The 57,064-nt window shown below is 64.9% G+C and carries 50 protein-coding genes and 1 pseudogene (1 of these 51 cut by a window edge); 32 read left to right on the forward strand and 19 right to left on the reverse strand.

All coding sequences use genetic code 11. The features are described from left to right. Nucleotides 1-100: 100 nt before the first annotated feature. Nucleotides 101-319, reverse strand: a pseudogene (locus J0L98_RS01550) (PLP-dependent transferase); the annotation flags it as partial. 33 nt (nt 320-352) lie between these two features. Next, nucleotides 353-577 carry a DUF465 domain-containing protein gene (locus J0L98_RS01555; RefSeq protein WP_296409607.1) on the reverse strand — a complete coding sequence of 75 codons (225 nt, stop codon included), beginning with the start codon at nt 575-577 and terminating at the stop codon, nt 353-355. Nucleotides 578-732: 155 nt separating this feature from the next. Here J0L98_RS01555 and J0L98_RS01560 point away from each other — a divergent pair, with 155 nt between their 5' ends. Beyond that, nucleotides 733-966 carry a hypothetical protein gene (locus J0L98_RS01560; RefSeq protein WP_296409610.1) on the forward strand — a complete coding sequence of 78 codons (234 nt, stop codon included), beginning with the start codon at nt 733-735 and terminating at the stop codon, nt 964-966. Between the two features lie 101 nt (nt 967-1,067). Further along, complete coding sequence (greB, locus tag J0L98_RS01565; RefSeq protein ID WP_296409612.1) at nt 1,068-1,622, forward strand: transcription elongation factor GreB; 555 nt, start codon at nt 1,068-1,070, stop codon at nt 1,620-1,622. A gap of 13 nt (nt 1,623-1,635) precedes the next feature. On the opposite strand, the gene J0L98_RS01570 is transcribed toward greB, so the two are convergent. Beyond that, complete coding sequence (locus J0L98_RS01570; protein WP_296409614.1) at nt 1,636-3,459, reverse strand: ATP-binding protein; 1,824 nt, start codon at nt 3,457-3,459, stop codon at nt 1,636-1,638. A 78-nt stretch (nt 3,460-3,537) separates the two neighbouring features. Between J0L98_RS01570 and htpG the strand changes: the two genes are divergently transcribed. Beyond that, entirely contained in the window at nt 3,538-5,460 is a 1,923-nt protein-coding gene (htpG, locus tag J0L98_RS01575; RefSeq protein ID WP_296409616.1) for a molecular chaperone HtpG, read from the forward strand. An 82-nt stretch (nt 5,461-5,542) separates the two neighbouring features. Here htpG and J0L98_RS01580 read toward each other — a convergent pair whose 3' ends face one another. Then, nucleotides 5,543-6,073, reverse strand: a complete 531-nt coding sequence (locus tag J0L98_RS01580) for a hypothetical protein (protein ID WP_296409617.1) — start codon at nt 6,071-6,073, stop codon at nt 5,543-5,545. Between the two features lie 166 nt (nt 6,074-6,239). Between J0L98_RS01580 and J0L98_RS01585 the strand changes: the two genes are divergently transcribed. Beyond that, the gene (locus J0L98_RS01585; protein WP_296409618.1) at nt 6,240-7,010 is read left to right on the forward strand and encodes an MBL fold metallo-hydrolase; all 771 of its coding nucleotides are present in this window, start codon (nt 6,240-6,242) and stop codon (nt 7,008-7,010) included. Nucleotides 7,011-7,012: 2 nt separating this feature from the next. Here the strand turns inward: J0L98_RS01585 and J0L98_RS01590 are convergent, their stop codons facing one another. From J0L98_RS01590 to J0L98_RS01600, 3 genes are all read right to left on the reverse strand, one after another. Then, complete coding sequence (locus J0L98_RS01590; RefSeq protein WP_296409619.1) at nt 7,013-8,191, reverse strand: VWA domain-containing protein; 1,179 nt, start codon at nt 8,189-8,191, stop codon at nt 7,013-7,015. A 65-nt stretch (nt 8,192-8,256) separates the two neighbouring features. Next, nucleotides 8,257-9,099, reverse strand: a complete 843-nt coding sequence (locus tag J0L98_RS01595; protein WP_296409620.1) for a MoxR family ATPase — start codon at nt 9,097-9,099, stop codon at nt 8,257-8,259. 30 nt (nt 9,100-9,129) lie between these two features. After that, nucleotides 9,130-10,050 (reverse strand): histone deacetylase, encoded by a 921-nt coding sequence (locus tag J0L98_RS01600; RefSeq protein ID WP_296409622.1) that lies wholly within the window; start codon nt 10,048-10,050, stop codon nt 9,130-9,132. 94 nt (nt 10,051-10,144) lie between these two features. On the opposite strand from J0L98_RS01600, the gene J0L98_RS01605 reads away from it, so the two are divergent. The 5 genes from J0L98_RS01605 (at nt 10,145) to J0L98_RS01625 (ending at nt 16,768) form a co-directional block, all read left to right on the forward strand. Next, nucleotides 10,145-11,317, forward strand: coding sequence for a M20 aminoacylase family protein (locus tag J0L98_RS01605; protein WP_296409623.1), 1,173 nt, complete (start codon nt 10,145-10,147; stop codon nt 11,315-11,317). Between the two features lie 63 nt (nt 11,318-11,380). Further along, entirely contained in the window at nt 11,381-13,879 is a 2,499-nt protein-coding gene (locus J0L98_RS01610) for an FtsX-like permease family protein (RefSeq protein ID WP_296409625.1), read from the forward strand. Between the two features lie 29 nt (nt 13,880-13,908). After that, complete coding sequence (gene rmuC / locus J0L98_RS01615) at nt 13,909-15,342, forward strand: DNA recombination protein RmuC (RefSeq protein WP_296409627.1); 1,434 nt, start codon at nt 13,909-13,911, stop codon at nt 15,340-15,342. Beyond that, the gene (locus J0L98_RS01620; RefSeq protein WP_296409628.1) at nt 15,342-15,758 is read left to right on the forward strand and encodes a hypothetical protein; all 417 of its coding nucleotides are present in this window, start codon (nt 15,342-15,344) and stop codon (nt 15,756-15,758) included. Before rmuC ends, J0L98_RS01620 begins: the two co-directional genes overlap by 1 nt. Then, the gene (locus J0L98_RS01625; protein WP_296409629.1) at nt 15,755-16,768 is read left to right on the forward strand and encodes a CapA family protein; all 1,014 of its coding nucleotides are present in this window, start codon (nt 15,755-15,757) and stop codon (nt 16,766-16,768) included. Before J0L98_RS01620 ends, J0L98_RS01625 begins: the two co-directional genes overlap by 4 nt. Here the strand turns inward: J0L98_RS01625 and glp are convergent. The 3 genes from glp to J0L98_RS01640 form a co-directional block, all read right to left on the reverse strand. Next, entirely contained in the window at nt 16,744-17,997 is a 1,254-nt protein-coding gene (glp, locus tag J0L98_RS01630; RefSeq protein ID WP_296409632.1) for a gephyrin-like molybdotransferase Glp, read from the reverse strand. The genes J0L98_RS01625 and glp overlap by 25 nt on opposite strands. A gap of 104 nt (nt 17,998-18,101) precedes the next feature. Beyond that, a complete protein-coding gene (gene xpt / locus J0L98_RS01635) occupies nt 18,102-18,713 on the reverse strand; it encodes a xanthine phosphoribosyltransferase (RefSeq protein ID WP_296409634.1) in 612 nt (203 codons plus the stop codon). Between the two features lie 62 nt (nt 18,714-18,775). Continuing rightward, nucleotides 18,776-20,113 (reverse strand): TAXI family TRAP transporter solute-binding subunit, encoded by a 1,338-nt coding sequence (locus J0L98_RS01640; protein ID WP_296409636.1) that lies wholly within the window; start codon nt 20,111-20,113, stop codon nt 18,776-18,778. 155 nt (nt 20,114-20,268) lie between these two features. Between J0L98_RS01640 and J0L98_RS01645 the strand changes: the two genes are divergently transcribed. The 6 genes from J0L98_RS01645 (at nt 20,269) to J0L98_RS01670 (ending at nt 23,901) form a co-directional block, all read left to right on the forward strand. Then, nucleotides 20,269-21,243, forward strand: coding sequence for a tRNA-dihydrouridine synthase (locus J0L98_RS01645; RefSeq protein WP_296409637.1), 975 nt, complete (start codon nt 20,269-20,271; stop codon nt 21,241-21,243). Between the two features lie 9 nt (nt 21,244-21,252). Further along, entirely contained in the window at nt 21,253-21,948 is a 696-nt protein-coding gene (locus J0L98_RS01650; protein WP_296409638.1) for a methyltransferase domain-containing protein, read from the forward strand. After that, nucleotides 21,945-22,655, forward strand: a complete 711-nt coding sequence (locus J0L98_RS01655; RefSeq protein WP_296409639.1) for a UPF0149 family protein — start codon at nt 21,945-21,947, stop codon at nt 22,653-22,655. Before J0L98_RS01650 ends, J0L98_RS01655 begins: the two co-directional genes overlap by 4 nt. A 3-nt stretch (nt 22,656-22,658) precedes the next feature. Next, nucleotides 22,659-22,991 (forward strand): YkgJ family cysteine cluster protein, encoded by a 333-nt coding sequence (locus tag J0L98_RS01660; protein WP_296409640.1) that lies wholly within the window; start codon nt 22,659-22,661, stop codon nt 22,989-22,991. 109 nt (nt 22,992-23,100) lie between these two features. Next, the gene (gene lysM, locus J0L98_RS01665; RefSeq protein ID WP_296409641.1) at nt 23,101-23,586 is read left to right on the forward strand and encodes a peptidoglycan-binding protein LysM; all 486 of its coding nucleotides are present in this window, start codon (nt 23,101-23,103) and stop codon (nt 23,584-23,586) included. A gap of 96 nt (nt 23,587-23,682) precedes the next feature. Further along, on the forward strand, nt 23,683-23,901 hold the full coding sequence (locus J0L98_RS01670; RefSeq protein ID WP_296403361.1) for an RNA-binding S4 domain-containing protein: 219 nt from the start codon (nt 23,683-23,685) through the stop codon (nt 23,899-23,901). An 18-nt stretch (nt 23,902-23,919) separates the two neighbouring features. On the opposite strand, the gene gstA is transcribed toward J0L98_RS01670, so the two are convergent. Continuing rightward, entirely contained in the window at nt 23,920-24,528 is a 609-nt protein-coding gene (gene gstA, locus J0L98_RS01675; RefSeq protein WP_296409642.1) for a glutathione transferase GstA, read from the reverse strand. A 22-nt stretch (nt 24,529-24,550) separates the two neighbouring features. Next, nucleotides 24,551-24,937, reverse strand: a complete 387-nt coding sequence (locus J0L98_RS01680; protein WP_296409643.1) for a YchJ family metal-binding protein — start codon at nt 24,935-24,937, stop codon at nt 24,551-24,553. A 208-nt stretch (nt 24,938-25,145) separates the two neighbouring features. Here J0L98_RS01680 and J0L98_RS01685 point away from each other — a divergent pair, with 208 nt between their 5' ends. The 16 genes from J0L98_RS01685 (at nt 25,146) to J0L98_RS01760 (ending at nt 46,412) form a co-directional block, all read left to right on the forward strand. Beyond that, on the forward strand, nt 25,146-27,692 hold the full coding sequence (locus J0L98_RS01685; protein WP_296409644.1) for an ATP-binding protein: 2,547 nt from the start codon (nt 25,146-25,148) through the stop codon (nt 27,690-27,692). A gap of 19 nt (nt 27,693-27,711) precedes the next feature. Continuing rightward, nucleotides 27,712-28,098, forward strand: coding sequence for a response regulator (locus J0L98_RS01690; RefSeq protein WP_296409645.1), 387 nt, complete (start codon nt 27,712-27,714; stop codon nt 28,096-28,098). 205 nt (nt 28,099-28,303) lie between these two features. After that, nucleotides 28,304-30,901 carry a bifunctional aconitate hydratase 2/2-methylisocitrate dehydratase gene (acnB, locus tag J0L98_RS01695; RefSeq protein WP_296409646.1) on the forward strand — a complete coding sequence of 866 codons (2,598 nt, stop codon included), beginning with the start codon at nt 28,304-28,306 and terminating at the stop codon, nt 30,899-30,901. A 417-nt stretch (nt 30,902-31,318) separates the two neighbouring features. Next, the gene (locus tag J0L98_RS01700; protein WP_296409647.1) at nt 31,319-31,942 is read left to right on the forward strand and encodes an excisionase family DNA-binding protein; all 624 of its coding nucleotides are present in this window, start codon (nt 31,319-31,321) and stop codon (nt 31,940-31,942) included. Continuing rightward, nucleotides 31,939-33,147, forward strand: coding sequence for a methyl-accepting chemotaxis protein (locus J0L98_RS01705; RefSeq protein ID WP_296409648.1), 1,209 nt, complete (start codon nt 31,939-31,941; stop codon nt 33,145-33,147). The genes J0L98_RS01700 and J0L98_RS01705 overlap by 4 nt, the downstream gene beginning before the upstream one ends. Nucleotides 33,148-33,157: 10 nt before the next feature. Then, complete coding sequence (locus J0L98_RS01710; protein WP_296403346.1) at nt 33,158-33,526, forward strand: response regulator; 369 nt, start codon at nt 33,158-33,160, stop codon at nt 33,524-33,526. A gap of 31 nt (nt 33,527-33,557) precedes the next feature. After that, complete coding sequence (locus tag J0L98_RS01715; protein ID WP_296409649.1) at nt 33,558-33,872, forward strand: STAS domain-containing protein; 315 nt, start codon at nt 33,558-33,560, stop codon at nt 33,870-33,872. Between the two features lie 19 nt (nt 33,873-33,891). Continuing rightward, nucleotides 33,892-36,126: a chemotaxis protein CheA gene (locus tag J0L98_RS01720; RefSeq protein ID WP_296409650.1), complete on the forward strand. Its 2,235-nt coding sequence runs from the start codon at nt 33,892-33,894 to the stop codon at nt 36,124-36,126. Between the two features lie 28 nt (nt 36,127-36,154). Beyond that, nucleotides 36,155-37,759, forward strand: coding sequence for a methyl-accepting chemotaxis protein (locus J0L98_RS01725; RefSeq protein ID WP_296409651.1), 1,605 nt, complete (start codon nt 36,155-36,157; stop codon nt 37,757-37,759). A 3-nt stretch (nt 37,760-37,762) separates the two neighbouring features. Beyond that, nucleotides 37,763-38,326, forward strand: a complete 564-nt coding sequence (locus tag J0L98_RS01730) for a chemotaxis protein CheW (protein WP_296409652.1) — start codon at nt 37,763-37,765, stop codon at nt 38,324-38,326. 4 nt (nt 38,327-38,330) lie between these two features. Beyond that, complete coding sequence (locus J0L98_RS01735) at nt 38,331-39,170, forward strand: protein-glutamate O-methyltransferase CheR (protein WP_296409653.1); 840 nt, start codon at nt 38,331-38,333, stop codon at nt 39,168-39,170. Nucleotides 39,171-39,174: 4 nt separating this feature from the next. Continuing rightward, nucleotides 39,175-39,669: a chemotaxis protein CheD gene (locus J0L98_RS01740; RefSeq protein ID WP_296409654.1), complete on the forward strand. Its 495-nt coding sequence runs from the start codon at nt 39,175-39,177 to the stop codon at nt 39,667-39,669. A gap of 35 nt (nt 39,670-39,704) precedes the next feature. Next, nucleotides 39,705-40,784 carry a chemotaxis response regulator protein-glutamate methylesterase gene (locus tag J0L98_RS01745; RefSeq protein WP_296409655.1) on the forward strand — a complete coding sequence of 360 codons (1,080 nt, stop codon included), beginning with the start codon at nt 39,705-39,707 and terminating at the stop codon, nt 40,782-40,784. Nucleotides 40,785-40,896: 112 nt separating this feature from the next. Further along, nucleotides 40,897-41,226, forward strand: coding sequence for a hypothetical protein (locus J0L98_RS01750; RefSeq protein WP_296409657.1), 330 nt, complete (start codon nt 40,897-40,899; stop codon nt 41,224-41,226). An 8-nt stretch (nt 41,227-41,234) separates the two neighbouring features. Continuing rightward, nucleotides 41,235-43,307, forward strand: coding sequence for a TIR domain-containing protein (locus J0L98_RS01755; RefSeq protein WP_296409658.1), 2,073 nt, complete (start codon nt 41,235-41,237; stop codon nt 43,305-43,307). Nucleotides 43,308-43,316: 9 nt separating this feature from the next. Beyond that, on the forward strand, nt 43,317-46,412 hold the full coding sequence (locus tag J0L98_RS01760) for a hypothetical protein (RefSeq protein WP_296409660.1): 3,096 nt from the start codon (nt 43,317-43,319) through the stop codon (nt 46,410-46,412). Between the two features lie 144 nt (nt 46,413-46,556). On the opposite strand, the gene J0L98_RS01765 is transcribed toward J0L98_RS01760, so the two are convergent. After that, nucleotides 46,557-46,769, reverse strand: a complete 213-nt coding sequence (locus J0L98_RS01765; protein WP_296409661.1) for a hypothetical protein — start codon at nt 46,767-46,769, stop codon at nt 46,557-46,559. 188 nt (nt 46,770-46,957) lie between these two features. Between J0L98_RS01765 and J0L98_RS01770 the strand changes: the two genes are divergently transcribed. Continuing rightward, entirely contained in the window at nt 46,958-47,272 is a 315-nt protein-coding gene (locus J0L98_RS01770; RefSeq protein WP_296409662.1) for an STAS domain-containing protein, read from the forward strand. Here J0L98_RS01770 and J0L98_RS01775 read toward each other — a convergent pair whose 3' ends face one another. From J0L98_RS01775 to J0L98_RS01800, 6 genes are all read right to left on the reverse strand, one after another. Beyond that, the gene (locus J0L98_RS01775; RefSeq protein WP_296409663.1) at nt 47,273-47,731 is read right to left on the reverse strand and encodes a YbaN family protein; all 459 of its coding nucleotides are present in this window, start codon (nt 47,729-47,731) and stop codon (nt 47,273-47,275) included. A 70-nt stretch (nt 47,732-47,801) separates the two neighbouring features. Next, nucleotides 47,802-48,026 carry a formate dehydrogenase subunit delta gene (locus tag J0L98_RS01780; protein ID WP_296409664.1) on the reverse strand — a complete coding sequence of 75 codons (225 nt, stop codon included), beginning with the start codon at nt 48,024-48,026 and terminating at the stop codon, nt 47,802-47,804. 7 nt (nt 48,027-48,033) lie between these two features. Continuing rightward, a complete protein-coding gene (gene fdhF / locus J0L98_RS01785; RefSeq protein ID WP_296409666.1) occupies nt 48,034-50,886 on the reverse strand; it encodes a formate dehydrogenase subunit alpha in 2,853 nt (950 codons plus the stop codon). A 9-nt stretch (nt 50,887-50,895) separates the two neighbouring features. Continuing rightward, the gene (locus J0L98_RS01790; protein WP_296409667.1) at nt 50,896-52,998 is read right to left on the reverse strand and encodes a formate dehydrogenase subunit gamma; all 2,103 of its coding nucleotides are present in this window, start codon (nt 52,996-52,998) and stop codon (nt 50,896-50,898) included. A 140-nt stretch (nt 52,999-53,138) separates the two neighbouring features. Beyond that, nucleotides 53,139-56,468, reverse strand: coding sequence for a PAS domain-containing hybrid sensor histidine kinase/response regulator (locus tag J0L98_RS01795; RefSeq protein ID WP_296409669.1), 3,330 nt, complete (start codon nt 56,466-56,468; stop codon nt 53,139-53,141). Nucleotides 56,469-56,807: 339 nt separating this feature from the next. Continuing rightward, nucleotides 56,808-57,064, reverse strand: the final stretch of a protein-coding gene (locus tag J0L98_RS01800) for a LysR family transcriptional regulator (protein ID WP_296409670.1). The gene runs 652 nt beyond the window's last position; the window shows 257 of its 909 coding nt (coding positions 653-909); its start codon lies beyond the right edge, outside the window; it ends in the stop codon at nt 56,808-56,810.

Below are 57,064 nucleotides of genomic sequence, written 5' to 3' on the forward strand. Positions count from 1 at the left end.
CTCTTCCGATCTGGAGTGTTCGACGAGGTACACACAATGGCTAGGATGCCTAAATGCACCAAAGTATTTCATTAGACAACTCTTCGTCCATTGCTCGCCCGATCCGTTCTTCCAGGACGGCATTGGTGGGATTGGAGATGCGCGAGTAAACGTGTCCGGCCCGCTCTTGATTGAAGAGGGCTGCGGCGTGCTCGCTGTCTTGGAAAACGTAACTGGTGGTGAAGTGGATCGGGGTGGCGCGGGAGTGATGCACCGGGTCGGGGGTCTGGCCGGCGTGCAGGGCGAGCGTGTCGGCCCCGGCGTTACGGTGAATGGGCATGCGTGGTCGGGTCGGCTGCGGATGAAAGGGGGATCAGGCGGGAATGTCGGGATCGAGCATGCGCCGGATCATGGCGATGCGGTCCTTCAGGAGGAGCTTGCGCTTCTTGAGGCGGCGCAGCAGGAGTTCGCTCCCCGGTGGCGGTGCGTGTGATATCTGGGAAATGACCGCGTCGAGATCCCGGTGCTCGGTGGACAAGGTTGCCAGCAGGGAAGGCAGGTTGCCCGCGTCGATTTCGGGTTCATTGCTGTCATTCATGCCTGATGCTCATAACTTTGGGGCGGGATCAGCCAATCTTAGGCGTGAGGCCGCCGAAATACAACGCCGGTCGGGAACTTGAACCCGGCGACAGTGTTCCCATCTACAGTAGCGAGAGTGCCCATGCAGTCAAACCAGCAATCAGGAGAACGGTCATGAACATCATGCTCAACAATCCGGTGCTTTATGTGGTGGATTATCCCAATGTCGATGCGGTCGAGGTGATCGACAAGCGCCGTGGGGTGGGAGGGCTCTTTCGCGATGAGGCGGCACGTCGCTTTCGGCAGGAGCTGCGCGAGCTGAGTGCCTCCGCGACCCAGATGGATGACTTCGAAAACTGGATCGCGGATCGGGATGCCCTGATGACTCAGCCCGCGATCTATCATTGACGGGTCTTTGAGTTGTGGGGCCATCTGCCGGCGGCTTGCCAGCCCGGCAGGTGGCCCCTAACATTTGCTCCCCCAATTCTGCAGATCCGGAGTTCTCCAGGGTGAACAAGGCCTTCGTGAAGGAAAACGAGCAGGAAGACGACGAAGAGTCTCTGCCAGGCGTACCGAGCTTGCCGCCCGGTACTCGCAACTACATGACCCGCAAAGGCTATGAGGTATTGCGGGCCGAGTTGGATCAGCTGGTTCGGGACGAGCGCCCCCAGTTGGTGGAGACCGTGCGCTGGGCCGCATCAAATGGCGACCGCTCGGAGAATGGCGACTACATCTATGGCAAGAAGCGCCTGCGGGAGATTGACCGGCGCATCCGCTTCCTGATCAAACGCCTGGAAAGCGCAACGGTGGTGACGCCATCGGAGCAGGAGAACACCGGGCAAGTCTTTTTCGGGGCCACGGTGACCGTTTGTGATGCCGACGGGACGGACGAGCAGACCTATCAGATCGTGGGTGTGGATGAGGCCAACGCCTCCGAGGGGCGGATTAGCTGGATCGCGCCCTTGTCCCGGGCACTCCTGAAGGCGAAGGAGGGGGACGTGGTCCGTTTTGCCAGTCCGGCGGGCCTTCGTGAGATCGAGGTGCTGGAGATCCGATACGAGTGAAGGGAGTGGCCCCTCAGGTGTTCAGTTTTTCCCGTGGTCGGCGGACCATTGCCGGGCTGCGGGGAAGCGTGAAGAACATCGTCGTGCCAGTGCCCGGCGACGACTCGGCCCATACCGCGCCGCCATGACGCTCCACCACGCGGCGCACACTGGCCAGCCCGATCCCGGACCCCTCGAAACCATCTCGCCGGTGGAGCTGCTGAAAGGGCTGGAATAGTTTGGCGGCATGGGCCATTTCGAAGCCGATTCCATTATCGGTGACATAGAAGAGCTTTTCATCGCCATGGGGGCGCCCCCCGACCTGGATCAGTGCCGGCTGGCTATCGCGAGTGAACTTCCAGGCATTGGCGAGGAGGTTCTGCAGGGCGTTGCGGATCAGCACCGGGTCGGCGTCGGCGGTCAGGTCGGGTTCCACGTGGCTGTGCACGACCCTGCCAGCACTGGTGGCCGCCAGTTCGTCGAGAATCTCCCGGGCAATGGCGCTGACGTCGGTGTTTTCGATGCGCAACGTGTGGCGGGATACGCTCGCGAGCTTCTGCAGTTCGTCGATCAATTCGCCCATGCGCAGGCTGGCGCGACGCAGTCTCGTCAGATAGCTCAGGCCTGTTTCATCAAGACGGTCGCCATAGTCTTCGGCCAGTGCATGGGAAAACCCGTTGATTGCGCGCAGCGGCGCACGCAGATCGTGGGATACCGAGTAGCTGAAGCTGAGCAGCTCGCGGTTGGAATGTTCAAGCTCTTCCGTACGCTGGTGAACCCGTTGTTCGAGGGTGGCGTTCAGTTCGGCCAAGGCGGCGCGTTCTGAATCGCGGCGCACGGTATCCCGATGCAGCAGGTAGGCCAGGGCGCCGAGCAGCGCAAGCATCACCCCCGCCGCGGCAAGGATGCGATCACGGTGTTCATAATAATCGGCAAGGGCACTGTCCATCGGTCGGCTGGTGGCAACGATCAGAGGACGGTCGGCAAGACGCCGATAGGCCGTGATGCGTTCCACATGGTCCGTGGCCGAGGTGTCGGTGACGATCATGCTGCGCTGCTGGGAGTCCGCACCGACGGCGGGCGAGTCTGCAACACTGATACCGATCTGTCCGTCAGCGTGGGGGTAGCGGATGAGCGTGATGGCTCGGCTTGCGTGCAGGATGAGGATGGTGTCCTCAGACGACAGTTCAAGCTCCCGGTAGACCCCTTCGAAGTAGCGATGGCTCATGGCCGCACCCGCCGTACCCAGGTATCTTCCCAGGGCATCGAAGATCTGCCGGCGCAGGGGGGTGACCCACATCCCGCTGGCGGAGCTGCGTACCGGGCTGCCGATTTCGACACCCTCGCGCAGCAATGGCGGAATTGCCGCTGGCTTGTGGCTGCCATTGCGTTGGGTGTTGGCGGCGCTTGCCGAAGGGGTGTTCGAATCGGCGACAAGGCTGCCGTCCTCCCCCTCGACGAACAGGTAGTCGGCTTCGGGCAAGCTCGAGACACGCTGGCGCAACAGGGTCTGCAGATCCCGCTCTCCGAAGGTGTCCAGACCACCGCGCTGGGCTACATGCCCGGCAATCTCGGTGACAGCTGCTTCCGTCTCGCCGAAACTGCGCGCCGCGTGCTCTTCAAGCACCCGGGTGAGGCTCAGAAGCTCGGACTCGGCCCGTTGAAGGGCTTGTTCCCGGTCGAAGCGGATGAGGGACAGAGCGCCGCCCAGGGTCAGTGCGGCAAGCAGGACGAAGGCAAACCATACGGCAAAGCGGAAGCGGCGCAGGGACGGGCTGACGAGGGTAGCCTGCTCCGCCTCTGACGCAGACGACCGTGATGAGGGGAGGATTGAGGAAGACAGCGGAAGTCGTTCCATAAGTTGGAAGCGAGGGCTTGAAAGTCGGAAGGGCGGACCCATATGCGGGTCGTTAACGGTTCTCTTGGAGCAAGCTTTATGACTGTCGAGCAAATGTCGTCCGCGCAAACCCTGAACTTCCAGGCTGAGGTGAAGCAGCTACTGCACCTCATGATCCATTCGCTGTACTCGAATCGGGAGATCTTTCTCCGCGAACTGGTTTCGAATGCCTCCGATGCCTGTGACAAGCTGCGTTTCGAAGCCCTCGAGAACGGTGGGCTGTTCGAGAACGACGCCGAGTTGAAGATTCGCGTGGCCCTCGACAAGACTGCCCGCACCCTGACCATCGCTGACAACGGCATCGGCATGAGCCGTGACGAGGTGGTGACCAATCTGGGCACCATCGCCAAGTCGGGCACCAAGGAGTTCTTCGGCAAGCTGACCGGCGACCAGAAGAAGGACGCCCACCTGATCGGCCAGTTCGGGGTCGGTTTCTATTCAGCCTTCATCGTCGCCGACAAGGTTACCGTGCGCACCCGCCGGGCGGGCCATGCCGCCGCCGAGGGCGTGCGTTGGGAATGCTCGATGACGGGCGATACTGCCGGCGAGTACACGGTCGAGTCCATCGATAAGGCCGACCGGGGTACCGAGATCACTCTGCACCTGCGCGAGGATCAGGACGATCTGTTGTCCAGCTGGAAATTGCGCTCCATCATCCAGAAGTACTCCGACCACATCCTTCAACCGATCGTGATGAAGAAGGAGCAGTGGGACGAGGAGAAGAAAGAGCAGGTGGTCACCGACGAAGACGAGACCGTCAACAAGGCCAACGCCCTTTGGGCACGCGCCAAGTCCGAGGTGAGCGACGAGGAATACACCGAGTTCTACAAGCACGTCGGCCATGACTACGAGCCGCCGCTGGCCTGGACCCACAGCAAGGTGGAAGGCCGTCACGAATACACCCAGCTACTCTATGTGCCCGGCCACGCCCCCTTCGACATGTGGGACCGCCAGGCCCGTCACGGGGTGAAGCTCTACGTGCGCCGCGTCTTCATCATGGATGACGCCGAGAAGCTGATGCCCATGTACCTGCGCTTCGTGCGTGGGGTGGTGGACTCCAACGACCTGCCGCTCAACGTGTCCCGCGAGATCCTGCAGGAGTCCAAGGACATCGATACCCTTCGCGCCGGCTGCACCAAGAAGGTTCTGGGCCTGCTCGAAGACCTCGCCGAGAACCAGAAGGACAAGTACGTCACCTTCTGGAAGGAGTTCGGCCAGGTGCTGAAGGAGGGGGTCGGCGAAGATCACGCCAACAAGGACAAGATTGCCGGCCTGCTGCGCTTCGCGTCCACCCATGTGGACACGGCCGAGGAGAGCGTCTCCCTGGCCGACTACATCGGCCGCATGAAGGAAGGGCAGGACAAGATCTACTTCGTCACCGCCGACAGCTTCAACGCCGCGAAGAACAGCCCGCACCTGGAGATCTTCCGCAAGAAGGGCATCGAGGTGCTGCTGCTCTCCAACCGCGTGGATGAATGGGTGGTGGGCAACCTGACCGAGTTCGATGGCAAGCCGCTGGCATCTGTGGCCAAGGGCGGCCTCGACTTGGGCTCCCTGGAAGACGAAGCCGAAAAGGCAGCCGTCGAGAAGGAAACCGGCGAGCTGAAGGACATGCTCGACAAGATGAAGACCAGCCTGGAAGGTAAGGTAAAGGAAGTCCGTGTCACCCACCGCCTCACCGATTCGCCCGCCTGCCTGGTGGCCGACGAGCACGACATGGGGATGAACCTGGCCCGCCTGATGAAGGCTGCCGGTCAGAACATGCCGCTCTCCAAGCCCATCCTCGAGATCAACCCCAGCCACCCGGTGGTGCTGCGCCTGAAGTACGAAGATGCACAGTTTGATGACTGGGCCGCGGTGCTCTTCGATCAGGCTCTGCTGGCCGAAGGTGGCACGCTGGATGATCCGGCGAGCTTCGTCAAGCGCATCAATCAGCTGATGCTGGTCATGAACAGCAAGTGATCACGCCGCTTCGGTGCCTCAGGGCGCCGGGCGGGTAAAGAGCATGGGGGCAGGCCCGGGAGGGGCTGCCCCCATGTTTCGTCTACCGCTGGTAGATCTCGTAGGCGTTGAGTTTGCGGGAAGGCTTGATGACCCCGGTTGCCGGGTCGTACATCGATGGCGACTTGCGCGGCATCATCGAACTGGTGGCCGAACGGTTGACATACCCGTCGGTCGCCGCGTTGAGGGTGTTGGTACGAGCATTGTAGGCTGACTTGGGCCTGCCTGCTCCCGCATTGGCGCGTATCTTTCCGCTGCCCGGTACGCCGGTACAGTTGTAGATGTTTCCGTTGCGATTGTTCAGAGGGGCGGTTTCACCATAGACATGGATGCGCCCTGAGGGGTCGCGGCGGGTGCTGGTGATGCCACTTCCAGCACTGCTCCGGGGGGGGCACTGGGTGTCGGAGGGGCGGCGCAGGCTCTCTGGGCGGACGCCAGCTTGAGCTTGTGCGCGGACAGTACCAAAAGGCGGTGCTGCGCCAGCGGGCAGTCCTGAGCCGGCCGCAAGCACAGTACCGCCTGCGAACGGACCAAGAAGTGCGGCCATGGACAACAGAAAAACCGGTGCTCTCAAGAAGGACTCCATCGGAATGCGTAAACCCGGGGCCGAAGATACCCCAAACGTTCTAAGCTGACGAGGCAATATGTCGTCTCGGACGAGTGTCCGCGAGCCTGGTGTTTTCCTAAGGTAGCGAGTCGGATAAAGTAGCGGTCCGATTTCACTCTCCGTAATGATTTCCATGGCTGTCGAACTCTTCAACAACGGCAAGCACGCCTGTCTGGCCTTTTACGATCTGGTGGATGAGGAGGCGGACCATGCCGTGCAATGCAATCAGTTCCTGATTGTCGATGGCGATCACGGAGCATTGATCGATCCGGGCGGCAACATGACCTACAACGGCTTGTTGATGTCCATGCAACGCTTCTTTCCGTCCCGTGGCCTGGATTTCATCTTCGCCACCCACGCAGACCCGGACATCATTGCGTCACTGAACAAATGGATGGTGTCGACCCACTGCAAGGTGATGATCTCGCGCCTGTGGACGCGATTCGTCCCCCATTTCACCACCGGCAAGGACTACACGGCGCGGATCGTCGGCATTCCCGATGAGGGCATGAACATTGCCTTGGGAGAAAGCAGGATCAAGGCCCTGCCAGCGCATTTCATGCACTCGGAGGGTAATTTCCAGTTTTACGATCCGGTCTCGAAGATTCTCTTTTCCGGCGACATGGGTGCATCCTTGGTTGACCACGAAATGGCGGCCAAGCCGGTGACCGATTTTGACGATCACGTGATCACCATGGCCGGCTTCCACCGCCGTTACATGATCTCCAACAAGATCTGCCGCTTCTGGGTGAACATGGTCCGTCAGCTCGACGTGGACATGATCGTACCCCAGCACGGCTGCCGCTTCGAGGGCAAGGTGATGGTCAATCGCTTCCTCGACTGGATCGAAAACCTCCAGTGCGGCGTGGACATCATGACCCAGGAAAACTACCGGATCCCCTGAGTCTAATGCTTGCGTGACAGGTGGGTGATGGCCCGGGTGAGGCCATCCAAGGTCAGGGGAAACATCTTTTCCCCGAGGATCTGCCGGATGATCCCGATGGACTGGCGGTAATCCCAGGTGCGTTCCGCTTCGGGATTGAGCCAGGCCGTGGACGGGTAGGCGTCGGCCAGGCGGCGCAGCCACACGGCACCGGCCTCGGTGTTGCTGTACTCGATGGAGCCATTGGGCTGGAGGATCTCGTAAGGGCTCATGGTGGCATCGCCCACGAAGATCAGCTTGTACTCCGGCCCGTACTTGTGGATCACATCGAGGGTCGGGGTGCGCTCCGAGTGGCGCCGGAAGCTGTCGCGCCACACGTGGTCATACACGCAGTTGTGGAAATAGAAGTACTCCATGTGCTTGAACTCGGTGCGGCAGGCCGAGAACAGCTCCTCGCATACCTTCACGTGGTCGTCCATGGAGCCGCCCACATCGAAAAAGATCAGCACCTTCACCGCATTGTGACGCTCCGGCCGCATCAACAGATCCAGGTAGCCGGCATTGCGGGCGGTGGCGGCAATGGTGCCGTCCAGGTCCAGTTCATCCGGCGCTCCGAGGCGGGCAAAGCGGCGTAGACGGCGCAGGGCCACCTTGATGTTGCGGGTACCCAGCTCCACGCTGTCGTCCAGATTGCGGTATTCCCGCTGGTCCCACACTTTTACCGCAGTACGATTGCCGGCCGACTCGCCGCCCACGCGGATGCCTTCCGGGTGATAGCCACTGTTGCCGAAGGGCGAGGTACCGCCGGTGCCGACCCATTTCGAGCCGCCCTGATGCCGGCCCTTTTGCTCTTTTAGGCGGTTGCGGAACTCTTCCATCAGCTTGTCCCAACCGAGTTTCTCCAGCCTTGCCTTTTCCTCCGGTGTCAGGTGCTTCTGCATCATGGCCTTCAGCCATTCCTCGGGAAGATCCACCTCAAGCCCGGGGATGGCTTCGATGCCCTTGAAGTACTCACCGAAGGCCTGGTCAAAGCGGTCGAAGTGGGATTCGTCCTTGATCAGGCTGCTGCGGGCCAGGAAGTAGAAGTCCTCCATGCTGTGGCCCGCCAGGCCGGCCCGGATGGCCTCCAGCAAGGTCAGGAACTCCTTGGTGGATACCGGCAGCTTGCGCGCCTTGAGGTGCAGAAAAAAGTCGATCAGCATGACTCTGTCCGGGAGGAGGGATGTAGGGGCGTATTCATTCGCCCGCGGGCGTCGGCCAGGGCATCTCAGCGGTTGCGCTGGGCCATGAACACCAGGCGCTCAAAAAGGTGCATGTCCTGCTCGTTCTTCAGCAGGGCACCGTGCAGGGGTGGGATGCTGGCCTTCTGGTCGGGCGAGCGCAGTGCTTCGACGGGGATCTCCTCAGCCACCAGCAGCTTGAGCCAGTCGATCAGCTCGGAGGTGGAGGGCTTTTTCTTCAGGCCGGGGATCTCGCGCAGGCCGAAGAACACTTCCAGGGCTTCCGTGAGCAGGGCTTTCTTGATCCCCGGGAAGTGCACATCGACGATGCGTTGCATGGTGTCCCGGTCGGGGAACTTGATGTAGTGGAAGAAGCAGCGGCGCAGGAAGGCGTCGGGCAGCTCCTTCTCGTTGTTGGAGGTGATGAATACGATGGGGCGGTGGCGGGCCTTGACCGTCTCGCGGGTCTCGTACACATGGAACTCCATGCGGTCGAGTTCGCGCAGCAAATCGTTGGGGAACTCGATATCGGCCTTGTCGATCTCGTCGATCAGCACCACGGTGGGCACGTCAGCGTCGAAGGCCTGCCACAGGGTGCCCTTGACGATGTAGTTGGAGATGTCCTTGACCTTGTCGTCGCCCAGCTGGGAGTCACGCAGGCGTGACACCGCGTCGTATTCGTACAGCCCCTGCTGGGCCTTGGTGGTGGACTTGATGTGCCACTGCAGCAGGGGCATGCCAAGGGCCGCGGCCACCTCTTCGGCCAGCATGGTCTTCCCGGTGCCGGGCTCGCCCTTGATGAGGAGGGGGCGCTGCAGGCGGATGGCGGCATTGACGGCCAGCATCAGGTCGGGGGTGGTGACGTAGTTGTCGGAGCCTTCGAAGCGCATCGGGGAATCCTTGTTGAGGTGTTGTCCTGATTATAGCGAGGCAGATTGACGCGCACGGAAGTGGCGTGCCGCCGTGCACACCGTATTGGCGTGGATTTCGACTGTGTCGTCGATCTTGCGGGCGTAGCCGCCGGCCATGGCGATGGCAATGGGCAGGCCGCGCTGGCGGACCTTGTCGAAGACCAACTGGTCCCGTTCGGCCAGACCGGCCTTGGTGAGCTTGAGCCGGCCCAGGCGGTCGTCCTCGTAGGGGTCGGCACCCGCCAAGTAGATCACCAGGTCGGGCTTGCCCCGGGCAAACACCGGGCCGAGGGCGGCCTGCAGGGCGGTGAGATAGGTGTCGTCGGTGGTGCCGTCGGGCAGTTCCACGTCCAGATCGCTGCTCTCCTTGTCGAAGGGGTAGTTGCGGGCGCCGTGGATGCTGAAGGTGAAACACTCCGGCCGGTTGGCCAGGATGGCGGCAGTGCCGTTGCCCTGGTGCACGTCGCAGTCGATGATCGCCACCCGCTCGACCCGGCCCTCGGCGCGCATGGCCAGGGCCGCGATCGCGGCGTCGTTGAAGACACAGAAGCCTTCACCCCGGTCGCGAAAGGCGTGATGGGTGCCGCCGGCCAGGTTGGCGGCGCAACCGTCTTCCAGCGCAGCCCGGCAGGCCGCCAGGGTGGCGCCGGCGGAGCGCCGGGAGCGCTCCACCATGGCCTCCGACCAGGGAAAGCCGATGCGCCGAATGTCGTTCTTGTCGAGGGTGCCGCGGACAACCCGTTGCACGTAGCCGGCATCGTGGGCCCGGAGCAGCTCCGAATCACTGGCGGCTTCGGGAACATGAAAGTCTTCGGCCGCGAACAGACCGGAGCCCATCAGGCGCTCCCGCAGGCGGGCGTATTTTTCCATCGGAAAGCGATGCCCCTCGGGGAGGGGCAGCACGAAGTGATCGGCGTAGAAAAGTTTCATTCGGTTGAGCCTGCTTCTTGCGGTGGAGCGGGGGCGTGCCCCGCTGCTATCATTTCTCCATCACGGCCGCCGGGGCCGCCTATCGGGACGCATCATGCACCTTCTTGAAAAACTGCGGGCCGATCACGCCGAGATCACCGCCATCCGCCGGGACATCCACGCCCATCCGGAGCTGGCCTTTGAAGAGCATCGCACCGCCGCCCTGGTGGCCGAGCGTCTGCATGCCCTGGGTATCGAGACCCACACGGGGGTGGGCAAGACCGGCGTTGTGGGCGTGCTCAGGGCCGGCAGCAGTGGCCGCAGCATCGGCCTGCGGGCCGACATGGATGCGCTGCCCATCCAGGAGAAGAACGACTTCAACCACCACTCCCGCCACCCCGGGCGGATGCACGCCTGCGGCCACGACGGCCACACGGCCATGCTGCTGGGGGCGGCGGCGCATCTGGCCAAGAACCCGGATTTCGACGGCACGGTGGTGTTTTTGTTCCAGCCCGCCGAAGAAGGGGAGGGCGGTGCGCCGGCGATGATCGCCGACGGGCTCTTTGAGCGTTTTCCCATGGAGGCGGTGTTCGGCCTGCACAACTGGCCCGGCCTGCCCCTCGGCGAGATCGCCGTGCATCGCGGCCCGGTGATGGCCTGTGCCGACCGTTTCGATATCGAGATCAAGGGCCATGGTGCCCACGCCGCCATGCCCCACCAGGGCATCGACCCGGTGCTGGCAGGTGCTGCACTGGTCCAGGCGCTTCAATCGGTGGTCAGCCGCAACCGCGACCCCCAGGACGCCGCCGTGCTGTCGGTCACCCAGTTCCATGCCGGGGACGCCTACAACGTGATCCCTGACATCGCCCGCATCAGCGGTACGGTGCGGGCCTTCCGGCCGGAGGTCGAGGCCATGGTCGAGGACACCATGCAGCGTGTTTGCGCTGGCGTGGGTGCGGCCTTTGGCGCCAACGTCAAGTTCGACTATCGGCGCGGTTACCCCCCGACCATCAACACCGTGCCCGAGGCCGAGTTCTGCGCCAGAGTGGCCGCGGAAGTGTGCGGCGAGGGCAAGGTGAGCATTGATCCCAAGCCCAGCATGGGCGCCGAGGATTTTGCCTACTTCCTGCAGGAGAAGCCCGGCTGCTACATCTGGCTGGGCAACGGGCCGGGGGAGGGGGGCTGTACCCTGCACAACCCCCACTATGACTTCAACGACTCGGCGATTCCCTTCGGTGTGGCCTACTGGGTTCGGCTGGTGCAAGGCTGGCTTGCGCTTGCAGCCTGAGCTTGCGACAGGAGATTCCGGCATCGGCCGGAATCTTTTTGCGGTGACGCTGCCTGAGACCCCATGAACCGATTCCTGCCAGCCCTTTCCCAGTCCTTCCGCATGCTGCGCCGCGATCTGCGGGCTGGTGAACTCGGCCTGCTGCTGGTCGCCTTGGTCATTGCCGTCGCCAGCCTGACCAGTGTCGGCTTCTTCACCGACCGGGTCGCCCAGGCCCTCGGGCGTGAGGCCAATCAGCTTCTCGGTGGCGATCTGGTGCTGGTATCAGATCATGCCCTTGACCCGGCCTACCGGGCCGAAGCCAATCGGCTCGGCCTGAAGTCGGTGGTGTCCAGCACCTTCACCAGCATGGCCAGCACTGCCGAAGGTGCCCAGCTGGCTGGCGTGAAGGTGGTGGAAGACGGCCACCCGCTGCGCGGCACGATCCGCATCGCCCCCGGGCTCAACCAGCCCGATGCCCCTGCGGCAGGTATTCCGGCCCCCGGCGAGCTTTGGCTCGATGAGCGTCTGGCCAGCGCCCTGGGCGCGCGCCCTGGCGACATGGTGGGTCTGGGGGCCTCACGCCTGCGCATGGCCGCGGTGCTGTCCTTCGAGTCCGACCGGGGCGCCAACTTCTTCAGCCTGCTGCCGCGGCTGGTGATCAACGCCGCCGACCTGCCCGCTACGGCGCTCATCCAGCCGGGCAGCCGCGCATTCCACCGCCTGCACCTGGCTGGAGAAGCCCGGGACGTGGCCACCTTTGAAGCCTGGGCCAAGGCCCGCCTGAAGCGGGGGGAGACCCTGGAAACAGTGGACAACGCCCGCCCCGAAGTGCGCTCCATCCTGGATCGCACCGAGCGCTTCCTGCGCTTTGCGGCGATGCTGGCCGTGGTGCTGGCGGCGGTGGCGGTGGGTCTGGCCACCCGGCGCTTCGTGGAGCGTCACCTGGATGGATGCGCCGTGATGCGCTGCATGGGCGCCGGGCAAGCGCAGCTCATGGCGATGTTCATCGGCGAGTTTGCCCTGCTTGGCCTGGCGGCCGGGGTGGCGGGGTGTGCGCTGGGTTTCGCCGTGCAGTTCGTGCTCAACGGCCTGCTGGGCGAGCTGGTGGGTTTTCCGCTGCCCCCGCCCGGCTTCTGGCCGGTGCTGCATGGGCTTGCCGTATCCATGCTTCTGTTGCTTGGCTTTGCCCTGCCGCCGCTGATTCGCCTTGGTCGGGTGCCCACCCTGCGGGTACTGCGCCGTGAATGGGATGGCGTAGCCGCCCGGGAAGGCGTGGCTTGGACCATTGGTGCGCTGCTGCTGGCCGGACTGCTGGTGGGGATCGCCCGGGACTGGCTGCTGGGCACCTGGGTGGTGGGCGGCTTTGCCCTGGCCTTCGCCCTTTATGCCGCTTTGGGCGGGCTGGTGCTGGCCGCACTCGGCCGGGTGCGTGGCGTGGCCAGCAGTGGCTGGCGCTATGGCATCGCCTCCCTGCGCCGCCGGCCGGTGGCCAGCCTGGTGCAGGTGTTGGCCCTGGGCATGGGCCTCACCGCCCTGTTGTTGCTGACCCTGGTGCGGGGCGATCTGCTGACCAACTGGCAGCAGGCTACGCCGGCAGATGCGCCCAACCGCTTCGTCATCAACATCCAGCCGGATCAGGTGGAGGGCGTGCGCCAGTTCTTCAAGGATGCAGGTCGGCGGGAGCCCGCACTGCAGCCCATGATCCGTGGCCGCCTGGTGGCGGTGAATGGCCGCCCGGTGGGGCCGGACGATTACACCGACGATCGCGCCCGGCGCCTGGTGGACCGGGACTTCAACCTCTCCTTTGATACCCGCCTGCCGGATGGCAACAGTGTCGCTGCCGGGCGCTGGCATGGGTCCGACACCACGCCCCAGTTCTCGGTGGAGCAGGGCCTGGCCCAGACCCTCGGGCTGGCCATGGGAGATCTGCTGACCTTCGAGATTGCCGGCACCCGCAGCGAGGCGCGCATCACCAGCCTGCGCAAGCTCGACTGGGACTCCATGCGGGTCAACTTCTTTGTCATCGCCGGGCAGGGCATGCTTGAATCCTTCCCGGCGAGCTACATCACCAGCTTCTATCTGCCCCCGTCCGATCTGGCGTTTGCCAACCGCATCGTCGCCGCCTTCCCCAATTTCACGGTCATCGATGTGGCTGCTGTGGTTGCCCAGGTGCGCGGCATGGTGGAAAAACTGATCGCCGCGGTGCAGTTCGTCTTCGGCTTCGCCGTGGTGGCAGGCGTCGTCGTGCTCTTCGGGGCGCTGCAGGCGACCCACGACGAACGCGAGAAGGAACTTGCCATTCTGCGTACCCTGGGCGCACGCAATGCCCAGCTCAGGTCGGCCCTGCTGGCCGAGTTTGCGGTGCTTGGCCTGGTGGCCGGGGTGCTGGCTGGCGCCGGGGCCACCGGCATCGGCTGGGCGCTGGGCCATTTCGTGTTCAAACTGCCCTACGTGCCCAGCCTGCTGCCCCTGGGCGTCGGTGCGCTGGCCGGCGTGCTGGTGGTGACCCTGGCCGGCTGGTTCGGTACCCGCCATCTGCTGGCCCAGCCGCCCCTGGTCAGTCTGCGGGCACTGAACTAATTTACAGCCTGGGGCGGTATACTTCGGCGATGAATCCCGAGTCCGCCCCTGTCCTGCCTGCCCTTCTCCCCTGGCTGTTTGCTGCCCTTGCCGTGCTCCTGGCCGGCGTGGTTTACCTGATCTTCAGGTTGCACCGACTGGAGCGCGGGCGTGAGACGCTGGCCGACGAGCTCGGTGCTCGCCTCGAGAGCCTCTTCGGGCACCAGCAGCTGCATTTCGTGCGTGAGTTGCAGGCCGCTTCGACCACCGCCAGCGATCGGGTGATGGACATGGTGGCGGGTGAGACCGATCGCCTGCGCGAGCGTCTCGAAGGCGGTGAGGCGGCCTCCCGTCACGCCCTCCAGCAGCTCCACCTGGCCTTGGTCGGGCAGCTCGGCAAGCACCAGGAGGGCACGGCCCTGCGCCTGGCCGAGCTGGCCGGCGCCATCGCTGCGGGTCAGGAAAAATTGCGCAGCGAGATGATGGCCGAAACGCTCAAGACCCTCTCTGAACACGCCCGTGCCGACCGGGAGCTGCTGCAGAGCGGCCTCAAGGGCGCCTCCGAACAACTCACCCACAGCATCGAGGCCATGAACCGCACCGTCGGCGAGCGGCTTGAGGCCATCACCGGGCACGTCAACCAGCGGCTGGACGAGGGCTTCCGCAAGACCAACGAGACCTTCACCAGCGTGATGGCCCGCCTCGCCACCATCGACGAGGCGCAGAAGAAGATCGGCGATCTGACCACCAACGTGGTCAGCCTGCAGGAGCTGCTGGGTGACAAGCGCGCCCGGGGTGCTTTCGGCGAGGTTCAGCTGGAAGCTCTGGTGCGCAACGCCCTACCGCCGGAGGCCTTCGACTTCCAGTATTCCCTGCCCAACGGCACCCGCGCCGACTGTGTGCTGCGCCTGCCCGAGCCCACCGGCATGGTGGTGGTTGACTCCAAGTTCCCCCTTGAGAACTACCACCGCATGTTCGAGGGCGAGGTGGGCGACCTGGAGCGCCGCGCCGCCCAGACGGCCTTCCGCAATGACGTGAAGAAGCACGTGGATGCCATCGCCGGCAAGTACATCCTCCCGGAAGTGACCTCCGACGGTGCGGTGATGTTCATCCCGGCCGAGGCCGTTTTTGCCGAGATCCACGCCTACCACCCGGAGGTGGTGGCCTATGCCATGACGCGCCGGGTGTGGATCGTCTCGCCCACCACCCTGATGGCCGTGCTCAATACGGCCCGGGCGGTGCTTAAGGATGTGGAGACGCGCAAGCAGATTCATGTCATCAAGGACGCCCTCGGTAAGCTGGCCAAGGATTTCAACCGTTTCGACGAACGCATGCAGAAGCTCGCCACCCACATCCGCCAGGCGGGTGAAGACGTGGCCGAGGTGCAGACCTCGTCGCGCAAGATCAGCGCCCATTTCCAGCGCATCGAGGCCGCGCAGCTGGACGAGTTTCCGGTGGCGCTGCCCGGAGCAGGAGAGGCTTGATGAAAGTAGCGTTCCTCCCCGTCTGGCTGGCGTGCATGGCGTCCGGCTTGAGTGCGTCGGCCCTTGCCGGTGCCGCCCCGCGCATTGATTGTCATGTCACCTATGGCGGCGAAACGCGGATCCACAGCGCAACGCACGTGGACAGCCCTTACGGCGTCGACGCTGTCGCGGTGGGCAGCTACTTCCTCTTCAAGCTGGTTTTTCAGGCCCGGCCGGCGGACATCGCCGGGGTGCGGATCTACACCTACGTGGACAGGGAGCAGGGCCCTGTTCCCATCCACCAAGCCAGTTATGCCCTGCCCAGGCCGGGCCTCCGGGGCGAGCATGGCTTCACCGGCCTGCAGCGGGTCTATGAGCCGGTGCGTGACAGCGAGCTTGAGTTCTGGTGCGAGCAGCGTACGGAGGTGCGGCGATGAAGGCCATCAAGACCCTGTTTGCGGCCCTACTGACCGCCACGGCAACACTCGCCACGGCGGCCGATCTGGAGCTGCTCTTTGCCGGCGACATCATGCTCGACGATGGTCCGGGCCGGGCGCAGGCTGCGGGGCGCGACCCGCTGGCCGCCTTCGCGTCGATCCTCGGCCGGGCTGACTACCGCATCGGCAATCTGGAATGTCCGGTGGCCACCACTGGTGCGCCGCTGGCCAACAAGATCTACAGTTTCCGTGCCCACCCAAGGGTGCTGGCTGCGGTCCAGGGGCGTTTCGATGCCCTGGCCCTGTCCAACAACCATTCAGGCGATTACGGGCAGGAGGGTTTTGTCGACACCATGCGCCATCTGGAGGCCGCGGGCATCCGCTACTTCGGCGGTGGGCGCAACCTGGCCGAAGCCCATGAACCCCTGTGGATCACGCGCAAGGGTCTGCGCGTCGCGGTGCTGGGCTATAACGAGTTCAAGCCCCGTTCTTTCGAAGCCGGGGCCAGCCGGTCAGGCATTGCCTGGAGCGAGGACAGCCAGGTGCTGTCGGATATCCGTGCCGCGCGCAAGGCCGGCGCCGACCTGGTGATTCCCTTCATGCACTGGGGCTGGGAGCGGGAGCCCGTGCCCTCGGCCCGGCAGCGCCAGCTGGCCCGTCGCATGATCGATGCGGGGGCCGCCGCCGTGGTGGGCGGCCACCCCCATGTGACCCAAGGGGCCGAGATCTACAAGGGGCGGCCGATCATCTACAGCCTGGGCAACTTCGTCTTCGACGGCTTCGAGTTGCCGGCCGCCCGGGTGGGTTGGCTGCTCAGCCTGAGCCTGGACCGACGAGGCGTGACTGCCTGGCATACGGTAGAGGCGCGCATGGACGAGGAAGGCCTGCCGTTACCGGCAGAACAGGCGGAGACACCCTGCGGCAAGCGGGGTGACAGGCAGCCGCGGCTGTGTCGTGCAGGTGTGCTGGTCGAAGCGCTTCCGTCTCAGACCAGCCCGTCGAACAACTGAACGTCCACGGTGTCACCCGGGGCCACGTCGCCCTGGCTTTCCCCCAGCACGATGAAACAGTTGGCTTCCGACATGGAGCGCAGGATGCCGGAGCCCTGGGCGGCTGCAGGGCGCACCTCCCAGGCGCCATCCTCACGGAGCAGGTGCCCCCGCAGGTATTCCTGGCGGCCAGCCGACTTGCGAATGGCGGTGGTGCAGGTCATCGGGATCAGCGGGCGCTCGGGCAGGGGCGTGACGCCGGCAATCTTCAGCAGCGCGTCCATCACGAACTGATAGTAGGTCACCATCACGGCCACCGGGTTGCCGGGCAGGCCGAACATCCAGGTGTTGCCGATACGGCCGAAGGCCATGGGCCGGCCGGGCTTGATGTCGATCTTCCAGAAGTTCACCTCGCCGAGCCTGTCCATCAAAGTACGGATGAAGTCGGCATCCCCGACAGACACGCCGCCACTGCTCAGGATCACGTCGGACGACGCAGCGGCCGAGCAGAAGGCGGTTTCGATGGCCTCGGGGCGGTCGGGAATCACGCCCATGTCCACGAGGTCGCAACCCAGGCGGGTCAGCACGCCGTGGAGGGTGTAGCGGTTGGAGTCGTAGACCTGGCCGGGTTCCGCGGGGCTGCCGATGCTGGCGAGTTCGTCGCCGGTGGAGAAGAAAGCCACGCGCAGGCGGCGGGCGACACACAGCTCGGCCAGGCCCAGGGAGGCCACGAGGCCAAGATCGGCGGGCCCGATCCGCTTGCCCCGGGAGATCGCCACGCTGCCTTCAGACAGGTCTTCGCCTGCCCGGCGGACGTTCTGCCCGTGCTGGACCCCGGCGGAGATGAGGACGTGTTCTCCGTCCGTCCTGACCTTCTCCTGCATCACCACACTGTCTGCGCCCGCGGGCATGACGCCGCCCGTCATGATGCGGACGGCCTGCCCCGCACCGACGACGCCGGAGAAGCTTCGCCCCGCAAATGCGCTGCCGATCACACGGAAGGACCGCTCCCCGATGCCATCGGGCAGATCTTCCGCACGCAGGGCGTAGCCATCCATGGCGGAGTTGTCGTGGGCCGGCACATTGAAGGGGGCGATCACATCTTCCCGCAGGACGCGCCCAAGTGCGTCGCGGATGGCGACCCGTTCCCAGCCATCGATGGGGCTGACCGCGCCCAGGATGCGGTTGCGGGCCTCCTCCACCGAAAGCGATGTGCGCGGAGCGGTGGTCGCGCCGGTCTCCAAACTCATGTCATGACTCCGGGGGCGGGGTAAAGAACCTTAATAACACAGCCTTGTCCCGCTTCCCATTGATGCGTGATTGCCGGGCTGAAGGCGTACGTAAGAGGGCTGGTTCAAGCCTCGCGCGGCTGGGTCAGGATGGCGCGGTCGTGATCCAGCCGCTCCACCTGGGCCAGGGTGGCCACAGGGACCTGCAGCGCTTCGATGTGCTCGCGCCCCAGCTTGAAGCGTTTCTCGACCACAAAGCCGGCCCCCAGCACCTCGGCACCGGCTTCCCGGGCCATTTCGATCAGGGCCGTGGCGGTACGCCCGTTGGCGAGGAAGTCGTCCACCAGCACGATGCGCTGGCCCGGCTTGATGTAGCGGGTGGACAGCACCAGGCGGGTCTCGCCGCCCTTGGTGGGTGAGGGAATGATGCGCGATATGGAAGGGGGCTCGACCTGGGGCGAATATTTCTTGGCGTATACCAGGGGCACGTTGAGGGTCTTGGCGACGATCAGGGCCGGGGCGATGCCGCTGGCCTCGGCGGTGAGGACGATGTTGGGTTGGAAGAAGGACAGGCGCCGGGCCAACTCGTGGGCCAGCTCAAAGATGAATCCGGGCTCAATGCGATGATTGAGGAAGTGGTCGATGCGCAGGATCTCGCCGCGCTCGACGGTGGCTTCGGTTTCAATGCGGCGGACCAGGGGGGCGTAAGGGGCGGTGAGGTCGAGGTGCGGGCTCATGGGGTCAGGGGGCGTGGAGCCGGATCGGCAGGGCTTGCGGGTCGATTGTAGCGATTCGACATTCAGGCGTCCGTGGCGGTTTCCGCAAGTGTGTGCAGGCGGCTGCGGACGAGGGCAATGTGTTCGCGCAGGGTATAGAGCTCGTTACTGAACGCCAGGGGTAGTTTGCGGTGGGTTGCGCGCTCCTCAATGCGATCGAGGCGGGCCAGAAAGTCGGCCACGTGGTCGGCGCTGGGGGGCGTCCGGTCGCGGTCGATCTCGGCCTCGAGGAACTTCAATTCTCCGTACCAGCGATACACCCGGGCGCGCATGCGCCAATTGTAGAGCGCCGGCAGTACCCGCGAGAGGGGAATCACCACTGCGATGAGGGGTAACAGCATGACGAACAGGCGGTCGATCAGTACCGCCAGCCAGAAGGGCAGGTAGCGCTGCAGGAAGGGTGGGCCGCTATCGTAGAAACGCTGGGCCGAGGGGTGCAGGGGCAGGGCATGATCGAGGGGCCGGGGGAAGGCATTGGCCCCCTGGAGCAGCCCCGGTGCGCCATGGATTTCCCGGGCATGCTTGAGCAGCAGGGTGACGATGGCCGGGTGAATGTCGGCCTTTGCCACCAGGTTGGCCGTGGCGGCCACGAGCTGGATGTCGCGGGGGGGCTGGTCGGTGCGGATGTCGACAGCACCGCGGGGCAGGGTGATTCTGCCAAGGTGCGGAAAATGACGACCGTAGCCCTCGGCCTGGGCGAAGTTGAGCAGTTTGATGCCCTCGCTGTGGAGCAAGGCGTTCACCACCGGTGCCTGGGGGGCACCCACCACGAAGAAGGCATCCACCTCGCCGCGCTTGAGGGCGTCAACGGCGTCGGCGCCGCCGATCGGACGCAATTGCGGGTCGTTGGTGGCGAAGCCGTTGGCCGCCAGGAGCTGCAGGGCAAAGAGTTGTGCGCCGCTGCCGGGCAGGCCCACGGCAATGCGACGCCCACGTAGCTGGGCAACCCGGTCCAGCTCCCCATTGCCCCGGTAGAAGACCCACACGGGTTCCAGGTACATGCTGCCCAGGGTGGTCAGATCCTCCGACTCCGGCTCGTTGGCGATGCCGCCCTGAATGAAGGCCAGGTCCACACTGTCATCGGTCTTGAGCCGCCGCAGGTTTTCCACGGCGCCTGAGGAGGGACGAAGCTCCACCTCGATGCCGTCCTGGGCGAGCTTCTCCCGGTAGCGCTCACCGAAATAGTGATAGGCCCCACCCGCAGCACCGGTGCTCATGACGATCTTCTTGGGGGCCGCCGGGCGCACGAACTGCCACGCCAGGGCGAAGGCGGCGATGATCAGGATCAGGGCCGGCAGGGCAAAGATCAGCAGGTCGCGGCGGTTCGGGGCGTCACTGGAAGTGTGGGTCAGGCGTCGCATGGCGCGGGGCTCTCCGGCGGGCAGGGGCAATTGAGAGGCTGGCTGCGGATATTACCGCCCGGCATCGGGCTGCGGCGCAAAGTCCTTTGTTGCAGCGCCATGTTGCGTTACATTGCGCGCCCGGCCAAGCCTTGAATGAAAACGATTTTTCCCCCATGACGCGCCTCATCCTCGCTCCGATGGAAGGCCTTGCGGACGATGTTCTCCGCGAGGTGCTGACCCGCGTCGAGGCCTACGACCATGCGGTGACCGAGTTTGTGCGGGTTTCCGGCACCGTCCTGCCCCTGCGGGCCTTCACCCGGCTGTCACCCGAGCTGCGCAGCGCTAGCGCGACATCCAGCGGTACGCCGGTGCGGGTGCAGTTGCTGGGGTCCGATCCGGCCTGCATGGCCGACAATGCGGCCCAACTGGTGCGTCTGGCGCCGGCCGGGGTGGATCTGAATTTCGGCTGCCCGGCGCCCACGGTCAATCGCCACCGGGGCGGGGCGGCCCTCCTTGATGAGCCGGAATTGTTGCACGCCATCGCCAGCGCCGTGCGCAAGGCCGTGCCACCGCATATTCCCTTTACGGCCAAGATGCGCCTGGGTGTCACCGACACCGGCCGGGCCCTCGACTGCGGGCGGGCACTGGCCGAGGGGGGCGTGGATGGCCTGGTGGTGCACGCCCGTACCAAGACCGACGGATATCGCCCGCCGGCCCACTGGGAGTGGGTGGGGCGCATTGCCGACGTGGTGGCGGTGCCGGTTGTAGCCAACGGGGAAGTCTGGAACGAGGATGACTGGCGGCGCTGCCGTGCGGTGAGCGGAGCGAGTGACGTGATGCTGGGTCGCGGTGCGGTGGCCGACCCTTTCCTGGCGCGACGCATCCGTGCCGGTGCCGTCGAGGCCCCCCGGCGGGATGCGGAATGGGCCGAGCTGCAGCCCCTTATCGGCGAGTTCTGGCAGCGTGTGCTGATCAAGGTGGAAGCCCGCCATGCGCCGGGCCGCCTGAAGCAGTGGCTCAACCTGCTGCGGCGTAACTTCATCGCGGCGGAACAGCTCTACCTGGCGGTGCGGCCCGAGCGGGACGTTGAACGGGTCAATCAGGTGCTGGGCGCCCACGGCATACCGGTGCTCTGGGCTGCCGCGTAGAATTGCCGGATGTACGCCAACTCCAAGATACCCGAGAGCGCCCAGCCGGGTGTTCATGAACAGCTCGCGGCGCAGGTGGCCAAGCACGCCAGCAGCGCATTCCGCAAACCCTGTCTCGACTACAACAAGGCCGCCTTCGAGGCCAGCCTGAGCGGATGGGATGGCCGCGCGCCCCTCATCCTCGATGCCGGATGCGGTGTGGGTCACAGCACCATCCAGCTGGCCCGGGCGTTTCCCGACCACTGGGTGATCGGCGTGGATCAGTCGGAAGACCGCCTCAGCCGAAAGAAACCCTATCCCGATGCCCTGATGCCCCACAATATGGTTTTTGTGCGGGCCGATCTCGTGGACTACTGGCGTCTGATGGCCGAAGCCGGCATCCGCCTGGCCCGCCATTACATCCTGTATCCCAACCCCTGGCCCAAGATCGGCCACCTGGGCCGACGCTGGCATGCACACCCCGTGTTTCCCTATGTTCCGCGACTGGGCGGGCGGCTGGAATGCCGCAGTAACTGGAACATTTACGTGGAAGAATTTGCCTTGGCCCTGGGCTTGCTCACCGGCCATCGGGTGGAGACGAGCGCGTTCGAGGCGCCGTCGCCCCTCACTCCCTTTGAACGCAAGTACCGGGATTCCGGCCAGACCCTTTACCGGTGTGTGGTGGAGCTCGAACCCCGACCGACCCTGGAGGAAACCCATTCATGAACGCACCCCAATACACGCCCCTATCCGATGAGGAACTGGAGCAACTGGAAGAACTGCTGGTGTCCGACGATGTGCCCGCCGACTGCATGAACCTGGAAATGCTCGACGGCTACCTGGCGGCCATTGTCACCTCACCGCTGCCCATTCCGGTCGAGAACTGGCTCCCTGCCGTATGGACTGCCGATGAGGGCGAGGTGGGTTTCGGCGCCGGTGCAACGCTGCAGAAGGCCATCGCGCTGGTGCTGCGCTATTACAACGAGCTGGTCTCCACCATCGGCGATGAGGAAGGTGACGAGGAGGGTGAGGCGGAAGGCTGGCAACCGTTCTGTTATGCCCAGGGGGGTGATGACGATCCGGCCATCGGGGAAGAATGGAGCACCGGCTTTGAGCAGGGCTTCGAGATGTGGCCCTCCGAGTGGCCTGACAAGGTGGGTGATACGACCATCGCCGAGGCGCTTCTCGAAACCATCCTTGGCCCCGAGGAAGAAGCTGCCGCCCCCGCCGACCTGGAGACGCAACTCGCGGCCCTTGAGGAGAAAGGCATCGCCGTCCAGCACCTCTATCAGACCTGGCGTGCCATGGGCTTGCCGGCTCCCGAGTTCCTCGTCGTGGGTGCGGCAAGCGCGGCAACGGGTGGGCCTGGGCGCAACGAGGCTTGCCCCTGCGGCAGCGGCAAGAAGTACAAAAAATGCTGTGGGGCCAACTGATTCGTGGCTGAGCCCTGTCTGAGTTGCGGCGCCTGCTGTGCCAGCTTCCGGGTGGATTTTCACGTCGCAGACCTGGAAACCACGCCCGGTGGCTGTGTGCCGGTGGCCCTGACGGTGCCCGTCACCGCCACCCTGATGCGCATGCGCGGCACCGACGAGGGGCCGCCACGCTGCATTGCACTGGCGGGGGAGGTCGGGCAGCAGGCGAGCTGCACGATTTACGAGAATCGCCCCGGCCCGTGCCGGGACTTCGCGCCCTTCGCCGCGCTGGGCATCGGTGATGAGGGCTGCGCCCGGGCACGCCGTCGCCACGGCCTGACACCGCTGGGCGAGTGACAACGTTCCGGCCGGCTTCCATTCGAGACAGTAAGTCACAAAAACTTGATGCCATTGTCAGTGCGAGGGACTAGGCTGTACCTCCCCCAATCAACACAAGGAGCACTTCATGGGTTTGCTGAGTTTTGTGCGTGAAGCTGGCGAGAAGCTTTTCGGCCGCAAGGATGTGGAACAGGCCAAGGCCGACAATGCCCAGGACAAGCTCGCCGAGCTGAACCAGAAGGCCGCAGCGTCGATCACCACCTACATTGCTGCCCAGGGTTTCGATACCAGCGGCCTGACAGTGGCCTTCGACGGCGCGAGCAGCACGGTGTCGGTGGGTGGCGTGGTGGCCGATCAGGCGACCCGCGAGAAGGTGCTCCTGTGCTGCGGCAACGTGGACGGTGTGGAGCACGTCAATGACAGCCTCACCGTCACCAATCCCGAGCCCGAGGCCCAGTTTCATACGGTTGCCCGGGGCGACACCCTGTCGGCGATTGCCAAGACCTACTATGGCAACGCCAATGCCTACATGAAGATCTTCGACGCCAACAAGCCCATGCTGGGTCATCCGGACAAGATCTACCCGGGCCAGAAACTTCGCATTCCCGCCTGACGCGGTGTAGGCGCTTTCCGGATTGGCGGATCGTGTCGGCTCTGACACAATCCGCCCTTCCTGCAGTATTACTGCATCATTCCGGAGCCTGCCGCCATGACCATCCGCTTCCCCGTCGAAGGTGATTTCATTCAGCTCGATCAGCTCCTCAAGGCGGTTGGCCTGTGCGGATCGGGGGGCGAAGCCAAGCAGCGCGTGGCCGATGGCGATGTGCAGGTGGATGGGGAGATCGAGAACCGCAAGCGGGCCAAACTGCGCCCGGGCCAGCGGGTCGATTTTGCCGGGGAAACCATCGAGCTCGTGACCGAAGGCTGACCCGGCTTTCCGGGCTGCTCAGCGCTTCAGGCCTTCCGCCTCCATGGCGGCCTGAACGCTGGGCCGCGCACCGACGCGCTCCAGGTAGGCGCCCAGGCTCGGCCACGGCGAGAGGTCCACGGCGACAAGGCGAGTCCACGTCAACACCGTAAACAGATAGGCATCAGCCACGGTGAAAGCCTCACCCGTCAGATAGGGCCTGCCTTCCAGCACCTGGGCTGCGATGGGCAGACGGCGGGCAAGGTTGGCCCGCGCGGCTTCCTTGGCCTCTTCCGTTGCGGCGGGGTTGAACAGGGGGCTGAAGTTTTTGTGCAGCTCCGTACCGATGAAGGTCAGCCATTCCTGGACGCGCGCCCGTTCCAGGGTGCCGCAGGGCGGGGCGAGACGGCGTTCCGGCACCTGGTCGGCCAGATACTGGACGATGGCTGGGCCTTCCGTCAGTAGTTCGCCATTGTCCAGTTCGAGAGCGGGGACATAGCCCTTCGGGTTGATCGTCGTGTAGTCCACCCCCGATGCGGTCTGGCGGGTGCGCAGGTTCACCTTTTCGAGGGTGAAGTCGAAGCCGGCTTCCCGCAGCACGATATGCGGGGAGAGGGAGCATACGCCGGGCGAAAAATAGAGTTTCATCGTTTTTCTTCCTCCTGATGGGTCACTTTGGGTGGATGTCGCCATCCGTGTAGAGCCAGCGTCCGTCCTCAAGAACGAAGCGGCTCGTTTCATGCAGCCGGTAAGCCCGGCCACCGATCTTGTAGCGTGCCACGAATTCGACTGTGGCATGGCTCGCATCAATGGAACGACAGGCCTTGATCTCAAGGCCAAGCCACTTTGTCGCCCCATCTTCCGCAAGGTTCAATGAGTCCGGCCGATGGGCGGGGTGCCAGGTGGCCCGGAGGTAGTGCTCGTGCCCGAGGGTGTAGGCCGTGTAGCGGGAGCGCATCAGCGCCTCGGCATTGGGGGCCGGACGTTCGCCGCTCAGGTAAGGGCCGCAGCAGCGTGCGTGGTCGGTGGAGGCGCCGCAAGGGCATGGGGATGGCATGACTCAGACTCGGGCAGGCGAATGGATACTCATTCTCGACCGTCGGGATCGATTCGATCAAGCGCCAGGCCGGACCCTCTTGAGAATCCAGCGCCCGGGCCGATAAGTGTCGGGCAGGTCTCCGACGACTTCGAGAATGGCCGGCACCGGTGCACTCAATAATATTTGGTCTGGCGCCCATGACGGGAGGCCAGCGAGGGACGCAGACATGGGACTCAAGCAGTGGATGGGTGGAATTCGCGGCAAGCTGATCGGGATCTTCGTCGTGATCAAGGTGGTGCCCCTGCTGCTGCTGGCAGTGCTGGCCTGGGGCATGGCCCAGCGGCTTGGGGACGCGGTAAGCAGTCAGGCCGGAAGGATGGCCGAAACCATGCTGTCGACCATCAAGGAAGTGGGCGACGAAGCAACCGGCGACGCCATCGCCGCGCTGGATGACAAGTCCCGCGAGGCCATCGAACGCCTGACCACAGATACCGCCCGGGCCGTGGCGGCCTTCCTCTACGACCGGGATGCGGACGTGCTGCAAGCCGCGCAGGTCGAGCCGACGGAAGCGGCCTACCGCGGTTTCCTGCAGCATCGTTCCCGCGTGCTCTACCGGCATGGCGACTGGAAGCTGTCCGACGACCGGAAGCGCTGGGAACCGGCGACACCGGAGACTTGGGACAAGGCTCTCGCGGCAGATCCCGGGCAGGCCCTGTCGGACAATGCCAAGGCCTTCAGCGCCCGACCGCCGGAGTATCTCGGTCACGCCGAGAAGCGGCCTCTGTTTGTGGAAATGAGCTTCATCGACCTGCAGGGGCGCGAGCGGGTCAAGGTGACCACCGGTGATCTGACCTCCCGCGAGCTGCGGGACGTCAGCCGCCCGTCCGAAACCTTCATCAAGGCCGAGCGCTACTGGCCGGCGCTGCGCACCCTCAAGCCGGGCGAGATTCATGTTTCGGAGGTTATCGGCGCCTATGTGGGCAGCCGCGTGATCGGCCCCTACCTGCCGGCCAGTGCGGAAAAAGCGGGTATCGAATTCAGACCTGAGGCGTCCGCCTATGCCGGCACCGAGAACCCGGTTGGCAAACCCTTCCGTGCCATCGTGCGCTGGGCCACCCCGGTGTCTCGCGGCGGCAAGGTGGTGGGCTATGTCACCCTGGCCCTGGACCATGATCACCTGCGTCAGTTCACCGATCGCATCAGCCCCACGGATACGCGCTATACGCCCATCAACGATGCGATTGTCGGCAACTATGCCTTCATGTGGGATCACCGCAGCCGGGCCATTTCCCATCCACGCGACTACTTCATTCCGGGCTACGACCCCGCCACCGGCGAACCCGTTTCCCCCTGGATGGACCAATCCCTTTACGAGGCATGGCAGGCTTCCGGCAAATCGTCCCACGCATTTCTCGAGACGGTCCCGCCCTTCGACAATCAGTCCCTCAAGAAGAAGCCGGCCGCCGCAATGGTCAAGGCCGGAACGGTAGCCCTGGATTGCCGTTATCTCAATTTCTCGCCCCAGTGTGCCGGATGGAACCAACTGACCGAACAGGGCGGATCCGGCTCCTTCGTCATCTTCTTTTCCGGCCTCTGGAAGCTCACCACCGCGGCAGCCATTCCCTATTACACCGGTCAGTACGGTGAATCCCGGCGTGGCTTCGGCTTCGTGACCATCGGCGCCAACGTGGACGAGTTTCACCGGGCCGCCACCGAGTCGGCCAAGCGCATCGGACTGACCATCGCCGAGCGGAACGAGACCTTACAGACCCAGCGAGCCGGCCTGCTTGAAGCCATCCAGGACAATCTGGCCCAGACGGCGGCGGCCTTGTCCCTGTCTACGCTGCTGATGGTGGCGCTGGTGATCGTCGTGGCCATCTGGATGGCCCAGTTCATCACCCGGCGCATCACCAACATGATTCACGGGCTGGGTCAGTTCCAGCAGGGTGACCTTTCCCATCGGCTGGAGGTCCGGTCCGATGATGAGATGGGGCAGCTTGCGACGTCCTTCAACAACATGGCCGACGAAGTGCAACTGTCCTTCAAACGTTCGGAAGACGCCCGCGCCCGGGCCGAGGAGGCCAACAAGCTCAAGTCGGACTTCCTGGCCAACATGTCCCACGAGCTTCGGACACCCCTCAACGGCATTCTGGGCTACTCCGAACTGCTCGAGCTCGAACTGGCCGACCCCGGCCAGCAGGAGTACGCTGCCATCATCCACAGCTCGGGGCAGCACCTGCTGGATATCGTCAATGATCTTCTGGATCTGGCCAAGATCGAGGCAGGCCGCATCGAACTCAACCTGCAAGCCCAGGATCCGGCCCAGTTGGCGACCGAGCTGGCCGGCATCCACCGGGCCCACGCCCAGGCCAAGGGCTTGATCCTGGATCTGACACTGGAGGCAGGGGTTCCTGCGCAGTTGCTCATGGATGTGCAGCGGGTACGCCAGATTCTCAACAATCTCTTGAACAATGCGATCAAGTTCACTGACAATGGGCGGATAGACATGGTCGTCCGAGTGGAAGGTTCTCGCCTGGCCTTTGCGGTTTCAGACACCGGGCGGGGCATTCCCGAGGGGTGTCGTGAGCAGATTTTCGAGAAATTCCGTCAATTGGACCAATTCGTCACCAGGGAACAGGGCGGTACCGGCCTCGGGCTGGCATTGGCCAGGGAGCTCGCGCACCTGCTCGCGGGTGACATCGTGGTCGACTCCCGCGTTGGCGAGGGCTCGACTTTCATCCTCTATCTGCCGCTTGAGCGGCACACGGCCTGAGCAAGGTGATCTCCACGCCATGAGCGATTCTTCCGCAGCGAAAAAACGGGTACTTGTCGTTGACGACAATGCCATCAACCGGCGCCTTGCCGTCGCCTTCGTCAACCGTCTGGGCATGCTCTCCGAAGAGGCTGAAGACGGGCCCTCCGCCTTGCTGAGACTTGCGGAAGAACACTTCGACATCGTTCTGCTCGATATCAGCATGCCCGGCATGTCCGGCGAAGAAGTCCTGGCCAGGCTGCGGGCCGACGTCAAGTTCAATGGCCTTCGCATCATCGCCTATACTGCCCATGCGTTGCCCGAAGAAAAGCAGAGCCTCGTGGAGGCGGGCTTCGACGATCTGTTGATCAAACCCATCAACCTCAAGGCAGTCGAAAACGTACTCGCCGACTGCCTCAAGTCCTGAGGCAGGAGCCATCGTGTTTGCGGGATTTTAGGATTGTGCGGGCGCACAATCGGATCAGAAATAAAATATAATATATATAAGACTTGGCGCCGAGAGTTCAGAACAAGGTGCCAGTCCATTCGGGAGAGGCGCTCCGGGCCCGAAACGGCCGGTCGCTCAAGTCAGCAAACCTGTCATGTAACCACCGTCTAGGAAGGATCTACCCATGCTTGAAGCCTACCGCCAGCATGTTGCCGAGCGCGCCGCCCTCGGCATCCCGCCGCTGCCCCTGTCGAAGCAGCAAACCCAAGCCTTGGTCGAACTGTTGCAAACCCCGCCGGCCGGCGAAGAGGCCTTCCTGGTCGATCTGCTGACCCACCGTGTCCCCGCCGGTGTGGATGACGCTGCCAAGGTGAAAGCCGAGTTCCTGGCCAAGGTGGCCAAGGGTGAAGTGGCCTGTGGCCTCGTCTCCAAGGTCAAGGCCACCGAACTGCTGGGCACCATGCTCGGCGGCTACAATGTCAAGCCCCTGATCGACCTGCTTGCCGATGGCGAAACCGGCGCCGCCGCCGCTGAAGGCCTCAAGAAGACCCTGCTGGTGTTCGACTTCTTCCACGACGTCAAGGAACTCGCCGACAAGGGCAACGCCAACGCCAAGGCCGTGCTGCAGTCCTGGGCTGACGGCGAATGGTTCACCTCCCGTCCGGCTGTCCCCGCTTCCCAGAAGCTGACTGTCTTCAAGGTCACCGGTGAAACCAATACCGACGACCTGTCGCCCGCGCCGGACGCCTGGTCCCGCCCCGACATCCCGCTGCACGCGCTGGCCATGCTCAAGAACCCGCGTCCGGGCATCGAGCCTGACGAGGCGGGCGCCCGCGGCCCCCTGAAGCAACTGGAAGGCCTGGCCGCCAAGGGCAATCTGATCGCCTACGTGGGCGACGTGGTTGGTACCGGCTCCTCCCGCAAGTCCGCCACCAACTCCGTGCTGTGGTTCACCGGCGAAGACATCCCCTTCGTCCCGAACAAGCGCTTTGGCGGTGTGTGTCTGGGCTCCAAGATCGCCCCGATCTTCTTCAACACCATGGAAGATGCCGGTGCGCTGCCCATCGAGATCGACGCCGGCCAGATGGACATGGGCGACGAGATCGAGCTGCAGGTGGACGAAGCCTCCGGCAAGGTCACCGCCCTCAAGAACGGCACCGTGATCGCCGAATCTCAGCTCAAGACCCTCGTCATCCTCGACGAAGTCCGTGCTGGCGGCCGTATTCCCCTGATCATCGGTCGTGGCCTGACCACCAAGGCGCGTGAAGCCCTGGGTCTGCCCCCGTCCACCCTGTTCCGCCTGCCCCAGAACCCGGCCGACCCCGGCACCGGTTACTCCCTGGCCCAGAAGATGGTCGGCCGCGCCTGCGGCCTGCCCGAAGGCAAGGGCGTGCTGCCCGGCACCTACTGCGAGCCCAAGATGACCACCGTCGGCTCCCAGGACACTACCGGCCCGATGACCCGCGACGAGCTGAAGGATCTGGCCTGCCTCGGCTTCTCCGCCGATCTGGTGATGCAGTCCTTCTGCCACACCGCCGCCTACCCGAAGCTGGTGGACGTGAAGATGCACCGCGAGCTGCCGTCCTTCATCTCCACCCGTGGTGGCGTGTCCCTGCGTCCGGGCGACGGCGTGATCCACTCCTGGCTGAACCGCCTGCTGCTGCCCGACACCGTCGGCACCGGTGGCGACTCCCACACCCGCTTCCCGATCGGCATCTCCTTCCCGGCCGGCTCCGGCCTGGTCGCCTTTGCCGCGGCTACCGGCGTGATGCCCCTGGACATGCCGGAATCCGTGCTGGTGCGCTTCAAGGGCCAGATGCAACCGGGCATCACCCTGCGTGACCTGGTCAATGCCATCCCCCTGTACGCCATCAAGGCCGGCCTGCTGACCGTCGAGAAGAAGGGCAAGAAGAACGTCTTCTCCGGCCGCATCCTCGAAATCGAAGGTCTGCCCGATCTGAAGGTCGAGCAAGCCTTCGAACTCTCCGACGCCGCCGCCGAGCGCTCTGCCGCTGCCTGCGCGATCGCCCTGAACAAGGATCCGATCGTCGAGTACATGCGCTCCAACATCACCCTGATGAAGTGGATGATCGCCGAAGGTTACGAGGATGCCCGCACCCTCAAGCGCCGCATCAAGGCCATGGAAGACTGGATCGCCAACGGCACCCTGCTGCAGGGCGACGCCAACGCCCAGTACGCCGCCGTGATCGAGATCGATCTGGCTGAAGTCACCGAGCCGATTCTGGCCTGCCCGAACGATCCGGACGATGTGAAGGTGCTGTCCGAAGTCGCCGGCGACAAGATCGACGAAGTGTTCATCGGTTCCTGCATGACCAACATCGGCCACTTCCGTGCTGCCGGCAAGGTGCTGGAAGGCAAGTCCGACATCCCGACCCGTCTGTGGATTGCCCCGCCGACCAAGATGGATGCCCTGATCCTGACCGAAGAAGGCTACTACGGCGTTCTCGGCAAGTCCGGCGCCCGCATGGAAATGCCCGGCTGCTCCCTGTGCATGGGCAACCAGGCCCAGATCCGCAAGGGTTCCACCGCCATCTCCACCTCCACCCGCAACTTCCCGAACCGTCTGGGCATCGACACCCGTGTCTACCTGGGCTCCGCCGAACTGGCCGCCATGTGCGCCCTGGCCGGCCGGATCGTGACCAAGGAAGAGTACATGGAGCAGATCAAGGTGGTGAATGCCAAGGCAGCCGAGATTTACCGCTACATGAACTTCGACCAGATCCCCGCCTTCACTGAAGTGGCGGATACCGTCGAGATGTAACACCCCAATGCACCTCGGCCGGATGTGAGTCCGGCCCGATGCAGCAGAAAGCCCCTGACCGGGAGACCGGTCAGGGGCTTTTTTTTTGCGCTGCGCCACGGAACGAAGGTGTTGATGGAGCGCGCAATAATATTAAAAGTGATAAAAACGATTATGAATTTATCGAAAGACGAACACTCCCGACATGCTTCCGGATGGAGCGCCGGACCCGAAAGGACTCTCCAAGTGAGATTTTTTATCGTTTATACTCAGTTATTTACTGTTTATTACGTGAATTAAAGGATGATTTTGCATACGAGACTCATGCACACCAGGTGTAAGAAGACGACTTACAAACCCACATAAAAACATTAAATACAAAAAATACAACACAAATCATCATTAATGATAATATCGCTAAAACACTCACCAAACGCCATGACTGATTCCAAGACATCCCGGACCTGCTCCACCCGAGAAGCTGCACAGCAGCTGGGAGTGAGCGTGCGTACGGCCCAGCTCTGGGTCGAGGAGGGGCGCCTGAACGCCTGGAAGACACCCGGTGGGCATCGCCGGATTCTCGTCGAGTCGGTGGCGCGGCTGCTGGGTGATCAGCGGCGTGGCGGCGGCGCCGGTGTCGAGCCCTTCCAGATCCTGGTCGTGCGCGAAAGCGAGGCGGATCGGCAGGCGCTGCAGGCGGTGCTTACCCCTTTGCTGCCCGATTGCAAGGTATCGGTTGCCGAAGATGGTTTTGAAGGACTGCTCCGCATCGGCGAGCGGGCGCCCGAAGTGTTGATCATCGATCTCGTCGTGACCGGGCTGGATCTTGTCCGGTTGGTACGAACCCTCACGGGGGCGGGGCGAGACCGGGCGATGCTGATCGTGGTGCTGGTGGCCTCCGATGCAGACCGGCTGGGGCTCAGAAGCGACTTGCCCGACGAAGTGGTGATTGTCGGCACCCCGGTGGATGGCACCGAGCTGGCGGCATTGGTGAGGGTCTTCCTCCGCAACTGGCGCCGGCATGAGGAGAAGAGCAGTGACAGACAGGAGGAAACGAGATGAACAAGGGCATGACTGCAGGGGCGGCCCCGTCCATGGATGATCTGGCTGGCCGGGGTGCGCCCTGGGCCTGGATCGTCCTCGGTGGTGCAACGGCGGGATTGCTGCTTGCTGTGGGAGGTATCCAGCCTCTTGTCGCGGGCCTCGCGCTGCTTCAGTGGGGAATGATTGCCGGTCTGGGCCTCGCCTTCGAGCGTGGTCATCGGAAGGCGATCAGGGACCAGCGCGAGCAACTGACCAAGGAGGCGCACGTGGCCCGCCAAGGGAGTCTGCATGTGCGTGGGCTGGACAATCTGTGCGAACAGGTGCTGCCGGTCTGGGCTGGGCAGATCCATGTGGCCCGTGCTCAGACCGAGGACGCCATTACCGCGCTGTCATCCCGCTTCGCCCAGATATCCCAGCGCATCGGACTGGCCCTTGACGCATCCCGGGCGACTGCCGGAGACGATCTTGCGAGCCTCCTCAATGCCACCGAGAAGGAACTCGACGAAATTGTCGGCGCACTGCGCGTTGCCTTGTCTCACAAGGAGGTGCTCCTGACCCATGTGGCCGAACTCGGCAACATCACCTCCACCCTGGAAGACATGGCCGGGCAGGTGGGCGATGTGGCCAAGCAGACCAACCTGCTTGCCCTCAACGCCGCCATCGAGGCGGCCCGCGCAGGTGAGGCCGGGCGGGGCTTCGCAGTGGTTGCCGACGAGGTGCGGAAGTTGTCTACCGCCTCCGGGGAAATGGGCAAGCGCATTGGCGACACCGTCAGGTCGGTAACCGGGGCGATCGGAGAAACCCTGGAGATCTCCCAGCGCTACGCCCGTGACGACCAGACCCTGGTGTCAGCGTCAAGCCAGCGGATCGGCGAGGTGGTCCAGCGCTTGCGCTGCGCTGCAGGCGGGCTGGTGGACGCTTCCCGCTCAATCACCGACGAGGGCCAGGCCCTGGCCGGGGAAATCGCCGAGGTGCTGGTCTCGCTGCAGTTCCAGGACCGGGTCAGCCAGGTGCTGAGCCATGTGACCGACGACATGGGGCGACTTGAATCGCGGCTTGAGTCGGCTCTGGGGGAGGTCAGGGTGGGGGTCGAGCCGGAAGCGCTGGTCGCCTCCAGCTGGATGGCCGAGATGAGCAAGGCCTACACCACCCCCGAACAACATTCCCTGCATCGCGGAGAAGGCGGCAGCGCCCTGGATTCCGCAGGCATTACATTTTTCTGAGGAAACAGACATGGGAAAGACCATCCTGATCGTGGATGACTCCACCTCCTTACGGCAGGTTGTCGGCATTGCCCTCAAGGGCGCCGGCTACGAAGTGATCGAGGGGTGCGATGGCAAGGACGCGCTGACCAAGCTCGACGGTCGCAAGATCCACCTGATCATCAGCGACGTGAACATGCCGAACATGGACGGCATCAGCTTCGTGAAGGCCCTCAAGCAGATCCCGGCCTACAAGTTCACGCCGGTGATCATGCTGACCACCGAGGCCGGTGATGACAAGAAACGGGAAGGCCAGGCCGCCGGCGCCAAGGCATGGGTGGTCAAGCCCTTCCAGCCGCCGCAGATGCTGACGGCAGTCGCCAAGCTGATCCTGCCGTGATCGTGCCCGCGCGCCCAATGAGGAGAAAACAATGAATGCATCCGATCAATGCAAGCTCGGCACGAGCCGTGTGGTGATTGCCGGTGAAATGACGATCTACACCGCCAGGGACTGGCGCGACCGGCTGCTGGTGGCCATGAGCGCTCCCGGTGATGTGGAGCTGGATCTGTCGGGTGTCAGCGACATCGACGCGGCAGGCATCCAGTTGCTGGTTTCGCTGCGTATGGAGGCGGCCGCCGCCGATCGCGCCCTGCGCTTGCTCAGCGTTAGCGCGCGGGTCACCGAGGCGCTGACATTCTGCCGCCTGACCGAATTTTTCAGCGATGCGCTTCCGGCGCAGGCCTGACAGCCAGGAGACCGTCACGATGAGTGCTCAAATGGACGACGCCCTGCAGACCCTGATCATCGAAAGCAGGGAACTGCTCCAAAACATGGAGGAGGCTCTTCTGCTGCTCGAGCAAACCCCGGACGATGCGGAAGCCGTCAACGCCATCTTCCGCGCCGCCCACACCATCAAGGGCTCGGCGGGCCTGTTCTCCCTTGACCATGTAGTGGCCTTCACCCACGTGGCCGAGAGCGTGCTGGACCGGGTTCGCGACCATCGCCTGGGAATGAGCCCGGCCCTGGGAAGCCTGCTGCTGGAGGTCTGTGACCACCTTGGGCAGCTCATTGATGGGGTCGCGGCGGGGCAGGCCCCCGACGATGCCCTCTCGGGGCGCAGCGATGCCATCGCCGCCCGGCTTCAGACCTACCTGGAGACACCTTCCGCCGTGCAGGCGGAGCCGGACTTCAGCGACGTGGACTGGCCCGACGGTAACGACATTGCGCCTCCCTCAGCGGCGCCGGTGCACGGAAACGACAGCGTCACCAGCGGCATGTGGCACATCTCCCTGCGCTCCGGACCCAACCTGCTGCGGGATGGCATGGACCCGCTGTCGATCCTGCGTTATCTCGGCACCTTCGGCCAGATCGTCAACCTTGAGCTGATCCTCGGCGACATTCCGCCCCTGTCGGTGATCGATCCGGAGAGCTGCTACATCGGCTACGAGCTCAGCTTTGCCAGTGAAACCGACCAGGCGAGCATCGACGGCGCCTTCGACTTCATCCGCGAGGACAGTGTCGTCCGCCTGATTCCGCCCTACGGCCCGATTGCGGACTACCGCGCGCTGTTTGCCGACATGCCCGAGGACAGCCTCTTGCTCGGCCGGATGCTGGTCCGCTGCGGCTCCCTGACCGAGGAGGAACTCGCCCAGGCCCTGGAAACCCAGGGACGCATGGGTCCGGACAGTGGCGGGGGAAGCCCCGCGCCCTTGCTGGGCGAGGTTCTCGTGGCCCAGCAGCTGGTGGATAAGCCCTTGGTTGACGCGGCGCTTGAGCGTCAGCAGCAGGTCAAGGCGACGGCGGCGGGGGAGGCCACACTGATCCGTGTTGATGCCGCCAAGCTCGACCAGCTCATCAACCTGGTCGGTGAATTGATCATCGCAGGCGCTGGTGCCCAACTGGTGGCGCGACGCCTCAAAGTGCCTGACCTGGTGGAAAGCACCAGCGTCCTGGCCCGATTGGTTGAGGATGTGCGCGACTCCGCCCTCACGCTGCGGATGGTGCAGATCGGCGCCACCTTCAATCGCTTCCGGCGGGTTGTCCGTGACGTGGCCGCCGAACTCGGTAAGGACATCCACCTGGACATCCAGGGGGGAGAGACCGAGCTGGACAAGACGGTCGTGGAGAAGATCGGCGATCCGCTCACCCATATCGTGCGCAATGCCCTGGACCATGGCATCGAGCCGGCCGATGTGCGCCTCGCCCGGGGCAAGCCGCGGCAGGGCCGGCTGAGCCTGAACGCCCACCACGAGTCGGGCAGCATCGTCATCGAGGTGAGCGACGACGGCGGCGGGCTGCGCAAGGAGCGCATCCTGCAGAAGGCGGTCGAGCGTGGGCTGGTGAGCGAAGGCCAGGTGCTTTCGGACAAGGAGATCTTCGGCCTTATCTTCGAGCCCGGTTTCTCCACCGCGACGCAGGTCAGCAACCTGTCCGGGCGCGGCGTGGGGATGGATGTGGTCAAGCGCAACATCCTGGCGCTGCGCGGTACCGTTGATCTGGACAGCGTGGAAGGGCAGGGCACCACCGTGCGTCTGCGTCTGCCGCTGACGCTGGCCATCATCGACGGTTTTCTCATCGGGGCCGGCAACGCGTCCTACGTGGTGCCGCTGGAGCAGGTGCTGGAGTGCATCGAACTGCCCGACGAGGACAAGCCCGAGCAGGGCGCGAGCTACCTCAACCTGCGCGGCGAGGTGCTGCCCTTCGTGCGCCTGCGCGACCTCTTCGACATCCCGGGCGAGGCGCCCCGCCGCGAGAACGTGGTGGTGGTGCAGTACGCCGGGGAGCGTGCCGGGCTGGTGGTGGATCAGCTCTTCGGCGAGTTCCAGACCGTCATCAAGCCCCTCGGCAAGGTTTTCAGTCATATCCGCTGCATCGGCGGTTCCACCATTCTGGGCAGCGGAGAAGTTGCCCTGATCCTTGATGTTCCCGGGCTGGTTCGGCAGGTAACCGAGCGCCAACCCGTTTCCCGTCATCTCCCTTCCACTCTGTCGCCGGTTTGATCCGTCGGCCAATACTTGGAGAATCATCATGACCGTCAGCAAGAAAATGCTGTCCCTGATCCTGTCCGCCGCGTTCGGGATCCTCCTCCTGGCCATTGTGGGCCTGACCCAGATGAGCCGGGTCTATGAAACCACCAACTACGCCAACGTAAACGTGGTGCCCAGCGTCCTCACGCTGGATGAGGCCTTCGCCCCCCTGGCTGCCGCCCGCACCCAGCTCTGGCAGCACATCGCCGCGTCTGATACGGCCGTGATGGCCGGGCTTGAAGAGAAGATCGCCGCCAACCACCGCAAGGTCGACGAGGCCCTGAAGAAATACGAAGGTCTGCTCAGCGACGACAAGGACAAGAGCCTGCTCGCCGCCGACCGCGCCGCGCTGGCCGAGTTTGACCAGCTTCGCGATCGGGTCTACGTGCTTTCCCGGGTGAACAAGATGGAAGAGGCGCGGGATCTGCTCATGACCAATCAGGCCACGATGGCCCGTGTGTGGGACGCCTTCGAGGAGCACCGCCAGTACAACTCGGAGCTGGGCAGGAAGACCGCCGAAGACGCCGCCAACAGCATCGCCAGCGCCCGCTGGGTGGCGATGGGGATTGGTGCGGCCACGCTGGTCGCGGTGTCGCTCATCGGGATCTTCATCACCCGCAGCCTGATGCAGCAGCTGGGCGGCGAGCCGGCTTACGCGGCCGACGTGGTGTCGAAGATCGCCGAGGGTGACATGACGCTGACCGTCGACACCAAGGCCGGCGACACGAGCAGCCTGCTCTACAACCTGAAGACCATGAACGAACGACTCACGTCGATCATCACCGAAGTGCGCAGCTCGGCGGATTCGCTCTCCAGCGCGTCGGAAGAGGTGAGCGCCACCGCCCAGAGCCTGTCCCAGTCGTCCAGCGAGCAGGCGGCGAGCGTCGAGGAGACCTCGGCATCGATGGAGCAGATGTCGGCCTCCGTCACCCAGAACAGCGAGAACGCCACCCTCACCGACAGCATGGCGGCCAAAGCAGCCAAGGAGGCCATCGAAGGGGGCGAGGCCGTGCGCTCGACCGTGGAGGCGATGAAGAGCATTGCCGACAAGATCGGCATCGTCGATGACATCGCCTACCAGACCAACCTGCTGGCCCTCAACGCGGCCATCGAAGCGGCGCGGGCTGGCGAGCACGGCAAGGGCTTTGCGGTGGTGGCGGCCGAGGTGCGCAAGCTCGCCGAGCGCAGCCAGGTGGCAGCCCAGGAGATCTCCGAGACCGCCAGGAGCAGCGTGGCCCTGGCCGAACGGGCCGGGACGCTGTTCGAGGGCATCATCCCGAGCATCACCAAGACCTCCGATCTGGTCCAGGAGATTGCCTCCGCGTCGGACGAGCAGAGTTCCGGCGTCGGCCAGATCAACGCCGCGATGGCCCAGCTCTCCCAGACCACCCAGCAAAACGCCTCGGCCTCCGAAGAGCTCGCCGCCACCGCCGAAGAGATGAGCGCCCAGGCAGAGCAACTGAGCAAGGCGATGGCCTACTTCAAGCTTGCGAGCGGCCATCGGGCACGGCCCGCCCGCGCCGAGGTCGCCAGCCGCGCGGAGAGCCGGCGCCAGTCGGGCCGGGCGCCGATCTTTCAAACCGAATATGTCCAGTTCGAGGGCTGAGAGATGGCTACGCTTGCCAGGAAAGACGCGCCGGCGGTCGCCGCCGAGCCCTGCCAGTACCTGACCTTCACTCTGGGCGGCGAGATGTACGCCGTCGAGACCCTCAGCGTGAAGGAGATCATCGAGTACGGTCAGGTGACCACCGTGCCGATGATGCCGCCGAGCATCCGCGGGGTCATCAACCTGCGCGGCGCGGTGGTGCCGGTGATCGACCTGAAGGCGCGCTTCGGCGGGCAGCCCACCGAGGTCACCCGGCGCACCTGCATCGTCATCATCGAGATGGGCGGCAGCGACGAGTGCCAGGTGCTGGGCATTCTGGTGGATACAGTAAGCGAGGTGCTGGAGATCCCACCCGGCGAGGTCGAAGCGCCGCCGGCCTTCGGTGCGCGTATCCGGGCGGATTTCATCCGCGGCATGGGCAAGGTGGGGGGCGGTTTCGTGATCCTGCTCAACGTAGAAGCGGTGCTGTCCACGGATGAATTGTCGGTGCTCGACGAGTTGTCCCGGCAGGGGACGCCGGTGGACGCCGGCGCCTTGCCGCGTCTCGGCAGCAGCGTGCCGGGCTGAGACCATGACCACAACCGCCGTCCGGCGCAACGTTACGGGGCTGCAGGGCCAGCTCACGGATCGGGAGTTCGGCCAGTTCCGTGCGCTGATGTACTCCCTGGCCGGGATCAGCTTGTCCGACGCCAAAAAGCAGCTGGTGGCCGGGCGGCTGGCCCGCCGGCTGCGCCAGCTGGATCTGGACGGCTACGGCAGCTACCTCCAGCGGGTGCAGGCCGACGCCGGGGAACGCCAGATTGCAGTGGACCTGCTGACCACCAACGAGACCTACTTCTTCCGCGAGCCCAAGCATTTTGACTTCCTGCGCAGCCACGCCCTGCCCGAACTGAAGGGGCAGAGCACGGTGCGGGTGTGGAGCGGCGCCTGCTCCAGCGGCGAGGAGCCTTACACCATTGCCATGGTGATGGCCGAGGTGCTGGGAGGGCGCCCGTGGGAGATCGTCGCCTCGGATCTGTCCACCCGCGTGCTGACCCACGCGCGGGAGGGGCGTTACCCGATGGACGACGCGGCGGGCATTCCCCGGCCGCTGCTGGCGAAGTACTGCCTGAAGGGCATCGGCAGCCAGGACGGCACCTTCATGATGAAGCCCGAGCTGCGCGGAAGGATCAATTTCCGCCAGATCAACCTGAACGCCACCCTGCCGGACATCGGCCAGTTCGACGTGATCTTCCTGCGTAACGTGATGATCTACTTCGACCTGGAGACCAAACGCCAGGTGATCCGGCGCATCCTGCCGCTGCTGCGGCCGGGGGGCTATTTCATGCTCAGCCATTCGGAGAACCTCAACGGCGTCTCCGATGCGCTGAAGACCGTCCGACCGTCGATCTACCGCAAGCCGGCGGCCTGAACCCATGCGCATGCCCGACGGGGTCGTCGAGATCTTCCTGCAGCCGGGCGAGTGGTATTTCGGCGACCGGCACACGCGTATCCGCACCGTGCTTGGTTCCTGTGTGTCTGCGGTGTTCTGGCACCCCGACAGGCTGATCGGCGGCATGTGCCACTTCGTGCTGCCCAGCCGCGGCCGCAGCCACTCCCGCGGGCTGGACGGGCGCTACGGGGATGAGGCCTTTGACCTGATGATCAGGGAAATCCGGGCCGCCCGGACGCGACCCGAAGACTACCGGGTGCGCCTTTTTGGCGGCGGCAACATGTTTCCCGACCTGGCGGGCGGGCGCGGCATTCCCTTGATCGGGCAGAAGAACGTGGTGCTTGCCCATGAGCTGGTGCGCGCCCATTGTCTGCGGTGCGTGGGTGCCCATGTCGAGGGGCACGGCCATCGCCATCTGCTTTTCGACATCTGGAGCGGACGCATCACCATGAAACACGCCGCAGGCAGACCCGCCTGAAAACATCTCAACAATCCAAGAAGGACAGGAATACCATGCCCCCCATCAAGGTCATGATCGTCGACGACTCTGCGGTGGTCCGCCAGGTCTTGTCGGCCGCACTCGGAGAGGATCACGCCATCGAGGTTATCGGCACCGCGGTTGATCCGGTATTTGCCCTGGAGCGGATGAAGACCTGCTGGCCGGACGTCATCGTCCTCGATGTGGAAATGCCGCGCATGGACGGAATCACCTTCCTGCGCAAGATCATGGCCGAACGCCCCACGCCAGTGGTGATCTGCTCGACCCTGACTGAAAAGGGGTCGGAGACAGCGCTGCAGGCCCTTTCTGCAGGTGCGGTCTGCGTCGTTACCAAGCCCAAGATGGGTCTCAAGCAATTCCTGATGGACAGCTCGGATGATCTCGTCAGCGCAGTCAAGGTTGCAGCCCGGGCCAACGTGCGCCGCCTGTTGTCAGCGAGCCAGACCTCCCCGATGCCACCGGGGCCGAAGCTGTCGGCCGATGCAATCCTGCCGCCGGGCACAGCCATGGCCCAGACCACCGAGACGGTGGTGGCAATCGGCACATCCACCGGCGGCACTCAGGCGCTTGAGGGCGTGCTGCGTGCCTTGCCGCGGGTATGCCCGGGTATCGTTGTCGTCCAGCACATGCCCGAGAAATTCACCGGCGCCTTTGCCCAGCGTCTCGACGCCCTGTGCGAGGTGGAGGTGCGCGAAGCGCGCCACGGCGACCGGGTGGTACCCGGTCGGGTGCTGATCGCACCGGGAGGTCGCCACATGCTTCTCAAGCGCAGTGGCGCCCAGTACGTGGTGGATGTGGTCGATGGTCCGCCGGTGAGCCGCCACCGGCCTTCGGTGGACGTCCTGTTCCGCTCTGTTGCCCGCTTTGCGGGCAGGAACGCGGTGGGCATCATCATGACCGGGATGGGGGATGACGGCGCCCGCGGCCTGAAGGAAATGCACGAAGCCGGCGCCTGGACGGTTGCCCAGGACGAGGCCACCTGTGTGGTCTATGGCATGCCCAAAGAGGCCGTGAAGCTTGGCGCGGTCGACCGCATCCTGCCCCTCCAGGACATTCCGTCCGCCATCCTCGGGCGGATCAGCCGCAAGGGGTGAGGTGTACCGGCGAGTCGGCCGGCATGGGGATTCGTTCCATCGAGCATGGACATTCGGAGGATCGCGCCGTATAAAGGAAATGAGGCTTCCGGTCGCGGGGTGAAAGAGTTCCATGACGCATCGCTTGGTGTTGCTGCTGCTTGGGCTATTGGCGGCCGCTTGTTTGCCGGCGGCGGACGCGCTGGCCTTCTGCACGACCCGCGAGCGCATCCAGTTGCGTAACGAGGGCGTGCCGCAGATGGAGATTGATCGCCTGTGCGGCGGCGCTACCCAGCAGCGCGCGCCGTCGATGCCTCCGCAGCAGCAGCAAATGCCGCGCCCGCGGTTCGCCACCCTGTGCATGACCACTGCCGGACCCTGCCCTATGGCCGTGGCGATGCCGGTCGGATCGGCCTGCGCCTGCTACACCCCCTGGGGTGCCGTCCCGGGGGTCGCCCAGTAGGCATCGCCATGGCTGACATCTTCCTGAGTTACGGACACGCCGACCGGGCCCGCGCCGAAGTGATTGCCATGGCCTTGACGGCCCGCTTCTCGGTATGGTGGGACAAGGATCTGGATGCCGCCTGCACCTGGCGCAAGGAGCTCGAGGAGCAGATCGACGCGGCCCGCTGCGTACTCGTGCTTTGGACGGAAACCTCCCGCGACAAGGATTTCGTGCGCTCCGAAGCGAGCCGCGCCGCCCAGCGCAGGACGCTGCTACAGGTCTGCCTGGATGGCGACGACGTACCCCTCGGTTTCACCGAATCCCAATGGATCGATCTGCGGGCCTGGAACGGGGAGGGGGATGATCCGCTGCTGGCCGAGGTACTCATCACTCCTCTGGAAAAGCGCGTGAGGGGCAGTCGTTCGGCCTTGCTCGTGGGCGTGGACGCCTATGCCCATGGCGCCGGCTTCCATGCGCCCGCCAGTGCCTCGGCCAATGTCGAGTCCCTGGGCCGGCTGCTGGCCGAGCGGGACGACACCCATTTCCAGGTCGAAACCCTGGTCAATCCCGAAAAGACAGCCCTGATGAAGAGCCTGCAGAAGGTCTTCAAGGATGCCCTTCCGAATGACACGGTTCTGCTCTATTTCTGTGGTCACGCCAAACTGTCGGCCCGGGGTGATCTCTACCTTTGCCCCAATGATGCCGAGCTCGACTACCTGGATGCCACGGCCATTTCCATGGAGTGGACCGCCAAACGGGCACTGAATGAGAGCAGCGCCTCCCAGCTCGTCATCCTGCTGGACTGCATCTACAGCCTCACACCGGACGCCATCGGACAGGTGGACATTCCCTCCATCCTCGTCGCCAACCTGGGGCAGGGGCAGGGCAAGTATGTGTTGTCCGGCTGTACGGTGCTCGACCGGGATGTCGCCGACAAGGGGGCGCCCCTGTCCCGTCTGGTGCGCTGGTTCGTGCATGGGGTCGAAACCTTCGAGGCGGATGATGGGGACAGCATCCTCACCGCAGACGAGATCTGCCGCTACGTGCAGGCCCGCATCGAAGCCGAAGCGCCCGAGAACAAGCCCCTCAGCAAGGGCTTCAATACCAATTCCAGCCGCGGCGAGGTCGCCCGGCGCACCACGGCGGCCCCCACCGCGACGGCGCTGCGCGGAAACCGCGAGTTCTTCCTGGCCATCCGCGGCGCCCTCGACGAAGGGCGCCTGGTGCCTCTTGTGGGCGACGGCGTCTTCGGGAGCGGACCGCTCAGTGCTTTCCGTCTGGTCAGTGCGCTCATCGAGACCGCCGGCCTGGAGGCAGGCATGCGCCTGGACGAGCGCTACACCCTTGCCACGGCCGCCGAGTATCTACTGCTCGTCTTCGGCGGCGAGCGGGGCGCCTTCCTGAAGCGGCTCACCCATGTACTGCGCGAGCAAAGCCGGACCGTTGCCGATGCACAGACCCAGACCCATCGTTTCCTCGCAGCCATGCAGACCCCGTGGATCGTCGTCTCGGCGAGCTACGACTGGGTTTTCGAGAGTCTGCTGGAACAGGCGGGCCTGCCCTTCACGGTGGTCACCCACATCCTGACGGCCGAGGACGACGAACTTGACGGCCGCCTGCTGGTGATCCGGCGCGGGGGAGCGACACCGTCGGTGGACGTGAAGCTGGCCGACAACTGGCTGCTTTCGGATCTGGGCGAGCACGGCGACCGCATCATTTACAAGATTGTCGGCTCCCCTTTCGCCAACGAACTGGCCGACCGCCATTCCGGCATCGACACCGTGGTCATCACCGAGAGTGACCACATGACCTTCCTCGGTCGCCTCGAGAACGAGCACACCAAGCCGCCCAGTGCCTTTTCGCGACGCCTGCAAAAAAGTGCCCTGCTGTTTCTGGGTTACAACCTGGATGTGTGGCATTACCGTCTGGTGGGCCACATCTTCAGCAATGAAGGGCAGGTGCGGCCGCGGCGACGCTACGCCGTGCGGACGGCGGTGTCGCCCATTGAAGAGCGTTTCTGGGCCCAGTTGGTAGCCGCCGAGGATCGTCTGCAATCCGACTGCGAAGCCTTTGTCCAGACCCTAGGCCAGTTCAAGTAGGGCACGCCCATGTCCGACGCTCCCCACTCCCTGCTGCCCGCCGATATCCATGAGCCCTATATCGGGCTCAAACCCTACACCGAGGCCGAGCGCGACCGCTTCTTCGGCCGGGAGCGGGATGCCCAGCTCCTGATCAACAAGCTTTTCTCCCACCCGCTGACCTTGCTGTACGCACCGTCCGGGGTAGGCAAGACATCCCTGCTGCGTGCGTTGGTCATCCCCGAGTTACGGGCCGAGGAGGCCCAGGTGGTCTACTTCGACAAGTGGAACACGGCCGATCCCTGCGATGCGGTGGCCCAGTCCATGGCCGGTGGCCCGGTGGCTTCGGGGCAAGGCCAGCTGGCGGAGGCGGCGCGCCTGGCCCTGACGCGGGATGACAGCACGCTGGTGCTGGTGCTCGATCAGTTCGAGGAGTACCTGCAGCGCTATGCCGGCGATCTCGGCAATCTGCCAGCAGCCCTGGGGGCCTTGCTGCGCAGCACCCTCGATCTGCGCGTGGTGCTGTCCTTCCGGGAGGAATTCCTGGCCAGCGTCGATGCCTGCCTGCGCGGGCACGTGCTGGCCCTGTTTGCGTCCACCTACCACTTGGAGCATCTGGATCGGGAGCGTGCCAGCGAAGCCATCGCCGCCCCCGCCAAGCGTTTCGGCGGGGAATGTGAAGAAGCATTGGTGGACCGCCTGCTGGACGATCTGGCGCCCGGTGACCCCGAGAAGTCCGTCACCCGACTGTACCGGGGTGGCATCGAACTGCCCTTTCTCCAGCTCATCTGCCGATGCTTGTGGAACAAGTCATTGGCTTCCGGAAAGCCGGGCCTGCGCATGGCGGATTACCTCGCCCTGGGCGAGCGGCGGGGCATCATCGCCGCCTATCTGCATGAGGTAACCCGCCATTTCGGCCTGTTCCAGTCCCTTGACGCCGCTCAAGTGCTCAAAGCGCTGGCGCCCCGCAGCGGAGTCAAGATCGCCTACCCCCTCGAAGCCCTTGCGGCCCAGGCGGGCACCTCCGAACAACGTACCGAGCGGGTTCTTGATGTGCTGCGGGAGCACCGCATCGTGCGTACCCGGGATGCCGCCGGAGGGGTCAGCTATGAGCTGCAGCACGACGCCTTCATCGAGATCGTGCGACCCTGGGCCGAGCAGCGTTTCCGGCGGCGCAACCAGTGCTTTGGTGGTCTGGCAGGCCTGGCCCTGCTGCTGGCGGTAGGTTTCAATGTCCATACGCTGCGGCAGGACAGCCAGGAAGCCAATGCCCGCCGGATTGCCGCCGAGGTGACGGATCGGATTGAAGTGGACACCCGCCGGGCGCTTGAGGAAGCGCTCCAGCTTGCCGCCGATTCCGATGACCGTAACGTGCGCAACACCCTCCGTCTGGCGATTTCCGGCTTTCTGCACAATCCGGCGCTCGCGCCCCACAAGGGTGCGGCCAACGGGGTGGCCTTCAGCCGTGACGGGGCCTGGATCGTCAGTGCCGGCGACGATGGTGAAGCGCGCCTGCTCCACAGCCAGAGTCTGGCCGTCCAGGCTCGCACGGTGCATACCGGCCCGGTGGTTGCAGTAGCCATTTCCGAAGATGGCTCGCGGGTTGTCTCGGCGGGCCGGGATGGTCTGCTGCGGGTCTGGGACCGCAGCGGCAAAGTGGTCACCGAATGCGGCCACGCCGGCGGCCCGCCGTGGCTGGATGCGGACATCAGCCGTGACGGCAGGCGCGTGGTGGCAATTCGCGAATCGGAGGACGGGACTTCTCCTGACCTGCTGCTCACTGAGACAGGTGCTGGCTGCAAGCTGACCCGCCTGTCGGGGCACTTCGGCAACGTGGGTTCTGCCGCTTTCGATGAGAGCGGAGAGTGGGTGCTGTCCTATGGCAACAATGACAATACGGCGCGCATCTGGTCGGCGGCGGAGGGTCGCCTGAGTGCGACCCTGACCCATCCCGACGAAGTCTTCGGGGCGAGCTTCTCCCCGGACGGTTCCGAAGTCGCGGTGGCCGTGTCGGACGGGACCGTCTACCGCTGGACCGCCCGCGGCCGGCTCATCGGGCACCCCCTTGAGCTCCCGGTTCACCCCGATCAGCCGCCGGTGTCCGCCACATCGGTCCGCTACGCACCGGATGGCCGGCGTGTGGCGGTCACCAGTTCCGATGGCGGGGTATATGTCTGGGACGTCCAACCCGACGTGCAGCTTCCGGGCTCACCCCCACAGGCGCTGCCGGGAATGCATGCCGGGGGCGCTCTGGCAGCCTACTTCAGTCCCGACGGGCGGCGTATCCTGTCGTTTGGCAGGGATGACACGGTGCGGGTTTGGGACGAGCCTTTCGCCTTCCGGGCACGCGAGTTCCGGGGTCATGGTCAGGAGGTGAGGGCGGCGCTGTTCGCACCGGACAGCACCCGGGTGGTGAGCGCCGGTGCCGACGGCACGGTGAAACTCTGGCGCCTCCAACCGGCCGATTTCCTGCCCCCCATCGGCAGCGGGCTGATCCTCAGCCCCAATGGCAAGTTCAGCTTCAGTATCGCCACTGGCGAACTGCTTGAAGTGGGTGGCAGCGGCACGCGTCGAAACCTGTCGAAGAAGGGCGAGGTCGTTCGCACAGCCGTATTCAGCAGCGACGCGGCCTTGATTGCCCTGGGCATGACCAGTGGGCATCTGCGGGTATTGCAGGTGGCGGGCGGCGAGCCCATCTATGAGGCGGATGACCTGGAGAGCCCCCTCTATGCACTGGCCTTCGACCGGCGCGGCCTTCGGCTGGCAAGCGGGGGCTCCGATGGACGCGTGCGTCTCTACGAACTGGATTCGCCCAAGCCGGATCGCAACGGAATCGCCGCCCATGCGGGTCCGGTGATCAGCCTGGATATCCATCCGGACGGGGAGCGCATCGTGTCCACGGGTGCGGATGGCGCAGCCCGGGTATGGAGCTGGCAACGGCAGGCCCTGAGCACCCTGGAAGGCGAGGCCGACCGGGTGCGTGATGCACGCTTCAGCGCCGATGGCAGGCGCATCCTGCGCCGTAACGGCGACCGCATCACCACGTTCGATGGCGAGGCCTGGGCGCGGGCCGACGACGAGCTGAGTACCTTCGCCCGCAGGCTTCTGGCATCCCCGAAGCCCTAGACGCGGCTCCCAATCCCCGCCCTCTCAGTCCGGGCCAGCGGGCCTCCCCACGAGAGGCGGATTTTGATTGCGAGTTAAAAATCGCAAAACCGACAATATCCCACCACTTGGGAAGCTCACCTCATAAACCGGCCCATGCCATCCCTACGCCGCACGTCCAACGCCGGATAACCGGCGCCAAACCTTGGCCTTGCTTGATTTTTTGCCTTCCTTGTGCAGTTGTTCAGCTTTGCTGACGAGATCCGGAGTGGGGTCGTGAAGGAATCCTCGGCCCACGGCTCCCCATTGATTAACAATAAAAACACCAAAAACATCGCTTGCATTTGATCGGCGATGCCCTTGTACCAATAGATCCACTTCACCCTCCAGCAGCCCCGATGGGCAGGCATCGGTCGTGGGGGAGGGTTCGACTGAAGGGTGGTATCCCCCGGGGAGTCTGTGCCGACGGCGGGATGAAGGGAGTCCGACGAAGACTTGCCCACGCGTTGAGGTGTTCCGCCAGAGAACGTCCACTGCCTGACTGTTGCACCCTAAGGAGAGTAGGAGTGAATGAATTCGAAGTGCGCCTTGAGGGGCGTCGCCGTCTGCAGATTGCCGGCCCGATGACCCTCTCGACTGCGCCTGACTGGCGACAGCGCCTGCAGGCCGCGACGGATGCCGCCGGGGACATGGACGTGGACCTGTCCGGCGTCAGCGTTATCGACGCCTCTGCCATTCAGTCGCTCGTATGCCTGCGTCAGCAGGCCAGGGATTCGGCTCGTCGCTTGCGCCTGCTGGCACCCAGCACGTGCGTGCACGAGGCGCTGGACTTCTGTCACCTGTCCGAATTCTTCGAGATCCCGCGAGCGTCCCGCCCCTGATCAGCGGCGGGTGGGTATCCGCCACACCACGATGCAGCCCACCACCCCGAGTGTCAGCACCAGCACTTGCAGGAAGGGGCGCCCGGAAAACTGCCATGCAGACAGGACGACCATCGTGCTCATGATTGTGGTGGATAGCCACTTTGTCCGCCGGGTGAGGGAGCGATTTTCCTCCCAGTCACGTACCAGTGGACCAAGGTGGCGATGAGTGATGAGCTTTTGGTGCAAGCGGGGGGAGGATCGGGCAAGGCAGGCAGCGGACAGGAGCACGAAGGGCGTCGTGGGAAGCCCGGGCAGCACGATGCCGAGAAGGCCCAGCAGCAGTGCAAGCACACCCGCAGAGGTCAGCAGGATGCGCTTCAAGGGCGACAAACCCGTATGTGGCGCCGTGTTGGCGATGTTGGGGGAGTCGTCCGGCAAAGGCATCAGTGGGGGAAGCACCCAGTTCGCAGGGCGCACCAGGATGGGCGGCCCGCAAGTATAGCCCGCAGATGTTCAGTGCACGCCCACCCCATCCCTATTGCCGTTCTCAGGGCGGCGGACGCAGGCGGGCGATGGCTTCCCGGACAAGGGGTGACAGCCGGGCCGCAGCGTCGACGCTGCCGGCCACGGCCAGCAGGCTTGCGCGCATGCGTGGTTCCCAGAAGCGGTTGAGATGATCGGCCAGATCATGGATAGCCTGGTCCCGGTCCGGATTGATGCCCAGGGCGTCGGCGATCTGGTTGGCCATGCGGATGACGTAGTCGGTATTCATGGCAAAGTCAGCCTGCGTCGGTGGTTGCCGGTTTCAACAAGCCGTGCTGCTGCTCGCGGCGACGGGCAAAGCGCTGCTGCCACTCCGAGGGCTGGGCACACAGGCTGACCTGCACCGCCGTCACCTTGTACTCGGGGCAGTTGGTGGCCCAGTCGGAGTTGTCGGTGGTGATCACGTTGGCGCCGGACTCGGGGAAATGGAAGGTGGTATATACCACGCCCGGCTGGACACGTTCGGTGACCGTGGCGCGCAGCACCGTCTCGCCAGCGCGGCTGGCGATGCCGACCCAGTCACCCTCCTTGATGCCCCGGTCTTCCGCGTCCACCGGATGGATCTCCAGCCTGTCCTCGTCATGCCAGGCCACGTTGGCGGTACGCCGGGTCTGGGCACCCACGTTGTACTGGCTGAGGATGCGCCCGGTGGTCAGGATCAGCGGGAAGCGGCGGGTCACCTTTTCGGTGGTCGGCACATAGGGTGTGAGCATGAAGCGCCCCTTGCCGCGGATGAAACCGCCCACATGCATGGTGGGTGTGCCTTCGGGTGCGGCCTCGTTGCACGGCCACTGGATGCTGCCCTTCTTTTCGAGCAATTCGTAGTTCACCCCGTGGAAGCTCGGCGTGAGGCGGGCGATCTCGTCCATGATCTCGGACGGGTGGCTGTAGTTCATCGGGTAGCCGAGGGCGTCGGCCAAGGCCAGGGTCGCCTCCCAGTCGGCCTTGCCGGCCAGGGGCGGCATCACCTTGCGCACCCTGGAGATGCGCCGCTCGGCGTTGGTGAAGGTGCCGTCCTTCTCCAGGAAACTGGAACCCGGCAGGAATACGTGGGCCCACTTGGCGGTTTCGTTGAGGAAGAGGTCCTGCACCACCACGCATTCCATCTGCGCCATGGCGGCTTCCACGTGCTGGGTGTTGGGGTCGGACTGGACGATGTCCTCGCCCTGGATGTAGATGCCCTTGAAGCTGCCGTCCAGCGCCGCCTCGAACATGTTGGGGATGCGCAGGCCGGGCTCCGGGTCGATGCTCACATTCCAGGCGGACTCGAACAGCGCCCGGGTGGTGGCGTCGGACACGTGGCGGTAGCCGGGCAGCTCATGGGGAAATGAGCCCATGTCGCAGCTACCCTGTACGTTGTTCTGGCCGCGCAGGGGGTTCACCCCCACGCCCGGCCGGCCCACGTTGCCGGTGACCATGGCCAGGTTGGCGATGCCCATCACGGTGGTGGAGCCCTGGCTGTGCTCGGTGACGCCCAGGCCGTAGTAGATGGCGCCGTTGCCGGCGCTGGCGTAGAGGCGGGCGGCGGCGCGGATCTCAGCGGCCGGCACGCCGGTGACGGCCGCGGTGGCTTCCGGTGAATTTTCCGGGCGGGACACGAACTCGCGCCACGCTTCGAAGGCCGGGCCTTCACAGCGCTCGGCCACGTACGCCTCGGCCACCAGGCCTTCGGTGACGATGGTGTGGGCCAGGGCATTGACCATGGCCACGTTGGTGCCGGGAAGCAGCTTGAGGTGATGGGCCGCAGCCACGTGGGGCGAGCGCACCAGATCAATGGCGCGGGGGTCGATGACGATCAGCTTCGCCCCCTGGCGGATGCGCTTTTTGAGCAGGGAGCCGAACACCGGGTGGCCGTCGGTGGGGTTGGCCCCCATCACCACGACCACGTCGGCCTGGAGCACCGAGGCAAAGTCCTGAGTCCCGGCGGACTCCCCCAGGGTCTGCTTGAGCCCGTAACCGGTGGGGGAGTGGCAGACCCGGGCGCAGGTGTCCACGTTGTTGTTGCCGAAGGCGGCGCGCACCAGCTTCTGGACGAGGTAGGTCTCCTCATTGGTGCAGCGGCTGGAGGTGATGCCGCCCACCGCGCTGCGCCCGTATTTTGCCTGGATGCGCTTGAACTCGCCGGCGGCGTAGGCCAGGGCCTCGTCCCAGCTGACCTGCTGCCACGGCGCGTCTACGCTGGGGCGGATCATCGGGGTGGTGATGCGGTCGGCGTGGGTGGCGTAGCCCCAGGCAAAGCGGCCCTTCACGCAGGCGTGGCCGGCGTTGGCGCCGCCATCTTTGGCCGGCACCATACGCACCACCTGGTTGCCCTTGACCTCGGCCTTGAAGGAGCAGCCCACGCCGCAGTAGGCGCAGGTGGTGGTGACGCTGCGCTCGGCCTGGCCGAGCTGGATCACCGATTTTTCGGTGAGGGTGGCAGTGGGGCAGGCATTGACGCATGCGCCGCAGGACACGCATTCCGAGTCCATGAAGGATTCACTCTGCCCCGGTGACACGCGGGAATCGAAGCCCCGGCCGGAGATGGTAAGCGCAAAGGTGCCCTGGGTCTCCTCGCAGGCCCGCACACAGCGGTTGCAGACGATGCACTTGGCCGGGTCGTAACTGAAGTAGGGGTTGGACTCGTCCTTCTGGCTGCATTCGAAGTGGTTCTCGCCCTTGAAGCCGTAGCGCACCTCGCGCAGGCCGACCACGCCGGCCATGTCCTGCAGCTCGCAGTTGCCATTGGTGGGGCAGGTGAGGCAGTCCAGCGGGTGGTCGGAGATGTACAGCTCCATCACGTTGCGGCGCAGCTCGGCCAGCTTTGGCGTCTGGGTGCGTACCACCATGCCGGCCTCCACCGGGGTGGTGCACGAGGCCGGGTAGCCCTTGCGGCCATCGATCTCCACCAGACACAGGCGGCAGGAGCCGAAGGGTTCCAGGCTGTCGGTGGCGCACAGCTTGGGGATGGCGCAGCCGCTCTGGCCGGCGGCGCGCATCACGCTGGTGCCGGCGGGCACGCACACGGGCTGGCCGTCGATGAGCAGGCTGACGGACTGCGCGGAATCGCAGGACGGGGTGCCGTAGTCGGGTTCGCGGGGCAGGGACATGGGGCTTCCTTACTCGGCAGTGACCGGCGCGATGCCGAAATCCTGCGGAAAGTGGGTCAGGGCAGATTTCACCGGATACTGGGCCATGCCGCCCAAGGCGCACAGGGAGCCGTGGAGCATGGTGTCGCAGAGGCTGTCGAGCAGGTCGAGGTTGGCGTCCCGGTTGTCGCCGGCGATGATCCGGTCGATGACCTCGACACCGCGGGTGGAGCCAATGCGGCAGGGCGTGCACTTGCCGCAGGATTCAGTGGCGCAGAACTCCATGGCGTAACGGGCCAACTGGGCCATGTCGGCGCTGTCGTCAAAGGCCACCAGCCCGCCGTGGCCGATCATGGCCCCCATGGCAGCGTAGGTTTCGTAGTCGAAGGGTACGTCGAACTGCGATTCCGGCACGAAGGCCCCCAGGGGACCACCCACCTGCACGGCGCGGATCGGCCGCCCGGTGGCCGAGCCGCCGCCGTAATCCAGCAGCAGCTCGCGCAGGGTTATGCCGAAGGCCTTCTCCACCAGCCCCGGGTGGCGCAGATTGCCGGCCAGCTGGAAGGGCAGGGTGCCATGAGAACGGCCCATGCCGTAGTCCCGGTAGAAGGCCGCGCCGCGGGCCAGGATCAGTGGTACGGCCGCCAGGCTCATCACGTTGTTGATCACCGTGGGCTTGCCGAACAGGCCCTGGATGGCCGGCAGGGGCGGCTTGAAGCGCACGACGCCGCGCTTGCCCTCCAGGCTTTCGAGCATGGCCGTCTCTTCACCGCACACATAGGCGCCGGCGCCCAGGCGCACTTCCAGCTCGAAGGCCCGCCCGGAGCCGGCCACGTCGGAGCCCAGCCAGCCGGCAGACCGGGCCAGGTTGATGGCTTGCTGCAGGGTGTGGAAGGCGTGGGGATATTCGGAGCGCAGGTAGATGTAGCCCTGGGTCGCCCCCACCGCCAGGCCGGCGATGGCCATGCCCTCGATCAGGCAGAAGGGGTCGCCCTCCATCAGCATGCGGTCGGAGAAGGTGCCGGAGTCGCCCTCGTCGGCGTTGCACACCACGTACTTGGTGGAGCCGGCAGCATGGAGCACGGTGTTCCACTTGATGCCGGTGGGGAAGGCCGCACCGCCGCGGCCACGCAGGCCCGAGTCGGTGACTTCCTTGACGATGGCAGCGCCATCCAGGCTTACAGCCTTCTTCAGGCCCTCGAAGCCACCATGGGCCTGGTAGTCGGCCAAGGACAGCGGTCGGGTGATGCCCACGCGACGGAAGGTCAGGCGCTCTTGGCCGGCCAGGAAGGGGATGTGCTCGGTGAGGCCGTGCCCCAGGCGGTGCATGCCGCCGGTGTGAAAGCCGGCATCGAAAAGGGCGGGGACGTCGGCGACAGTCACCGGACCGTAGGCCAGACGGCCGGCGGGGGTGTCCACCTCCACCAGCGGCTCCAGCCAGTACAGCCCGCGGGAGCCGTTGCGGATCAGCTCGATGTGGACGCCTCTGGCCGCGGCTTCGTCGGCAATGGCCGAAGCGACCTCTTCCGCTCCGACCGCCAGGGCGCCGGAATCCATCGGAACGTAGATACGGATGCCGCCCGGGGTGCTGACGCCCGCCGCAGGCCCATCCGCCGGTTTCGCCTCAGGTGGGATTTCAGACGCCCTCAAGCCATCAACCAGCGCATCAAAGCCCTCGCAACTGACCCGCCCGAGGATCTCGTCGCCGACACGGATCGACGGCGAGCACGCACAGTTGCCCAGGCAATACACCGGCTCCAGACTGATCGCGCCGTCGGCGGTGGTCTGGTGCCAGTCGATGCCCAGGCTGCGCTTTGCGTGTTCTTCGAGGGCCGCGCCGCCCCTGGCCTGGCAGGATTCGGCACGGCACACCTGCAGCACCGTCCGCCCGGGCGGCGTGCTGCGGAAGTGATGGTAGAAGCTGATCACCCCGTGGATCTCGGCCCGGCTCTGGTTGAGGGCCGTGGCGATGAGGGGCACGGCCTGCGCCGGCACCCAGCCGATGGCGTCCTGGATGGCGTGGAGGATGGGCAGCAGCGCGCCGGGGCGGGATGCGTGGGTGGCCAGGGCGTGCTGTACCGCTTCGCGTGCGGCGTCGCTCAGGGGCAGAGACGTGGCGGAGAGTTGGGGCATGGCCTTCCTCGATTTCGGCAGCAACAAGTGCGTGCAATGGGTTCCTCGAGGATGGTATGCCCGCACGGAGCGTGGGGGAATCGGGAAATATCGAAGAGGTATTCGGCAGGGGCGAAGGCACTTCCCCGAGCGCAGGCTTTTCAGCGCCAGGGCGCGCTGGCGGCCACCAGGTCGGCAATGCCCTTTTCGAGGGCATCGAGGCCCTTGTCCAGGTCGGTCTCGCCCTGGTCGATGGCCTGCTCGAGCCCCCGGGCGGATGCCATCAGGTCGAGGGCGCACAGGAAGCCGGCATTGCTGGCCAGGGTGTGCATGCGCCGGGAGGCGGCCTCCCGATCCCCCGCAGCCAGTGCCTCCCGGGTCTGGGAAACGGCGTCGGTGTTGTCATGGACAAACAGTTCGAGGAGGCCAATAAACATGTCCCGGTCACGACTGAGGCGCTGGCTGGCCCGTGCGCTGTCGATGCCCGCAATTTCCGGAAAGGCTTCGACGACTTCGGGCTCGGCCGTGGCCGGGGGCTGAAGGGTAGCCGGACGAGGCTGAATCCATCGCGTCAGCAGCACGGCCATCTGCTCCAGGTCCATGGGCTTGGCCAGCACGTCGTCGGCACCGGCAGCCCGGGCGGCCGCTTGCTGGTCGTCACGCACACCGGCGGTGAAGGCGATGATGGGCAGATCGAGCATGCCGAGCTGGCCACGGATCATGCGGGTGGCGGCAAGGCCGTCCATCACCGGCATCTGCACGTCCATCAGCACGGCGTCGAAGCGCTCGGGACGAGTCTGAAGAAGTTGAACAGCCTGGAGGCCGTCGGCGGCAAGGGTCGCGGTGGCGCCTTCCAGGTGCAGGGCGCGCTCCACCAGATCCCGGTTCATGGCGCTGTCGTCCACCACCAGCAGGTGGGCTCCGATCAGGCGCGGACCGGACGGAATCGGGGGTGACAAGACCGCAAGCGCCGCGGCTTCACTTTCGCTCCCCCGTACGAACGGAAGCTCGAACCAGAAGCTGCTGCCCTGGCCAAGCTGGCTTTCGGCGCCGATCACGCCCCCCATGAGTTCCACCAGGCGTTTGCAGATGGACAGCCCCAGCCCGGTGCCACCAAAGCGACGGCTGATGCCCGCATCGGCCTGGGCAAAGGGGGCAAACAATCGGGTCAGGGCATCGGGGGCGATGCCGATGCCGGTGTCGCGCACTTCGAAACGCAGCCGCAGTTCGCCGGCGCTGCTTTCCAGGGTGTTTACATGGACGGCCACCTCACCTTGCTCGGTGAACTTGATGGCGTTGCCGGTGAGGTTGAACAGCACCTGCTCCAGGCGCAACCCGTCGCCGAGCAGCGGGCCCAGGCGGTTGGAGGGGGCCTCGAGACGCAGGGACAGGCCCTTGCTCCGGGCCACCTGGCCCATCAGGCTGTCGAGGTTGGCGAGCAGGGCCGCCAGATCGAAGGGGCGTGATTCGATGCGTAGCTGGCCGGCCTCGATTTTGGACAGGTCGAGGATATCGTTGAGGATAGTGAGCAGGGACTGGCCCGCGCTGCGGATGCGCTCGACCATGTCGCGCTGGTTGTCGGCGAGGGGTTCGCGTTCGAGCACCTGGGCCAGGCCCAGCACGGCGTTCATGGGCGTGCGGATCTCATGGCTCATGTGGGCGAGAAACTCGCTCTTGGCCGAGTTGGCGGCCTCGGCGGCGTCATAGACCTGCCGCAGTTCGTGCTCGTAACGCTTGCGTTCGCTGATGTCGCGGATCACCCCCAGGATCTCCACGAAGTGCCCGTCGGCGCTCATCAGCGGGCTGGCGGTGACATCGGTCCATACCGTGGAGCCGTCCTTGCAGCGGTGCTCAAGCTCGCCGCGGAAGGGCTCCGGGGGGAGGCCGGTGGCCAGTTTGGCGTGCAGCCGGGCGAGGTAGTCTCGCGCCACCTCGAAGGACTCCCGGGTAAGGGTATCTTCCAAGGACTGCTTCATGACTTCGTCGGTGGTGTAGCCGCGCAGCTTCTCGACGGAGGGACTGACGTAGGCGTAGCGCCCCTCCAGGTCCATGGTCAGGATCACGTCGATGGCGTTGTCGGCCAGCAGCCGATGACGCTCTTCGCTGATGCGCAGGCGCTCCTCCATCAGACGACGGGCGGTGATGTCCTCGACGATGGCCAGGTAGCGCGGGGCCTGTTCGGTGTCCACCCGGACCGGGGCGCAGGTAACGCTGGCCCACACCACCGAGCCGTCCGGGCGCAGGTAGCGCTTGTTGAGGCGATAGCCGCTGATCTCGCCCAGACCCAGTCGCCCCAGTTGCGCCTGACTCTCGGACACGTCATCCGGATGGGTCAGCTGTACCGGATCCAGATCGATCAGCTCGTCCGGCCGGCGGCCGACGATCTCGGCATAGCGCGAATTGGTCTCGGTGATCCGGCCGCTGCCGGAGTCAAGCAGCGCGACCCCAAGGGGCGCTTGTTCGAAGATGACACGAAAACGGGCTTCCGCCGCACGCTGCGTCTGCAATGCGGCAAGCTCCTGGCGTTCCTGGTTGCGCCGCCACAGCAAATAGGTGGCCGAGTAGGCCAGCAGCAGACCGAAGCCGATCACCAGCCCGGTGCCCCAGGCCATGGTGCGGATGCCTGCGTAGGCTTCCGTCTCGTCAATCTCGGCGATCATGAACCAGGGCGTGCCCCCCACGGCGGCAGCATAGGCAAGCACCGGCACGTTGCGATAATCCAGGCCCCCCTCAAGAATGCCCTGCTCCCCCAATACGGCCCGGGCCGCGGGCAGCCCCGGGGTACCGAGCGGCCGTGTCAGCGTGAGGGCGGTATCGTGCCGGTGGCGCAGGGGGGTGAGGAAGCGAACACCATCGCCGTCACGCTGGACGAGATAGGTCTCGGCGGTGCGGGTGGGAACCGGCCAGGACTCGACAAGGGGAAACAGCGCCTGGCTTGCCCGCCAGGTGATGTAGGCGACGCCCCGCGGCGCGCTTCCGGCGCCCCCGATGGGCGCCAAAAGGCCGTAGATCACCTGCCCACGGGCATCCCGGTGCAAGTCCACAAGTTCGATGCGGGGATCGCGCAGGATGTCCTTGGCCCGTTCCCGCTGGGTCAGGAGGTCCGCTTCTCCGACCGCAAGGGCCGGCTGGCCTTCGCCATCGAGCAGGGCAATGCCGTTCCAGCCCCGTATCCTGACCAGGTCCGCCATGAGATCCTGCATGCGCGCCCGGATCGCACCGTCGGTGCGTCTGCCGTCCAACCACTGGGCGAAGAGCATCTCGAGCTGGGAATGCCTCGAAAAGTACAGGCTGGCATCGACGCGTGTGGTGTGGAGGGCACCCTCGATCTGCTGCCGCTTCTGTTCTGCGATGACGGCCAGGGTGCGCTGGGTTTCGCGGCGGATCTCGCTGCTGAGATAGCCATATGCGACGCTCCCGATGATGCTGATCAGCAGGGACAGTGCCAGCAGGGGCAGTGCGAAGCGCAACCACTCGGGCCGCTCACCCATTGATCGTTTCGCGGGAACCCGGGTAATGGGGGGACGGGCTTCCTTTACCACGGGACGTTGTTCACTGAATGCAAAGGGCTACCGAGTTCCATTTTGGGCAACGGACCCCTCATGGAGCGCTCCGTGCCAACTCTACCCATAAGGAGGTATGGGCCGTGGACGCAATTTTGCACCAGCGCGGTGCGCCAGTCCATGCATCTGGTGCGTCTTCGCCTATTTTGCTGCTGTGAGCACTAAATCAGGGCGCGGCGCGGGTACGGGCATTATGTCGAACGCTTCGAGCTCGTACCGAGAGGCGCAAGCGCATCGGGCCGCGCGACCGATCTGATCACAAGGCGCTCAGCAGATGCGAGTGCTGTCCTGCATGCCATGGCCGAGTGCCCGGGCTTCGTTCAAAAGGGCTTCAACCATGGGCGAGCGGGGCTGCCGGTTGAGCACCAGCAGGCCGGTTGCCCATTCAACAACCGGTTCGCGCAGATCGAATACCCGCGTGCCCGCGGGGACACCGATGAGGTCGAGCACGGCTCGCGGGACGATGCTCGACCAGTGGCCGGCGCTGACATGGGCGAGGATGCTGATGATGGAGTCGGTCTCGA

This window comes from Zoogloea sp. (assembly GCF_017302315.1).
GTDB lineage: Bacteria > Pseudomonadota > Gammaproteobacteria > Burkholderiales > Rhodocyclaceae > Zoogloea.

What these genes read in the sequence shown, in the direction of transcription:
- lysM (WP_296409641.1), top strand. Translation starts at nt 23,101, where the DNA reads ATGGGTTTGCTGAGTTTTGTGCGTGAAGCTGGCGAGAAGCTTTTCGGC.
- J0L98_RS01625 (WP_296409629.1), top strand. Translation starts at nt 15,755, where the DNA reads ATGAAGGCCATCAAGACCCTGTTTGCGGCCCTACTGACCGCCACGGCA.
- J0L98_RS01605 (WP_296409623.1), top strand. Translation starts at nt 10,145, where the DNA reads ATGCACCTTCTTGAAAAACTGCGGGCCGATCACGCCGAGATCACCGCC.
- glp (WP_296409632.1), bottom strand. Translation starts at nt 17,997, where the DNA reads ATGAGTTTGGAGACCGGCGCGACCACCGCTCCGCGCACATCGCTTTCG.
- J0L98_RS01585 (WP_296409618.1), top strand. Translation starts at nt 6,240, where the DNA reads ATGGCTGTCGAACTCTTCAACAACGGCAAGCACGCCTGTCTGGCCTTT.
- J0L98_RS01740 (WP_296409654.1), top strand. Translation starts at nt 39,175, where the DNA reads ATGCGCATGCCCGACGGGGTCGTCGAGATCTTCCTGCAGCCGGGCGAG.
- J0L98_RS01780 (WP_296409664.1), bottom strand. Translation starts at nt 48,026, where the DNA reads ATGAATACCGACTACGTCATCCGCATGGCCAACCAGATCGCCGACGCC.
- J0L98_RS01640 (WP_296409636.1), bottom strand. Translation starts at nt 20,113, where the DNA reads ATGCGACGCCTGACCCACACTTCCAGTGACGCCCCGAACCGCCGCGAC.
- J0L98_RS01690 (WP_296409645.1), top strand. Translation starts at nt 27,712, where the DNA reads ATGAGCGATTCTTCCGCAGCGAAAAAACGGGTACTTGTCGTTGACGAC.
- J0L98_RS01795 (WP_296409669.1), bottom strand. Translation starts at nt 56,468, where the DNA reads ATGGGTGAGCGGCCCGAGTGGTTGCGCTTCGCACTGCCCCTGCTGGCA.
- fdhF (WP_296409666.1), bottom strand. Translation starts at nt 50,886, where the DNA reads ATGTCCCTGCCCCGCGAACCCGACTACGGCACCCCGTCCTGCGATTCC.
- J0L98_RS01750 (WP_296409657.1), top strand. Translation starts at nt 40,897, where the DNA reads ATGACGCATCGCTTGGTGTTGCTGCTGCTTGGGCTATTGGCGGCCGCT.
- J0L98_RS01670 (WP_296403361.1), top strand. Translation starts at nt 23,683, where the DNA reads ATGACCATCCGCTTCCCCGTCGAAGGTGATTTCATTCAGCTCGATCAG.
- J0L98_RS01650 (WP_296409638.1), top strand. Translation starts at nt 21,253, where the DNA reads ATGTACGCCAACTCCAAGATACCCGAGAGCGCCCAGCCGGGTGTTCAT.
- J0L98_RS01570 (WP_296409614.1), bottom strand. Translation starts at nt 3,459, where the DNA reads ATGGAACGACTTCCGCTGTCTTCCTCAATCCTCCCCTCATCACGGTCG.
- J0L98_RS01685 (WP_296409644.1), top strand. Translation starts at nt 25,146, where the DNA reads ATGGGACTCAAGCAGTGGATGGGTGGAATTCGCGGCAAGCTGATCGGG.
- J0L98_RS01655 (WP_296409639.1), top strand. Translation starts at nt 21,945, where the DNA reads ATGAACGCACCCCAATACACGCCCCTATCCGATGAGGAACTGGAGCAA.
- J0L98_RS01790 (WP_296409667.1), bottom strand. Translation starts at nt 52,998, where the DNA reads ATGCCCCAACTCTCCGCCACGTCTCTGCCCCTGAGCGACGCCGCACGC.
- J0L98_RS01590 (WP_296409619.1), bottom strand. Translation starts at nt 8,191, where the DNA reads ATGCTGATCGACTTTTTTCTGCACCTCAAGGCGCGCAAGCTGCCGGTA.
- J0L98_RS01645 (WP_296409637.1), top strand. Translation starts at nt 20,269, where the DNA reads ATGACGCGCCTCATCCTCGCTCCGATGGAAGGCCTTGCGGACGATGTT.
- J0L98_RS01710 (WP_296403346.1), top strand. Translation starts at nt 33,158, where the DNA reads ATGGGAAAGACCATCCTGATCGTGGATGACTCCACCTCCTTACGGCAG.
- acnB (WP_296409646.1), top strand. Translation starts at nt 28,304, where the DNA reads ATGCTTGAAGCCTACCGCCAGCATGTTGCCGAGCGCGCCGCCCTCGGC.
- rmuC (WP_296409627.1), top strand. Translation starts at nt 13,909, where the DNA reads ATGAATCCCGAGTCCGCCCCTGTCCTGCCTGCCCTTCTCCCCTGGCTG.
- J0L98_RS01680 (WP_296409643.1), bottom strand. Translation starts at nt 24,937, where the DNA reads ATGCCATCCCCATGCCCTTGCGGCGCCTCCACCGACCACGCACGCTGC.
- J0L98_RS01600 (WP_296409622.1), bottom strand. Translation starts at nt 10,050, where the DNA reads ATGAAACTTTTCTACGCCGATCACTTCGTGCTGCCCCTCCCCGAGGGG.
- J0L98_RS01735 (WP_296409653.1), top strand. Translation starts at nt 38,331, where the DNA reads ATGACCACAACCGCCGTCCGGCGCAACGTTACGGGGCTGCAGGGCCAG.
- J0L98_RS01715 (WP_296409649.1), top strand. Translation starts at nt 33,558, where the DNA reads ATGAATGCATCCGATCAATGCAAGCTCGGCACGAGCCGTGTGGTGATT.
- J0L98_RS01620 (WP_296409628.1), top strand. Translation starts at nt 15,342, where the DNA reads ATGAAAGTAGCGTTCCTCCCCGTCTGGCTGGCGTGCATGGCGTCCGGC.
- J0L98_RS01760 (WP_296409660.1), top strand. Translation starts at nt 43,317, where the DNA reads ATGTCCGACGCTCCCCACTCCCTGCTGCCCGCCGATATCCATGAGCCC.
- J0L98_RS01700 (WP_296409647.1), top strand. Translation starts at nt 31,319, where the DNA reads ATGACTGATTCCAAGACATCCCGGACCTGCTCCACCCGAGAAGCTGCA.
- gstA (WP_296409642.1), bottom strand. Translation starts at nt 24,528, where the DNA reads ATGAAACTCTATTTTTCGCCCGGCGTATGCTCCCTCTCCCCGCATATC.
- J0L98_RS01705 (WP_296409648.1), top strand. Translation starts at nt 31,939, where the DNA reads ATGAACAAGGGCATGACTGCAGGGGCGGCCCCGTCCATGGATGATCTG.
- J0L98_RS01755 (WP_296409658.1), top strand. Translation starts at nt 41,235, where the DNA reads ATGGCTGACATCTTCCTGAGTTACGGACACGCCGACCGGGCCCGCGCC.
- J0L98_RS01730 (WP_296409652.1), top strand. Translation starts at nt 37,763, where the DNA reads ATGGCTACGCTTGCCAGGAAAGACGCGCCGGCGGTCGCCGCCGAGCCC.
- J0L98_RS01720 (WP_296409650.1), top strand. Translation starts at nt 33,892, where the DNA reads ATGAGTGCTCAAATGGACGACGCCCTGCAGACCCTGATCATCGAAAGC.
- J0L98_RS01725 (WP_296409651.1), top strand. Translation starts at nt 36,155, where the DNA reads ATGACCGTCAGCAAGAAAATGCTGTCCCTGATCCTGTCCGCCGCGTTC.
- J0L98_RS01560 (WP_296409610.1), top strand. Translation starts at nt 733, where the DNA reads ATGAACATCATGCTCAACAATCCGGTGCTTTATGTGGTGGATTATCCC.
- J0L98_RS01610 (WP_296409625.1), top strand. Translation starts at nt 11,381, where the DNA reads ATGAACCGATTCCTGCCAGCCCTTTCCCAGTCCTTCCGCATGCTGCGC.
- xpt (WP_296409634.1), bottom strand. Translation starts at nt 18,713, where the DNA reads ATGAGCCCGCACCTCGACCTCACCGCCCCTTACGCCCCCCTGGTCCGC.
- htpG (WP_296409616.1), top strand. Translation starts at nt 3,538, where the DNA reads ATGACTGTCGAGCAAATGTCGTCCGCGCAAACCCTGAACTTCCAGGCT.
- J0L98_RS01555 (WP_296409607.1), bottom strand. Translation starts at nt 577, where the DNA reads ATGAATGACAGCAATGAACCCGAAATCGACGCGGGCAACCTGCCTTCC.
- J0L98_RS01745 (WP_296409655.1), top strand. Translation starts at nt 39,705, where the DNA reads ATGCCCCCCATCAAGGTCATGATCGTCGACGACTCTGCGGTGGTCCGC.
- J0L98_RS01595 (WP_296409620.1), bottom strand. Translation starts at nt 9,099, where the DNA reads ATGCGCTTCGAAGGCTCCGACAACTACGTCACCACCCCCGACCTGATG.